This is a genomic window from Mycobacterium kyorinense, assembly GCF_002101735.1.
In the GTDB taxonomy this organism is placed as follows: domain Bacteria; phylum Actinomycetota; class Actinomycetes; order Mycobacteriales; family Mycobacteriaceae; genus Mycobacterium; species Mycobacterium kyorinense.
The window spans coordinates 1-57,671 of record NZ_LQPE01000141.1; the positions used below are offsets into that span (position 1 = coordinate 1).

Sequence of the window (57,671 nt, forward strand, 5' to 3'; positions counted from 1 at the left end):
AGCGGCGCACCGTCTCCCGGGAGGCCCCGCACGGGATCGGCGTGCCGTCGACCAGTCGCAGGTCGTCGGCCCACGAGGGGCACTGGGCGGCCAGATACAGCATGGCTTTGCAGATCAACGGAGCGGCGGCCTTGATCCGTTTGTGGTAGCCCGGCTGCTTGGGCAAATACGGAAACAGATGGCGCAGCCGGCCCAAACACATACGCAGCCAATGGTGTTCGCTGCGAGCACCGAGCAGTACCTGCGCCACGGCCAGGCACACCAGCTCGGCATCGGTGAGTCTCTTCGGTCGACCGACTCGCCGTCGGTCCGGTCCGATGACATGATCATCGATCGTCACATACAGTTCGGTCAGGAGGGCATCGAGGTTCGTCGTCACAAACGTCCATCGATGCCCTCCAACCACATCAGTCACAAGCCGCCACGCCGCACAGACAACCAACAGCGGTACGCATCAACAGCCCGCCGCAACTCACCCGCCGCCGCGGTTAGGAATTACTCATCTAGAGCCGGCGTGTGATTGCGTCGGCGGCGGCCAGCAGGTCGGCGGCCCAGCGCGCGCCCGGCCGTCGTCCCATCCGATCGATTGGTCCGGACACCGAGATGGCCGCGATCACCTCCCCGCGACCGTCGCGCACGGGCGCCGACACGCTGGCGACGCCGGGCTCGCGTTCGGCGGCGCTCTGCGCCCAGCCGCGCCGGCGCACTTCGGCCAGCGCCCGTTCGCTGAATTTCGCCGACGGCAGGATCGCCTGCTGGTTGGCGGCGTCGCTGTAGGCCAACAGCACCTTGGCGCCCGAGCCCGCGGTCATCGGCAGCCGTGCGCCAACGGGAACCGTATCGCGAAGCCCCGCAGGCGGTTCCAGCGCGGCCACGCAGATCCGCCAGCTGCCGTCGCGCCGGTACAGCTGCACACTCTCGCCGGTGGTCTCACGAAGCTGCGGCAGCACCGCCGCGCCGGCCGTCAGCAGTGGGTCTGTCGCCTGCGAGGCCAGCTCGCTGACCGCCGGCCCGAGCCGCCATCGGCCCTCGCCGTCGCGTGCGAGCAAGCGATGAACTTCCAGGCCGACCGCCAACCGGTGCGCAGTGGCCCTGGGCAGGCCGGTGCGATCGCATAATTCGGCCAACCCGCAGGGCGATTCCGCGATTGCGTGCAGCACCCCCACGGCTTTGTCGAGCACGCCGATGCCGCTATCCTGTCTCATATGGAGATACTATCGTCTCAGAATGTGAGAACAAGGCCGCGCACGCTGGCCGAGAAAGTTTGGGACGACCACGTGGTGGTGTCGGGTGGCGGAACCGAACCGGATCTGATCTACATCGACCTGCACCTGGTGCACGAGGTCACCAGCCCGCAGGCGTTCGACGGCCTGCGGTTGGCCGGCCGCCCGGTGCGGCGGCCCGATCTGACGCTTGCCACCGAAGACCACAACGTGCCGACCGTCGACATCGACAAGCCGATCGCCGACCCGGTGTCGCGCAACCAAGTCGAGACGCTGCGGCGCAACTGCGAGGAATTCGGCATCCGGCTTTATCCGATGGGCAACATCGAGCAGGGCATCGTGCACGTCGTCGGGCCGCAACTGGGGCTCACCCAGCCCGGTATGACGGTCGTCTGCGGCGACAGCCACACCTCCACCCACGGCGCATTCGGTGCATTGGCAATGGGAATCGGGACATCTGAGGTCGAACACGTGCTGGCCACCCAGACGCTTCCGTTGCGACCGTTCAAGACGATGGCGGTCAATGTCGACGGAGAGCTGCCGCACGGCGTGACGGCCAAAGACATCATCTTGGCGGTGATCGCCAAGATCGGCACCGGCGGCGGCCAGGGCCACGTCATCGAATACCGCGGCAGCGCCATCGAATCGCTGTCGATGGAGGCCCGGATGACGATTTGCAACATGAGCATCGAAGCCGGCGCCCGTGCCGGAATGGTGGCGCCCGATGCGACGACGTACGAGTTCTTGCGTGGCCGGCCGCATGCTCCGGCCGGTGCCGACTGGGATGCCGCACTGGCGTATTGGAAGCAGCTGCGCACCGACGAGGGTGCCGAATTCGACACCGAGGTCTATCTGGATGCCGCCTCGCTGAGTCCGTTCGTCACGTGGGGAACTAATCCGGGCCAGGGCGTGCCGCTGGCGGCCGCGGTGCCGGACCCCGAGCTGATGACCGACGAGGCCGAGCGCCAGTCGGCGGAGAAGGCGTTGGCGTACATGGACCTTCGACCGGGCACCCCGATGCGGGACATCGCGGTTGACGCCGTGTTCGTCGGATCGTGCACCAACGGTCGCATCGAGGATCTGCGCGCAGTGGCCGAAGTGTTGCGTGGCCGAAAGGTGGCCGACGGCGTGCGAATGCTGGTCGTGCCGGGATCCATGCAGGTGCGTGCGCAAGCCGAAGCCGAAGGGCTGGCAGAGATCTTCACGGCTGCCGGCGCCGAGTGGCGGCAGGCCGGTTGCTCGATGTGTCTTGGGATGAATCCGGATCAGCTGGCGCCCGGAGAACGGTGCGCGGCGACCTCCAACCGCAATTTCGAAGGGCGGCAGGGCAAGGGCGGCCGCACGCATTTGGTGTCGCCGGCGGTGGCCGCGGCGACCGCGGTCCGCGGAAAGCTGTCCGCGCCGGCCGACTTGGACTGAGCAGAACACTCAAGAGGAGATCAGGGCATGGAAGCGTTTCGCACCCACACCGGCATTGGCGTGCCGCTGCGGAGGTCGAATGTCGACACCGATCAGATCATTCCCGCGGTCTATTTGAAGCGCGTAACCCGAACGGGTTTCGAAGACGGATTGTTCGCGGCCTGGCGCACCGACCCGTCTTTCGTGCTGAATCTCAGCCCATTCGACAGGGGTTCAGTACTGGTCGCCGGACCCGATTTCGGCACCGGATCCTCGCGCGAGCACGCGGTATGGGCACTGATGGACTACGGATTCCGGGTAGTCATCTCGTCGCGCTTCGCCGACATTTTCCGGGGCAATGCGGGCAAGGCAGGGTTGCTGGCGGCCGAAGTCGCTCAAGATGACGTGGAACTTCTCTGGAAGCTCATCGAGGGCAGTCCGGGGCTGGAAATCACTGTCAATCTTCAAGATCGGAATGTGACCGCAGGAACGGTGGTGGTGCCGTTCAAGATTGACGACTACACCGCCTGGCGACTGGCCGAAGGACTTGACGATATAGCCCTTACGCTGCGAAAACTCGATCAGATCGAGTCTTTCGAGACGTCGCGCCAAACCTGGAAACCGCGCACTCTGCCGGCTTCCTGAACGCTCGATCCGAGCCGAATTCCGGGCCCGCGCCGCGACCATTTGACGGGCTGGCCACCGGCCAAGGGCGGCAACCGGTTTCCAAAAAAGTTCGCCAGAAGCCATTGAAATTGCGCGTGGCTCTTGGAAATCAGTGGTGTGAGGGTTTACCGTGTCCACTAGTCGGTCCAACAAGGACCACTGGTTTCGGAGGGTTTGCATGAACAAAGCGGAGCTCATCGACGTACTCACAGAGAAATTGGGCTCGGATCGTAGATCGGCCACCGCCGCCGTCGAGAACGTCGTCGACACCATTGTGCGGGCGGTGCACAAGGGGGAGAGCGTCACCATTACCGGCTTCGGCGTATTCGAACAACGCCGCCGCGCAGCGCGCGTGGCCCGCAATCCCCGCACCGGTGAGACGGTGAAGGTGAAGCCGACGTCAGTGCCGGCATTTCGTCCAGGTGCTCAATTCAAAGCGGTTGTCTCTGGCGCACAGCGCCTCCCAGCGGAAGGACCTGCCGTGAAACGTGGTGTGACAGCCAGCGGCGCAAGGAAAGCGGCGAAGAAGTCGCCGGCCAAGAAGGCCGCTAAGAAGGCCGCGAGCAAGGCGCCGGCCCGCAAGGCCGCCGCGAAGAAGGCCCCGGCCAAGAAGGCCGCAACCAAGCGGACGGCCGCCAAGAAAGCCACCACCAAGCGGGCGCCCGCCAAGAAGGCCACCAAGTCGACAGCCAGGAAGGCAACGAAGTCGACGGCCAGGAAGGCAACCAAGGCGCCAGCCCGTAAGACTGCTGCCAAGAAGTCGCCGGCCAAGAAGGCGACTGCGCGGCGCGGCCGTCGGTAACACAACCACATAAGACGCTGATTCGTCGCGGTCCCGCTCCGGCGGTGGCCGCGGCGAATCTGCGTGCTAGGTCACCACGTTGGTGGCCAGTGCACTGCCAATGTGGTCCGCGGCCACCAGGTGCCCGTCGGACAGCGACAGCACCCAGGTACTGCCCTTGCGGTTGCGGGATTTGTCCGGCCGCACGCCGTCGCGATCACACCACCAGTCGATCAGATCCGGAATGACCTTGCCCTGCGTGCAGATCACCGGTGTGCGTTTCAGCGCGGCGATCTGCAGGACTCTGCGCCGGGCGCGCTTCGGATTGTCCGCGTAAGCTTCCTCGGTCAGCGTGGGTTCGTTGCAGATGACCACGCCCAGCTCTTCGGCCAGCGGTTCGACAGTTTGGTGGCAACGCAATCGATCGGCCGCGTACACGTCGGTGGCGCCGAATGCCAACAGCTGACCAACCAGTGCCTCGGCCTGCGCGCGGCCCTTCTTGTCCAACGGCCGCTTGGTGTCGTCGCCTTTGAAGCGGGACTTACTGCCCGCGGTGCCGTGCCGGACCACCAGTACCGTCTGGGTGTCCGCCGGATATTCGGCGAACCGGCGCAAGACCTTTCGATCCTGCGAATAGCTCAGCTTCTTGACCGCGGCCGAAACCGGCAACCAGATCAAGTCGTCGACTTCACCGTTCGGGGTGAAACTGCCGCCGAGGCTGCACGCCGCCCAGTACCGTACCTTTTTGGTGCCTTGCTCGATCGGGTAGCTCACCGTCGTGATGCGCCGACCCAAATGCGTCCGGTGACCGGTCTCCTCGAAGACCTCACGCACCGCGGTCACCGGCTCGGTCTCGCCGGGATCGACTTTGCCCTTGGGTAGCGACCAGTCGTCGTAGCGGGGCCGGTGAATCAGCGCAATCTCAGGCGCGGACTCGCGGTGCCCGGGCCGCCACAGCACGGCACCGGCCGCGCATACGGTCTTGCTCGCCGTGCGGCCCGGCGAGGTTTGTGTCGACACCCTTACTCCTGCAAGTCAATTCGGGCCCACCGGGCGCGGTGGCCGGAAGGTCGGGACGGGAATTTCACCTCACGTGCTGCGGTGTCGCTCCATCAGCGATACCTGATGGTCGCGCACCGTGCGACCCTCCTGCGGCGACGCTGTCCACTGGCCGTCGGGCCCGAGCTCCCAGCATCGGGTCGCGGGATCCATCGCCGAATTGAAGATGTCGTCGAGTTGCGCGGTCAGTCGCGGGTCTTTGACCTGAACCATTACCTCGACCCGCCGGTCGAGGTTGCGGTGCATCATGTCGGCGCTGCCGATCCAGAACTCGTCGATGGCGCGGAAATGCAGGATCCGCGAGTGCTCCAGGAAGCGGCCGAGAATCGAGCGCGCCACAATGTTTTCGGAGAACCCCTCCATGCCAGGGCGCAGTGCGCAGATGCCGCGCACGACCACCTCGACGCGCACACCGGCCTGCGACGCCCGGTAGAGCGCGTCGATCACCTGCTCGTCGACCAGCGCGTTCATTTTGAGCCGGATCCGGCCGTCACCGGTTTCGCGGTGGGCGGCGACTTCGCGTTCGACTCGCTCGATGATGCCGGTGCGAATACCGTGCGGTGCCACCAAAAGATTGCGGTAGGACAGCTTGCGCGAGTAGCCGGTGAGCGAGTTGAACAAGTCGGTCAAGTCGGCACCGATATCGGGGTCCACGGTCAGCAGACCGATGTCCTCGTAGAGCCGCGCGGTCTTGCTGTTGTAATTGCCCGTTCCGACATGGCAGTAGCGCCGGATCGCCGATCCTTCGCGGCGCACCACCAAACATGTCTTGCAGTGTGTTTTCAGGCCCACCAGCCCGTACACCACGTGCACGCCGGCCTGCTCAAGTGCGCGGGCCCACCGGATGTTGGCCTGCTCGTCGAACCGCGCCTTGATCTCGACCAGCGCTACCACCTGCTTGCCGGCTTCGGCGGCGTCGATCAGCGCCCGCACGATCGGCGAATCACCCGACGTGCGATACAGCGTTTGTTTGATCGCCAGCACGTTGGGGTCGGCGGCCGCCTGCTCGATGAACCGTTGCACGCTGGTGGAAAACGAGTCGTAGGGGTGGTGCACCAGCACGTCACCCTCGCGCAGCGTCGCGAAAATGCTCTTGGGCGTTTCCCTGTCGGCGAACGCGGGATGAGTGGCCGGCACGAATGCCCGGTCCTTCAGCGCGGGCCGTTCGAGGTCGTAGATCTGCCACAGCGACGAGAGGTCCAAAAGCCCCGGCACTTCGATGACGTCGCCGGGATGCACGTCGAGTTCACGCAGCAGCAACTCCAACATGTTTTCGGTCATGTCGTCGGCGACCTCGAGCCGCACCGGCGAGCCGAACCGCCGTCGCGCCAGTTCCCGCTCGAGCGCTTGCAACAGGTCCTCGTCGCGGTCCTCTTCGACCTCGAAATCGGCGTTGCGAGTAATGCGGAACACGTGATGTTCGACGATCTCCAGCCCGGGGAAGAGCACCGGCAGGAACGCCGCGATCAGTTCTTCCATTGGCAGGAAACGGACTTCTGGCGTGCCGTCGGCCCGCTCACCGCCGAGTTCGACGAAGCGATCGACGTTGTCGGGCACCTTGACCCGGGCGAAGTGGGTGCCTCCGTCGTCCGGTCGTTTCACAGTGACAGCGAGGTTCAGGCTCAGCCCGCTGACGAACGGGAACGGGTGAGCGGGATCGACGGCCAGCGGTGTGAGGACCGGGAAGACCTGCTCGTGAAAGTAGATCGACAACGTGTTGCGTTCGGCCTCGGTCAGATCGGCCCACGTGACGACGTGGATGCCCTCTTCGGCGAGCGCGGGCCGCACGGAGTCGAGGAAGACGCGCGCGTGCCGGCTGGCGATCTGCTGGGTCTGCTCGCCGATTCGGCGCAGTTGTTCGCGCGGGGTCAGTCCGTCCGCGGAGCGCACCGACAGCCCCATCTCGTCGCGGCGCTTGAGGCCGGCGACCCGAACCATGTAGAACTCGTCGAGGTTGGAAGCGAAGATCGCCAGAAACTTGGCCCGCTCCAGCAACGGCAGCGACGTGTCGGCGGCCAATGCGAGCACCCGCGCGTTGAAATCCAGCCAGCTCAGTTCCCGATTGAGGTAGCGGTGCTCGGGCAGCTGGTCCTCGAGCACGGCCGCGGCCGCGGTTGCGGCAGGCGGCGCCCCCGGCGCAGAGTCACCCGGATGCCACACCGTTTCGTCGGGCCGCGCCTCGGCGGCGGTGGCTTCCCTGGCTTCTGTTTCGGTCACCCTGCGATCATGACTCATCAGCGGGTGGTGCTGCCACCAGCCGGCCCACTTCGATGCGCAGTTGGTGTGCTGTTTACCGCAGCGTTATCGGCCGGCTCCGATCGCGCGGGCCGTCGCCGGCCCGACCCCTAGGCGCCGGGCAACCTTCAGATCGTCGGGCGTGTCAATATCGCAGCGCAGCCCCGGCCATGCCCCGGTCAGTTCGATGGCGCCCGAACGGCGATGGCGTGTCGCGGAATCCGGGCCGAACTGCGGATCGAGGGGGGCGCCGAACGCGCACAGCGCCGCGGTTCCGGTGCCGAGCCGGTCGGCGACGAAACTACGCCGGTAGCCCCGGGCGGCGCCGATGGCCTCCGCGAGCTCCTGCGTTTGCAGCGCCGGTAAATCCCCTTGCAGCACAACGATATTCGGCGTCGACTCGGCCACCGCCCGTTCGGCCGCGGCAATGGCGTTGTTCAGCGGGTCACGATGACCGTCCGGAGTCGGATCGAACAGCACATCGGCGCCCGCCTCGGCAGCCGCGGCCGCCGCCGCGTCGTCGGGAGTGATGATGGTGATCGAGCGCAGCGACGCGACAGCCCTGGCCGCGGTGAGGGTGTCGACCAGCATGGCCAGCACCACACTTTCCCGGGTCTGCGCCGAGAACAGCGGCGCCAGTCGGGTCTTCGCGGCGGCCAGCCGCTTGACGGCAATGATCAAACCGACATCATCACCAACGGTGTCGGCCCGCTTGCCGCTCATTGCTTCATCCTGCCAAAGCCGGGTCCACGCTAATGTTGCCGCATGGTGAGCGCGGTTGCGGTGATGGGCGCCGGCGCGTGGGGCACCGCGTTGGCCAAGGTATTGGCCGAGACCGGCGCCGACGTCACCCTGTGGGCGCGCCGAGCCGACGTCGCCGACGAAATCAACAGCACCCGATGCAACTCCGGTTACCTGCCCGGCGTGCAACTGCCGCCGCGCATCCGCGCCACCGGCGATGCCGCCGAGGCGCTGGGCGGCGCATCCACGGTGCTGCTGGGTGTGCCGGCACAGACGATGCGACCCAACCTCGAGCAGTGGGCCGGGCTGTTCCGCGACGGCGCCACGCTGGTCAGCCTGGCCAAGGGCATCGAGCTGGGCACGCTGATGCGGATGAGCCAGGTGATCGTCGCGGTGACGGGCGTCGACCCCGCGCAGGTCGCGGTGGTTTCCGGGCCCAACCTGGCCAGCGAGATCGCCGAGGGTCAGCCCGCCGCCACCGTCGTCGCATGCACCGACTCCGGCCGCGCCGTCGCGCTGCAGCGAGCGCTGAACGCCGGCTACTTCCGCCCGTACACGAACAGCGACGTGATCGGCACCGAAATCGGCGGCGCCTGCAAGAACGTGATCGCGCTGGCGTGCGGGATGGCGGCCGGAGTGGGCCTGGGCGAGAACACCGCGGCGGCGATCATCACCCGCGGGCTGGCGGAGATCATGCGGCTGGGTATCGCGGTCGGCGCCAAAGGTGCGACGCTGGCCGGCCTCGCCGGGGTAGGCGATCTGGTGGCCACCTGCACCTCGCCGCATTCCCGCAACCGGTCGTTCGGAGAGCGTCTTGGCCGCGGCGGGACGATGGAGTCGGCGCTGCAGGCCACCGACGGTCACGTCGTCGAGGGGGTTACCTCGTGCGAATCGGTGCTGGCGCTGGCCTCGAGCTACGACGTCGAGATGCCGCTCACCGACGCGGTGCACCGGGTCTGTCACAAGGGGCTCTCCGTCGGCGAGGCGGTGTTGTTGCTGCTGGGCCGCAGCACCAAGCCTGAGTGACGATCGCAAGCGCGGCGTAGCCGGGCGCGGCGGGTCGTCACCGATATCCAGCTGCGCCTACCCGGTAGCCTCTTTAGGTTGTGAGTGCCCGTGAGCGCATCCGCGTCGCCGTCGTGTTCGGCGGACGCAGCAACGAGCATGCGATCTCCTGCGTGTCGGCGGGCAGCATCCTGCGCAACCTCGACCCGCAACGATTCGAGGTGACCGCCGTCGGCATAACCCCGGACGGCTCGTGGGTGCTCACCGACGGTGACCCCGACGCGCTGGCGATCACCAACCGGCAACTGCCCGGAATCACGTCGGCGTCGGGCGCGGAATTGGCGTTGCCCGCCGATCCGCAGCGAGCCGGCCAGTTGGTGTCGCTGTCGCCCGGCGACCCCGACGTGCTGGCGTCCGTCGACGTGGTTTTCCCGGTGTTGCACGGGCCCTACGGCGAGGACGGCACCATTCAGGGACTGCTGGAGATGGCCGGCGTCCCTTATGTCGGCGCCGGGGTGTTGGCCAGCGCCGCGGGCATGGACAAGGAGTTCACGAAGAAGCTGCTGATGGCCGAGGGGCTTCCGGTGGGCCCGCACTCGGTGCTGCGGCCGTCGCAGCCCACACTGGATATTGCCGAACGCGAGCGGCTCGGGCTGCCGGTATTCGTCAAACCGGCGCGCGGCGGCTCCTCGATCGGCGTCAGCCGCGTGACCGAGTGGGAGCAGTTGCCCACCGCGGTCGACCAAGCGCGCCGCCACGACCCCAAGGTGATCGTCGAGGCCGCGATTGCCGGGCGTGAGCTGGAATGCGGCGTACTCGAATTCCCTGACGGCACAGTGCAATCCAGCACCGTGGGCGAAATCCGGGTGGCCGGCGTGCGCGGACGCGAAGACCAGTTCTACGACTTTGCGACCAAATATCTCGACGACGCCGCCGAATTGGACGTGCCCGCCAAGATCGACGACGAGGTGGCCGATGCGGTGCGCGAGTTGGCCATTCGGGCGTTCCGCGCGATCGACTGTCAGGGCCTGGCGCGGGTGGACTTCTTCCTCACCGACGACGGGCCGCTGATCAACGAGGTCAACACGATGCCCGGATTCACCACGATCTCGATGTACCCGCGGATGTGGGCGGCCAGCGGAGTCGACTATACGACCCTGCTGGCGACGATGGTCGAAACGGCGTTGGCGCGCGGCACCGGCCTGCGCTAACCCGTTGCCGAATGTGGGCTTGAGGCACGCCGGACGCGAATTCCCGTGACATAACTGCACATTCGCGCTACCCGAGGGGTGCCGGGCTGATCGGCACGGCCGGCATCGTGTGGTCGATGACGTCCGAGAGCGCTTGGATGGGCGTCGGCCCCGAGCCCGGCGGCAGTGTCAGTGCCACATAGACCGGCCGGTCGACGGTGTACCAAGTCGACCGGTCGTCCTGGCGGACCTCGAACCACTGCACCCGGTCGACCACCTGGATCGGCGAGCCCAGCACGAAGTCGACGGGCCGGTCGAGCCCGCACCGCAACACGACAGGCTCGTCGTGTGCTCCCCAGGCGGCGGTGCCCGCGGGCGCCGGCTGCACGACGGCGGCGCGCTGGTAGTCGCCGAGACGCTGCGGCAGCGCCGCCAGCAGGGCCCGGCATGTCGGATTTCCCGCCTGCGGCGCCGGCACGGCGGCGATGGCGACCGGTTGCTGCGCCGGGTGGCGGATCGCCGCGATCGCCAGCACTGCGCCGATCGCGCCGACGGCGATCACCAGCGCGGCGATCAGCATGGCGCGCGGTGGGCCTTCGTCGTTGTCCACGTGCTTACACTCCCGGAGTCGTTGGTGAACGTACCCGCCAGGAGGCCATGTGAGCACGCTGGGTGAACTCGGCGAGTTCGGCATGATCGGCCGGCTGGTGCGTCGCCAGGGCCAGCCGCCCGCCGTGGCGCTGGGCCCCGGTGACGACGCCGCCGTGGTGGTTGCCGACGACGGTCGGGTCGTGGTGTCGACGGACATGCTGGTCGAGGGCCGGCACTTCCGGCTGGATTGGTCGACGCCGCACGACGTCGGCCGCAAGGCGATCGCGCAAAACGCCGCCGACATCGAGGCGATGGGCGCGCGGCCCACCGCGTTCGTCGTCGGATTCGGGGCACCGGCCGAGACGCCTATCGCGGAGGTCGATGCGCTGGCCGACGGCATGTGGGAGGAGGCCGAGCGGGTTGGCGCCGGTATTGCGGGTGGCGACCTGGTCGGCAGCCCGCAGTGGGTGGTGTCGGTGACCGTGCTGGGCGATTTGGCCGGACGCGCTCCTGTGCTGCGCTCGGGGGCACGACCCGGCTCGGCGGTTGCGGTGACCGGCGAACTCGGGCGGTCGGCCGCCGGCTATGCCTTGTGGTGCAATGGGATTAGTGACTTCGACGACGTGCGACGCCGTCACCTGGTGCCGCAGCCGCCCTACGGTCAGGGCCGTGTCGCCGCCGAGGCGGGCGCGCAGGCGATGATCGACGTGTCCGACGGTCTGGTGGGCGACCTTCGGCACCTGGCCGACGCGTCGCGCGTCGGCGTCGACCTGAGCACTGACGCGCTGGCCGCCGATCGACAGGCGCTGGCGGCTGTTGCGCAGGCCGTCGACGCCGACCCGTGGTCGTGGGTGCTCGGCGGGGGCGAAGACCACGCCCTGGTCGCCGTGTTCGCCGGAGCCGTTCCTCCTGGCTGGCGCGTCATCGGGCGGGTGCTCGACGGGCCGGCGCGGGTGCTCGTCGACGGGCAAGAGTGGCAGGGATATGCGGGCTGGGAGTCGTTCGGCTCAGTAAGGTAACCGCCGTGACCGTCTACGCGATTGCCCAGCTGCGGTTCACCGACCGCGCCGCCTACGACCGGTATCAGGCGAAGTTCATGGACGTCTTCAGCCGCCACCCGGGAACGCTGCTGGCCGCCGACGAGTCGCCACAGGTGATCGAGGGCCAGTGGGACCGCGAGAAGGTGGTGCTGATGTCCTTTCCCGACGAGGCGACGTTCCGGGACTGGGCTGAATCGCCTGAATACCAAGAGATTTCGAAGGACCGCCGCGCCGGCGCCGACACCGTCGTGCTGCTGGCGAAGGGGCTGGCGTGACCGCGCGGCCGCTGCGCGAACTGGTCGAGGACGGTTGGGCGCGGGCGCTGGAGCCGGTCGGCGAAAAAGTCGCCGAGATGGGCCAATTCCTACGCACCGAAATCGCTGCCGGCCGCGGCTACCTGCCGGCTGGCCAGAATGTGTTGCGCGCCTTTACTTTTCCCTTCGACGAGGTACGGGTACTCATCGTCGGGCAAGATCCGTATCCGACACCCGGGCATGCCGTGGGGCTGAGCTTCTCGGTGGCCGCGGAGGTGCGGCCGTTGCCGCGCAGCCTGGAGAACATCTTCGCCGAATACACCAGCGACCTGGGGTATCCGGCGCCGTCGTGCGGTGACCTGTCGCCGTGGGCGAAGCGCGGGGTGATGCTGCTCAACAGGGTGCTCACCGTGCAGCCGGGCAACCCGGCGTCGCACCGCGGCAAGGGTTGGGAAGCCGTCACCGAGTGCGCCATTCGCGCGCTCGTGGACCGGCGCAAGCCGCTGGTGGCGATTCTGTGGGGGCGCGACGCGTCGACGCTCAAGCCGATGCTGGCCGGGCAGGAGTGTGTGGCGATCGAATCGCCGCATCCCTCACCGTTGTCGGCGTCACGGGGTTTCTTCGGTTCACGACCCTTCAGCCGCGCCAACGAGTTGCTGGAGAAGATGGGCGCCGAACCAGTCGACTGGCGCCTGCCTTGACCGCGAGAAACTAGCCGCGGACGACCTTGCCGGCCTTGATGCACGACGTGCAGACGTTGAGCCGCTGCTTGTTACCGCCGGGGCGGGTCACGGCGTGCACCGTCTGGATGTTGGGGTCCCAGCGGCGGCTGGTCCGGCGATGCGAGTGCGATACCGACTTGCCGAAGCCGGGGCTCTTCCCGCAAATGTCGCACACGGCGGCCATAGCTGAAACTCCTCAAATCTCTGGGGCCAACAACCGGGCTCGGGTGGCCACGACAACCTGGTCAGGATAGCCGCAGCCGGGCCGAAGTGCCAAAACGGTCAACAACCGCCGGATACCTTGTGACCAGTCCTGTCGCCGTCACTGGTTAGGCTGGCGCCCACCGTAGGAGGCGCGAGGAGGTGGGCCAGGTGTCTGACGTGGACACGCCGGAACGCCTGCTGGACGGGGCTGCGCTGCGTGATTGGGCCCACACTGCCGTCAGTGACCTGATCACTCACATCGACGAGATCAACCGCCTCAACGTGTTCCCGGTCGCCGACTCCGACACCGGCACCAACATGCTGTTCACCATGCGCTCGGCGCTGGCCGAGGCCAACACCCAAGCGCGGTCGGGCGACGTCGCGCGGGTGGCGGCGGCACTGTCGGCCGGCGCGCTCAACGGTGCCCGCGGAAACTCCGGGGTGATCCTGTCGCAGATCCTGCGGGGCATCGCCGATGTGACCGCCGACGCCGCCGCCCGAGCCGGCGGTGAGCTGCGTGACATCGACGCCGCCGTTCTCGGGTCGGCATTGCGCCATGGCGTGGATCTGGTGCTCGCTTCGATGGGCGGTCGAGAGGTTGCCGGGACCATCGTCTCGGTGCTGCAGGCCGCCGCCGCGGCGGCGCAGCAGCATGCCGGCGAAGGGCTGGTGAGGGCGGTCAGCGCCGCCGGCGACGCAGCGGTCGTCGCGCTGGAGAAAACCCCCGAACAGCTCGACGTGCTGGCCGACGCCGGTGTGGTCGACGCCGGGGGACGCGGTTTGCTGGTGCTGCTCGACGCGCTGCGCACCACAATCACCGGTCAGGCGCCTGCCCGCACGGTTTACGAGCCGTCGCCGCGTCCGCAGCCGGCCGACGCCGCGCCGGAGCAGCCCTCTCCCCAGTTCGAGGTGATGTACCTACTCGGTGACTGCGACGCCGACTGCGCCGACGCGCTGCACGACCGCCTCGGCCAGCTCGGCGACTCGGTGGCCATCGCCGCGTCGGCGTCCGCGACATCCGAGGCCGGCTACTCGGTTCACGTCCACACCGACGACGCGGGCGCCGCAGTCGAGGCCGGTTTGGCGTTCGGCCGCCCGCACCGGATCCAGATCTCGGTGCTGGGCGGCGGCCCCGCCGGCCTGCCTCCGGGCAGCTGGACTCGTGAGCGGGCCGTGCTGGCCGTGGTCGACGGCGACGGCGCCGCGGAGTTGTTCGCCGGCGAAGGCGCCTGCGTGCTGCGGCCCGACCCCGAGGCCGCCGACCCGGCCACCGCGGTCAGCGCCCAGCAGTTGTTGCGGGCCGTGGTGGACACCGGCGCCGCGCAGGTGATGGTGTTGCCCAACGGCTACGTCGCGGCCGAGGAACTGGTCGCCGGCTGCACCGCCGCCATCGGCTGGGGCATCGACGTGGTGCCGCTGCCGACCGGGTCCATGGTGCAGGGTTTGGCCGCGCTGGCCGTGCACGAACCGGACCGGCAGGCCGTCGACGACGGGTACACGATGGCCCGCGCCGTCGGCGCCGCGCGGCACGGCTCGGTGCGCGTCGCCACCGAGAGGGCGCTGACCTGGGCCGGCACCTGCGAGCCCGGCGACGGCCTGGGCATCGCCGGCGACGAGGTGCTGATCGTGGCCAGGGACGTCACGTCCGCGGCGATCGGACTGATCGACCTATTGCTGGCGTCCGGCGGCGAGCTGGTGACGGTGCTGGTGGGCGCCGGCGTTGATCCGGGTCTCGGCGGCGCACTGCAGCAGCATGTGCACGACCAGCATCCCGGCACCGAGTTGGTGACCTATCAGACCGGGCACCGCGGCGACGCGTTGTTGATCGGGGTCGAGTAGCGATGGCGACGCTATCGGACCGGCTGGACTACGTCGTCGGCGCGAAATCCGCGAAATCGCTCGACGAGGTGTTCGGTATCCGCACCGTCGCCGACCTGCTGCGCCACTACCCGCGCAGCTATGTCGAGGGCGCGGCGGTGCGCGGTGCCGGCGACGAGCGGCCGCCGGTCGGCGAGCACGTCACGCTCGTCGACACCATCTCCGGGGCGGAGCTGAAGCGAATGAAGAAGCGCCCCAATGAGAAGTATTTGGTCGTCACCATCGGCTCGGGGCGAAGCAGGGTGACCGCCACGTTCTTTCATCCCAAGGAGTGGTTCCGAAAGCAGCTGGCCAAAGGAAGCCGGATCATGCTGTCCGGAGAGGTGGGCTACTACGGGGGCGTCATGCAGCTGACCCACCCCGATTTCTTGATCCTGAACTCGCCGGACGGCAAGGACCACGGCAGCACGTCACTGCGCGAGATCGCCGGCGCGTCGCGGGCGGTCAGCGGCGAAGTGCTGCAGTCGGCCTTCGAACGAGCCTTCTTCCCGATCTACCCGGCCAGCGCGAAAGTCCAAAGCTGGAACATCTACTCGTGCGTGCGTCAGGTGCTTGCGGTGCTCGACCCGGTGGACGACCCGCTGCCCGACGAGGTTGTCGCCGAGCACCGCCTGATCTCCGAGGACCGCGCGCTGCGGGCGATTCACCTCTCCGAAGACGACGCCGAGCGGCGACGTGCCCGCGAGCGGCTGACTTTCGACGAAGCCGTCGGTTTGCAGTGGGCGCTGGTGTCCCGCCGGCACGGCGAACTATCGCAATCCGGCCCGGCGGCGCCGTCGCGGTCCGACGGGCTGAAGCAAGAACTGTTGTCTCGCTTGCCGTTTGAGCTGACCTCCGGTCAGCGCGAGGTGCTCGACGTGTTGTCGGCCGAACTGGGTGCCAGCCGTCCGATGAACCGGCTGTTGCAAGGTGAGGTCGGGTCGGGCAAGACGATCCTCGCGGTGTTGGCGATGCTGCAAATGGTCGACGCCGGCTACCAGTGCGCGCTGTTGGCACCCACCGAAGTGCTTGCCGCACAACATGCCCGGTCGATCCGTGACGTGCTGGGGCCGCTGGCGCTGGGCGGCCAGCTCGGCGGCGCCGACAACGCCACCAGGGTGGCGTTGCTCACCGGCTCGATGTCAGCGGCGCAGAAGAAGCAGGTCCGCGACGAGATCGGCGGCGGCCAGGCCGGCATCGTCGTCGGAACCCACGCACTGCTGCAGGACGCCGTCGAGTTCGACCGACTGGGCATGGTGGTCGTAGACGAGCAGCACCGCTTCGGTGTCGAGCAGCGAGACCAGTTGCGGGCCAAGGCTCCTGCCGGCATCACCCCGCACCTTTTGGTGATGACGGCGACACCGATACCACGGACGGTGGCGCTGACCGTCTACGGCGACTTGGAAACCTCGACGCTGCGCGAGCTTCCGCGCGGCCGCCAGCCGATCACCACCAACACGATCTTCGTCAAGGACAAGCCCAAGTGGCTGGACCGCGCATGGCGGCGCATCATCGAAGAAGTCTCCGCGGGTCGCCAAGCGTATGTGGTGGCACCCCGGATCGACGAGAACGACGACAGCGGGCAAAGCGATGAGGACACAAGGCCGTCGGCCACGGCGGTCGAGTTGTTCGCCTCACTGCGCAGCCGCGAGCTAGCCGGGCTGCGGCTGGGCCTCATGCACGGACGCCTGAGCACCGACGAAAAAGACGCCGTGATGGCGGCTTTTCGCGCCGGCGAGATCGACGTGCTGGTGTGCACCACCGTCATCGAGGTCGGTGTCGACGTCCCGAACGCGACCGTGATGCTGGTGATGGACGCCGACCGGTTCGGTATCAGCCAGCTGCATCAGCTACGCGGCCGCATCGGTCGCGGCTCGCACGCCAGCCTGTGTCTGTTGGCGAGTTGGGTGTCGCCGAATTCCCGTTCCGGCCAGAGACTGCAGGCCGTCGCGGACACCCTCGACGGTTTCGCGCTGGCGGACCTGGACCTCGAGGAACGGCGCGAGGGAGATGTGTTGGGCCGCAACCAAAGTGGCCGCGCGATAACACTGAAGCTGCTGTCACTGGCCAAGCACCGGCAGGTTCTCGAGTCGGCCCGCGATCTCTGCGAGCAGGTGTACGACCAGAATCCGGCACACCCGGGAATGGCGCTGCTGGCCGCGCCCTTCACCGGCAGCGATCGCATCGAGTACCTGGACAAGTCGTGAGCCGCAAGACGTTGCTGTGGTTGTCGGCGATCGCGGTGCTTGCGGTGGTGGTCGCCTATCAGGTGGTGGCCGCGTCGGCGAATGACCGCGCGGAAGGGTTCGCGGCGCGCGCCGATGTGCCCACCGTTGCGCCCGGCGTCGACGTACTGGCCGGAATCGCGGTGGTGCCGGCCAGGATTCACCGCTATGACTATCGCCGCGCCGCATACGGCGATGCCTGGACCGACGACAACGACGCGCCGGGCGGGCACAACGGCTGCGACACCCGAAACGACATCCTCAACCGCGATCTGGTCGACAAGACTTACGTGTCGCTCAAACGCTGTCCCGACGCTGTGGCCACCGGCACGCTGCACGACCCGTACACCAATGCCACCGTGGTGTTTCAGCGCGGCGCCCGGGTGGGGCAGGCGGTGCAGATCGATCACATCGTCCCGCTGGCGCTGGCCTGGGATATGGGCGCCTACAACTGGCCGTTTGCCGAGCGGGTGCGCTTCGCCAACGATCCCGCCAACCTGCTGGCGGTCGCCGGAAAAGCCAACGAGGACAAGGGCGATTCGCAGCCGGCGCTGTGGATGCCGCCCAACACCGCGTTCTGGTGCCAGTACAGCATGCAGTTCATCGCGGTGCTGCGCGGCTACGCGCTACCGGTCGATCAGGCATCGGCCGACGTGCTGCGCCAGGCGGCGGCCACGTGCCCGGCCGGGTAGGGCGAGCAGACGCAGAATCGCACAAATCGCTTGGCGATTGTGCGATTCTGCGTCTGCTCGCGCGGGCTCAGATCCCCGTGTAGGTGAGCGGATCCTCGCGCACCCGGGTGCCGTCGTTCAGGCCGTCGAGCGCATCCATGTGCTCGGCGGCCAGTTCGAAATCGAAGACGTCGAAGTTGCTGGCGATGCGCTCGGGCTTACCCGACCGGAACACCACCGCGTTGCCCAGTTGCAGGTTCCAGCGCAGCAACACCTGCGCGGGTGTGCGGCTGTATTCCGCGGCAATGGATGTCACCGTCGGGTTGTCCAGCAGCCGGCCGACGGCCAGCGGGCTGTAGGCCTGGGTGACGACGTTGTGGCTGGCGTTGGCGCCGCGCAGCTCGGCCTGGTTGAGCAGCGGGTGCAGCTCGACCTGGTTGACGGCGGGCGTGACGAAGGTCAGGTCGATGACCGTCGACAGGTGCTCCTCGGTGAAGTTCGCGACGCCGATCGAACGGGCATAGCCGTTTCCGCGCACCTGGATCAAGCCGCCGAAGCTGTTCACGTACTCGCCCAATTGCGGCGCGGGCCAGTGAATCAAATACAGGTCGACGTAGTCCAGGCCGAGCCGCTCCAGGCTTTCCTGGCAGGCCTCCTGCGAGCGGGCGAATCCCTGGTCGGCGTTGGCGAGCTTGGTGGTGACGAACAACTCGGCCCGTGGGATCCCCGACGCGGCGATCGCGCGGCCGACGGCGGCTTCGTTGCCGTAGACCGCGGCGGTGTCGATCAGCCGGCAGCCGGCCTCCAGCGCCGCCGATACCGCGCGTTCGGTCTCGTCGTCGGACAGCTCCGCGACACCGAGGCCGAGCACCGGCATCGTATTCTCGTCATTGAGCGCAATAGCGGGGACGGTGGCGCCCGACTCGCCAGTCAACGTCATTCACCTGCCTGTGAAATTGAAGGTTCGTGGATCCGGACCAAGCCGTGTTCCGTCGTCGAGCGAGGAGATCGACGCCATCTCGTCGTTGCTCAGTTCGAAATCGAACACTTCGAAGTTGCTCGCAATCCGCGCAGGGTTCACCGACTTGGGGATCACGATATTACCTAGCTGGATATGCCACCTAATCAACACCTGGGCAGGTGTCCGGCCGCGGGCGTCGGCGAGCGCGGTGATCGTCGGATGGTCCAGCAGCGAACCCTGGCCGAGCGGGCCCCACGCCTCGGTGGCGATCCCGAGACGTGAGTGGACCTCGCGCAACGCCGACTGGGGCAGCCGCAGATGCAGCTCCACCTGGTTGACCGCCGGCACTATCCCGGTCGCATCGATGAGCGTCTGCAAGTGCTCGGGCTCGAAATTGCTCACCCCGATCGATCGGATGCGGCCCTGGTCGCGCAGATGGGCGAATGCCTTGAACGTGTCGACGAACTTGCCCTGCGCTGGCACCGGCCAATGGATCAGGTAGAGGTCGAGGTAATCGAGGCCCAGCCGGTCCATGCTGGCGTCGAAGGCGCTCAGCGTGCTGTCGTAGCCCTGATCGGCGTTCCACAGCTTGGTCACCAAGTACAGTTCGTCTCTGGGCACGCCGGAATTGGCTACCGCACGCCCGGTCTCGCGTTAGTTACGGTAGGCCGCCGCGGTGTCGATATGCCGGTAACCGGCTTGCAGCGCGGCGCCGACCGCCTGCTCGGTGTCCGCAGGTGGAATCTGGAAAACGCCGAATCCCACGGCGGGGATGGAATTGCCGTCGTTGAGCGTGACTAGGGGAGCAGTCATGACGAAAAGTCTGCCAGGCGTGCCGGGACTGACCAGCCGGTTGCAGAACACCGCCGCCAACGTCGGCATCAAGGTCATTCCGTTCATCCCGACCGGCGCCAAGCGGCTGCTCTCGGGCGGTCGCTCGGTCACCATCGACGGCAACACCCTGGACCTCACGCTGCAACTGATGCTGTCCGGGCTGCAGGTGATGGGCATCGACGGGTTGGTGACCGACGACGACGCGGTCAGCTCGCGCACCCAGATGCGCGAGCTGACCGCGGCGTTTCCGGGCCCGCAGATCCACGTCGCGGTCGGCGATCTGTCGATACCCGGCCCGGCCGGCGACATCGGCGCCCGGCACTACCGGCCGGCCTGTGCCGAGCCGGCGCCGCTGCTGGTCTTCTACCACGGCGGCGGCTGGTGCCTCGGCGACCTGGACACCCACGACCAGCTGTGCCGGCTGGTCTGCCGCGACGCCGACATCCACGTGCTGTCGATCGACTACCGGCTGGCCCCCGAGCACCCGGCCCCGGCCGCGGTCGACGACGCCTACGCGGCGTTCCGGTGGGCGCACGAGCACGCCGGCGAGCTGGGCGCGATCCCCGGTCGGGTGGCGGTGGGCGGCGACAGCGCCGGCGGCAACCTCGCGGCCGTCGTGTCGCTGTTGGCGCGCGACGACGGCGGACCCGGGCCGGTGCTGCAGTGGCTGCTCTATCCGCGTACCGACTTCACCGCGCAGACCCGCTCGCTGTCGTTGTTCGCCAGCGGTTTCCTGCTCACCAAGCACGACATCGACTGGTTCGAGGCCAACTACCTCGGCGGGTCCGGCGTGGACGCCGCGGATCCGCGGGTGTCGCCGCTGCTGGCCGAGACGCTGTCCGGGCTGGCACCCGCGCTGGTCACGGTCGCCGGTTTCGACCCGCTGCGCGACGAGGGTGAGCGGTACGCCACCGCGCTGCGGGCCGCGGGCAACGCCGTCGACCTGCGCTGCCTGGGTTCGTTGACGCACGGCTTCGCCAACCTGTTCCCGCTGGGCGGCGGCAGCGCGACCGCCACCGCCGAGCTGGTCTCGGCGCTGCGCGCCCACCTCAGCCGAGTTTGAGCACATTACGCTAGAAGCGCCATCGACAACCGGAGGACCAGTGGCCAACAAATCGAAACGCCCCGGCTACGACCCGAAGCTGGCGGGCCGTCGACGCGATCGCGCATTCCAGATCGGAATCACCCTGATCGTGGTGGTCTTCGCCGTCGTCGTGATCGGCTACATCCTGATCTCGCACGACAAGAAGAGCGAACACGCCGGACGGGCGGTGCGGGTGACGTCGAGCAAGCTGGTCACCAAGGAGGGCACCAAAGATCCCAAGGCGGTCGTGTCGTTCTACGAAGACTTCCTGTGCCCGGCGTGCGGGAACTTCGAGCGGACATTCGGCCCGACGGTCTCCAGGCTGATCGATTCGGGCGCGATCGCCGCCGACTATTACATGGTCGGCATCCTGAGCAGCCCCCACAACGACGACTATTCAACTCGCGCCGGGGCCGCCGCCTACTGCGTGGCCGACGAAAACCTTGACGCATTCCGCCGGTTCCACACCGCGTTGTTCACCCAGCAGCTCCAGCCCTCCGAGACCGGTTCGAAGTTTCCGGACAACGCCGAGTTGATCGAACGTGCCCGCGAGGCCGGCGTCGTCGGCAAGGTTCCCGACTGCGTCAAGAGCGGCAAGTACATTCCGCTCGTCGAGGGCATGGCGGCGGCCACCAACATTCACGCCACCCCGACGATCCGGATCAACGGCCAGGACTACACCCCGTCGACACCCGATGCGCTGGTCGCCAAGATCAAAGAAATCGTCGGGAACGTGCCGGGCCTCGACACGGCGGCGACGCCGGCGTCGTGACCACCGCGGTGTCCGCGCAACCGGGTGAGCCACTTACGGATTCGCCTCCGGCGCCGGTCGCTGCGCCCAGCGCGTGGTGGGTGCTGATCGCCGGCGTGGCCGGGCTGGTGGCCTCCGCGACGCTGACGGTAGAGAAGATCAACATCTTGCTCAACCCGTCGTACGTGCCGTCGTGCAACATCAACCCGGTGGTGTCGTGCGGCTCGGTGATGACGACCCCGCAGGCCTCGGTGCTGGGTTTTCCGAACTCGCTGATCGGCATTGCCGCATTCACCGTCGTTGTGGTTACCGGGGTGCTCGCCGTCGCGAAAGTTGCTCTGCCGCAGTGGTATTGGGTCGGGCTGGCGATCGGAACACTGGCCGGGGCGGGGTTCGTCCACTGGCTGATCGTCCAGAGCCTGTATCGCATCGGGGCGCTCTGCCCGTATTGCATGGTGGTGTGGGCGGTGACCATACCGCTGCTGGTGGTGGTCGCCGCGATCGCGCTGCGCCCCGTCATCGACGGAAATTCCGTGCTGCGCGGGCTCTACCATTGGCGGTGGTCGATCACCGCACTGTGGTTCACCGCAATCATCCTGATGATCCTGGCGCGGTTCTGGGACTACTGGTCGACACTTCTGTAAAAGGGGCGCGCGATGATCTCCAAAGTGCTGGTTGCCAATCGCGGTGAAATCGCGATCCGCGCCTTCCGCGCCGCCTACGAACTGGGCATCGGCACGGTCGCGATCTACCCGTACGAAGACCGCAACTCGGTGCACCGGCTCAAGGCCGACGAGTCGTATCAGATCGGCGAAGAAGGCCACCCGGTGCGGGCCTACCTGTCGGTCGACGAGATCGTCGAAACTGCTCGCCGCGCAGGCGCCGACGCGATCTACCCCGGTTACGGATTCCTTTCGGAGAACCCGGAATTGGCCGATGCCTGCGCACGAGCAGGCATCACGTTCGTCGGGCCCAGTGCCGCGGTGCTGGAGCTGACCGGAAACAAGTCCCGCGCAATCGCGACCGCCCGCGAAGCCGGCCTGCCCGTGCTGATGTCCTCGGCGCCGTCCGCGTCGGTCGACGAGCTGCTGGCTGCCGCGCAGAACATGCATTTCCCGTTGTTCGTCAAGGCCGTCGCCGGCGGCGGCGGTCGCGGCATGCGCCGCGTCAACGACGCGGCCTTGCTGCCCGAGGCCATCGAGTCCGCCAGCCGCGAAGCAGAATCGGCGTTCGGCGACCCGACGGTCTATCTCGAACAGGCGGTGATCAACCCGCGCCACATCGAGGTGCAGATTCTGGCCGACACGCACGGCAACGTGATCCACCTCTACGAGCGGGACTGCAGTGTGCAGCGCCGCCACCAGAAAGTCATCGAGCTTGCGCCTGCACCGAACCTGGATCCGGTGCTGCGCGAACGGATTTGCGCCGACGCGGTGGCATTCGCCCGCCACATCGGGTACAGCTGCGCCGGCACGGTGGAATTCCTGCTCGACGAGCGCGGACACCACGTGTTCATCGAGATGAATCCGCGCATCCAGGTCGAACACACCGTCACCGAGGAAATCACCGACGTCGACCTGGTGTCCAGCCAGCTGCGCATCGCCGCCGGCGAGACCCTCGACGACCTCGGCTTGCGGCAGGAGACGATCCGCCCGCACGGCGCGGCGTTGCAGTGCCGGATCACCACCGAAGACCCGGCGAACGGCTTCCGGCCCGACACCGGGCGGATCAGCGCCTACCGCAGCCCCGGCGGCGCGGGCATCCGGCTGGACGGCGGCACCAACCTCGGTGCGGAGATCAGCGCGCACTTCGACTCGATGCTGGTGAAGCTGACCTGCCGGGGCCGTGATTTTCCTGCGGCAGTGGCCCGGGCGCGTCGCGCCATCGCGGAGTTCCGGATCCGCGGCGTCTCGACGAATATCCCGTTCCTGCAAGCGGTTCTGGACGACCCGGATTTCCGGGCCGGCCGCATCACCACGTCGTTCATCGACGAGCGTCCGCAACTATTGACCGCACGCTCCTCGGCCGACCGCGGCACCAAGATCCTGAACTACCTGGCCGACGTCACCGTGAACAAGCCGCACGGCTCGCGGCCGTCGGCGGTGTATCCGCACGACAAGCTGCCCGACATCGACCTGGAGGCCGCGCCGCCGCCCGGGTCCAAGCAGCGGTTGGTCGAGTTGGGTCCGGAGGGATTCGCCCGCTGGATGCGGGAATCCGCGGCGGTTCTGGTCACCGAGACTACGTTCCGCGATGCGCACCAGTCGCTGCTGGCCACCCGGATTCGGACCGCCGGACTGCTCAGGGTGGCGCCGTACATCGCGCGGCTCACTCCGCAGCTGCTGTCGATGGAATGCTGGGGCGGGGCGACTTACGATGTGGCACTGCGCTTTCTGAAGGAAGACCCGTGGGAGCGGCTGGCCGCGCTGCGCGAAGCGATGCCCAATATCTGCCTGCAGATGCTGCTGCGGGGCCGCAACACGGTCGGCTACACGCCGTATCCGGAGATCGTGACATCGGCGTTCGTCGAGGAGGCCACGGCCACCGGGATCGATATCTTCCGGATCTTCGATGCGCTCAACAATGTCGAGTCGATGCGCCCGGCGATCGACGCGGTGCGTGAAACAGGTTCTGCCATCGCCGAAGTCGCGATGTGCTACACCGGCGACCTGGCCGATCCGGACGAGAACATCTACACCCTGGATTATTACCTCAAACTCGCCGAGCAGATCGTCGACGCCGGCGCGCACGTGTTGGGCATCAAGGACATGGCCGGGCTGCTGCGGGCCGGCGCCGCGCAGCGCTTGATCAGTGCGCTGCGCAGCCGTTTCGACCTGCCGATCCATGTGCACACCCACGACACCCCGGGCGGGCAGCTGGGCACCTATGTGACGGCCTGGCACGCCGGGGCCGACGCCGTCGACGGGGCCGCGGCACCCTTGGCGGGCACCACCAGCCAGCCCGCGCTGAGTTCGATCGTGGCGGCGGCTGCGCACACCGACTACGACACCGGCCTGTCGCTGTCGGCGGTGTGCGATCTGGAGCCGTACTGGGAGGCGCTGCGAAAGGTGTACGCACCCTTCGAATCTGGATTGCCGGCGCCGACGGGCCGGGTGTACGACCACGAGATCCCCGGCGGCCAGCTGTCGAATCTGCGGCAGCAGGCGATCGCGCTGGGCCTGGGTGACCGCTTCGAGGAGATCGAGGAGAACTACGCGGCCGCCGACCGGCTGCTGGGCCGGCTGGTCAAGGTGACTCCGACGTCGAAGGTGGTGGGCGATCTGGCGCTGGCGTTGGTGGGCGCCGGGATCACCGCTGACGAATTCGCTTCGGATCCATCGCGTTTCGACATTCCCGAATCGGTGCTGGGCTTTTTGCGCGGCGAGCTGGGCGATCCGCCCGGCGGCTGGCCCGAGCCGCTGCGCACCAACGCGCTGGCCGGTCGTGCGCCGGCCAAACCGGCGCCGGAGCTGAGCCCGGAGGACGAGGCGGCGCTGGCGCTGGCCGGGCCCAAGCGGCAAGCCACCTTGAACCGGCTGCTGTTCCCCGGGCCGACAAAGGAATTCGAGGCGCACCGGGAAGCGTACGGCGACACATCGCAGCTGTCGGCCAACCAGTTCTTCTACGGGCTGCGCCAGGGCGAAGAGCACCGGGTGCAGCTGGAGCCCGGCGTGGAGTTGCTGATCGGGCTGGAGGCCATCTCCGAGCCTGACGAGCGCGGCATGCGCACGGTGATGTGCATCATCAACGGTCAGCTGCGACCGGTGGAGGTGCGAGACCGCAGCATTGCCAGCAGCATTCCCGCCGCAGAAAAGGCCGACCGCGCCAACCCCGGCCATATCGCCGCGCCGTTCGCGGGTGTCGTGACCATCGGTGTGGCCGAAGCTGATCGGGTCAGTGCCGGGCAGACCATCGCCACCATCGAGGCCATGAAGATGGAGGCCCCGATCACCGCGCCGGTCGATGCCACCGTCGAGCGGGTGGCGGTGTCGACCACCGCCCAGGTCGAGGGCGGAGATCTGCTGGTGGTGTTGCGCTGACCCGCATCATCGCCGGTGTCGCCGGGGGGCGACGGATCGCGGTGCCACCGCGCGGGACCCGGCCGACCACCGATCGGGTGCGCGAAGCGTTGTTCAACGTGTTGAGTGCCCGGCTGGACCTCAGCGGGATCTCGGTGCTGGATCTCTATGCGGGGTCGGGGGCGCTCGGGTTGGAGGCGTTGTCGCGGGGGGCGGCGTCGGTGTTGTTCGTCGAGTCCGATCGGCAGGCGGCGGCCGTGATCGAGCGCAACATCTCGACGCTGGGTCTGGCCGGGGCGACGCTTCGTCGCGGCGGCGTTTCGGCGGTCCTGGCCGGCGGCACTGCCGCCCCGGTCGACCTGGTGCTGGCCGATCCGCCCTACGACGTCGACGCGGCGGAGATAGCGGCGGTGCTGGGCGCATTGACTGCGCGCGGCTGGACAACACGCGGCACTGTTGCGGTTTTCGAGCGCGCCCTTGCCAGTGCGCCGCTGGCCTGGCCCGACGGCTGGGTCGCGCTACCGTCGCGCCGCTACGGCGACACCCGACTCGAGCTGGCCGAACGGTCCGAAGCGGGCTGCTACCGTCGTGAGCCATGAGCGGCGCGGTATGCCCGGGATCATTCGACCCGGTGACGCTGGGACACGTCGACATCCTCGAGCGGGCGGCCGCGCAGTTCGACGAAGTGGTGGCCGCCGTGCTGGTCAACCCGAACAAGCAGGGCATGTTCAGCGTCGAGGAGCGCATCGCGATGATCGAGGAGTCAACCACCCACCTGCCCAATCTGCGGGTCGAGTCCGGCTCCGGTTTGGTGGTGGACTTCGTCCGGTCCCGCGGCCTGACCGCGATCGTCAAGGGCCTGCGCACCGGCACCGACTTCGAATACGAGTTGCAGATGGCGCAGATGAACAAGCACATCGCCGGTGTGGACACGTTTTTCGTGGCGACCACGCCGCGGTATTCGTTCGTGTCGTCGTCACTGGCCAAGGAGGTCGCCTCGATGGGCGGCGACGTCTCCGAGCTGCTACCCGAACCGGTGAACCGCCGCCTGGCCGAAAAGCTTTCGCGCGGAGCGTAATTCGCTACGGCCCGTCGTCGTCTCCGTCGCGGAGGATCTTCTCCGGGTGGAAGTAGGTGTTCGTTCTGGGTTGACCGTGGTCGAGGTGTGGCGGTGGTATCCATTCGGTGTCGCCGTTTTTGAGCTTGCGGGTGGTCCAGCCTCGGTCGGCGAGTTTGTGGTGCGGACCGCAGGCCAGAGTGAGGTCGACGATGTCTGTCTTGTGACATTGGGCCCAGGCGGTGACGTGGTGGACTTCGGTGAGATAGCCGGGCATATCGCAATTGGGAAACGAGCACCCGCGGTCCTTGGCGTGTAGCACAATTCGTTGACCGGGTGAGGCAATGCGTTTGGTGTGATAGAGCCCGATTGCGTGGCCTTTGTCGAAGATGGCCAGGTAGTGGTGGGCGTGGCTTGCCATGCGGATGACGTCGCTCATCGGTAGCAGGGTGCCGCCGGCGGTGAGCGCTGTGCCGCATTTGGCTTCCAGGTCGGCGAGGTTGGCGCTGACGATGATCGACGCCGGTAACCCGTTGTGCTGGCCCAGGTCGCCGGAGGCCAACAGGGCGCGCCCGGCGGCGACCAGGGCGTCGTGGTTGCGCTGGCCGGCCGAGCGGGTGTCGTTGTCGATGGCCTGCTGCGACGGGGTACCGGCCAGGCAGGGGGTGAGGTCGTCGGGGTTGCACATGCCGGGGGCGGCCAGTTTGGCCAGCACCGCGTCGAGGGTGGCGCGGGCTTGGGGGGTCAGATAGCCGCTGATGGCGCTCATGCCGTCGGGGCCTTGCTTGCTAAGGATGAGGGTGCGCCGGTGGGCCCGCTCGTCGTCGGTGTAATCGCCGTCGGGGTTTAGGCAGTCGGTGAGCCGGGCGGCCAGCTTGGCCAGGTCGTCGGGGCGGTGCTCGCCGGCCAGCCCGGCCAGATGCGCCTCGGCGTGCTCGCGGGTCTCGGCGTCAACAAAGCCCGGCAGGTGCGCAAAGAAGCTGCGGATCACCGCCACGTGACCCGCGCCGATCTGGCCGGCGCGTTGGGCGGCGGCGGTGGCGGGCAATACCGGCTCCAATGGTTCGCCGGTGATGGCGCGGCGCTCCCCGAGGTTTTCGGCGTCGTGGATGCGCCGGGAGGCTTCGGCGGGGGTGATGCGCAGCCGGTCGGCCAGCGCGAAGCGCAGCGTGCCGCCCAGCTCGGTGTCGTTGGCCTGCGCACCGAGTTGGTTGATCAGTGGGTGTTCGACGGCGGGCAGCTGGCGGCGCAGGGTTTCGCAGCACTCGAGCATGGTCAGGCATTCCGGGGTGGTCAGCGCGTCGAAGGACAGGTCCAGCGCGCGTTTCATGGCAGCCTTGAGGGCGTCGAAGACCTCGACGGTGTCCTCCCGGCTACTCGAATGCATGTTCGAATGGTATCAGAGCGGCCGGACAAGCGCCACTGGAATGCCGAAGTAAAACCAAAGTGACACAAGTGATTACAGTGATTTCGGGCGATGGTCCTCCGGCGCGTGCCCCGACACGGCCAATATCCGTTTTGTGGTACCCAGCAACTACTAGTGGTGTCCGTGCTCAGCGTCAGGCGACCCGCCCATCATCCGCAGCATCGGCACGCCGCCGGTGAGGACAAATCGTGCCACCAGAACCGCCGCCAGAGCCAAGAACACGATGTTCAGCCACGTGGTGTAGTTCCACGAGATTCCGGCATGCATCACCGTCGCGACACGCTGAGTCGGAATGAGATGCGTTGTGCCGAAAAGTAATTCGACGAAGTATCCGGCCACCACCATCGCGGCGTAGAAGGTGGCCAGCAGCGTCAGCATCATCCGGAAGCCGTAATACTTTCGGTAGATATTCAGAATCGGCAGGATCAGCAGGTCGGCGAAGATGAACGCGATGACGCCGCCGAAGCTGATGCCCCCGTTCCACAGCACCGCCGCCAACGGCACATTGCCGATCGAGCAGACGAACGACGCGATCGCCACCAGCGGTCCGACGATCGGCCCCCACAGCGCAGACAGCATCGGATTCTGTGCGAAAAAGAAGTGCTGCCAGAATGTTTCGGGTACCCAGGCGGCGATGGCGCCGGCGATCAACAAGCCGAGGACCAGGTCGCGAAGGATCGCCGCCCATTCCATGACAAAGACGTGCGAGACAGCGGTAAACCCTTGCGGGGACAGCAGCCGTCGCCAAAACGAGCCTTCGCCCTGCACCGACATGTCCATGGCTGCATGGCCTTCCATCGAACCGGCGATACCGCGTTCGGCCTGCCGGCGGGCGGCGTCGATCACTCGCGACCGGACGAACAGCCGGAACAACAGGGCCAGCGTCACGATCATCACGGGCCCGCCGATGAACTCTGCCACCATGAACCGCCAACCCATCAGCAGCGCCAGGATGATGCCGAGCTCCACCACCAGATTGGTCGAGGCGATTTCGAAGGCCATGGCGGCGGTGAAGTTGGCGCCCTTGCGGAATAGGGAACGGGCCAACGCCACCGCGGCGTAGGAGCACGACGACGACGCGGCGCCCAACCCCGCCGCCACGGCCAGCGTGCGCGGCCGGTCGTCACCGAGCAGCGCAGCGATCGTCGAGCGTCGCACCAGGGACTGGACCACCGCCGACAGCGCGAAACCCAGGATCAGTGCCCACAGAATTTCCCACGCCATCGAGCCGGCCATGCCGAGGGCGCGAAGTACGGCATCCACCCGTCTCATTGTGGGGCCGCGCTTGGCGCGGGTTGTGCCGGCCGACATAATGACGCCCAAGTGTGCAGGTGAGCGGCGCTGCTCAGGCCCGCCAATATTCGACACACCGGGCCCGGCAACGCAGTCACAGACGCAACACCAGGCACACTGGTAACAACAACGATGCCGGGAGGGTGTTGCGGTGTACCGAGTTTTCGAAGCGCTCGACGAGCTGGGCGCGATTGTCGAAGAAGCCCGTGGCGTGCCGATGACGGCGGGCTGTGTGGTGCCGCGCGGCGACGTGCTGGAGCTGATCGACGACATCAAGGACGCGATCCCCGGCGAACTCGACGACGCGCAGGACGTGCTCGACGCGCGCGACTCGCTGCTGCACGACGCCAAGACACACGCCGACTCCATGGTGTCCTCGGCCACCACCGAGTCGGAGTCGATGATCAACCACGCCCGCTCGGAGGCGGACCGGATCCTGGCCGACGCCAAGGCGCAGGCCGACCGGATGGTCGCCGAGGCGCGCCAACACAGCGAGCGGATGGTTTCCGAGGCGCGCGACGAAGCGGTTCGCATCGCGGCCGCGGCAAAGCGCGAGTACGAGGCCACCACCGGACGCGCCAAGGCGGAATGCGACCGGCTGGTCGAAGAGGGCAACATCTCGTATGAGAAAGCCGTGCAAGAGGGCATCAAGGAGCAGCAGCGCCTGGTGTCGCAGACCGAGGTGGTGGCTTCCGCCAACGCCGAGGCCACCCGGCTCATCGACGCGGCGCACGCCGAAGCGGACCGGCTGCGCGGCGAATGCGACATCTACGTCGACAGCAAACTGGCCGAATTCGAAGAATTCCTCAACGGCACGCTGCGGTCGGTCAACCGCGGCCGCCACCAGCTGCGGACCGCGGCCGGCATCCACGACTACGCACAGCGTTAGCGTGAGCCGCCCGTAGGATTGCGGGCATGCCCAGGCAGCACAGTTCGACGGCCCAGCGGCATCCGACTTCGCCGCTGGCGATCAACATCTCGCGACTGGGACGCCGCCCCGGAGCCATGTTTTCGGTCCACGACACCGTGGCAAGCCCGTCCCGCATCGGGCTGGACCTGATCGCGATCGAGCGCGGCGCCCCCTTGGAGATGGACCTGCGCGTCGAGTCGGTGTCCGAAGGCGTGCTGGTGAGCGGAACGCTGGACGCGCCGACCACCGGTGAATGCGTCCGCTGCCTGACCGCGGTCGCCGGGCATGTGCAGGTCGTGCTGACCGAACTGTTCGCCTACCCCGACAGCGCCACCGACGTGACCACCAAGGAAGACGAGGTTGGCCGCGTCGTCGACGACATCGTCGACCTCGAGCAGCCGGTCATCGACGCCGTCGGGCTGGAACTGCCGCTGTCCCCGGTGTGCCGGGCCGACTGCCCTGGGCTGTGCCCCACTTGCGGGGTGCCGCTGGCCACCGCCGAACCCGGCCATCACCACGACCAGATCGACCCGCGCTGGGCCAAGCTGGCCGCGATGCTGCCGCCGGACGACGAGGCGCAGCCGTGAACGAGCTGCTCGAGGCGCTCGGGGTAGACCTGCCCGAAGACCTGCTCACCCTGGCGCTGACCCACCGCAGCTATGCCTACGAGCACGGCGGGCTGCCCACCAACGAGCGCCTGGAGTTCCTCGGCGACGCCGTGCTCGGCCTGACGGTCACCGACGAGCTGTTCCGCCGCCACCCCGACCGCTCAGAGGGGGATCTGGCCAAGTTGCGCGCCAGCGTGGTCAACACCCAGGCCCTAGCCGACGTCGCGCGGGGGCTGACCGACCACGGGCTCGGTGCCCACCTGCTGCTGGGCCGCGGGGAGGCCAACACCGGCGGCGCCGACAAGTCGAGCATTCTGGCCGACGGGATGGAATCCCTGCTGGGCGCGATCTACCTCCACCACGGCATCGAGACCGCCCGCCAGGTGATCCTGCGGCTGTTCGGTGGGCTGCTGGACGCGGCGCCGAACCTGGGCGCCGGCCTGGACTGGAAGACCAGCCTGCAGGAGCTGACCGCCTCGCGCGGCCTGGGCGCACCGTCCTACCAGGTCACCTCGACCGGCCCGGACCACGACAAGGAATTCACCGCCGTCGTCATCGTGATGAACACCGAATACGGCTCCGGTGTGGGCCGAACCAAGAAGGAAGCCGAACAAAAGGCGGCGGCCGCGGCGTGGACCGCGCTGGACAGCGCCTAGATGCCTGAACTGCCCGAAGTCGAGGTAGTGCGGCGCGGGTTGGCCGACCATGTGGTCGACAAGACCATCGCCGCGGTCCGGGTGCACCATCCGCGGGCGGTGCGCCGCCACGAGGCCGGCCCGGCCGACTTGACGGCGCGGCTGCTCGGCGCGCGAATCACCGGCACCGACCGGCGCGGCAAGTATCTCTGGCTCACGCTCGACGACGGCGACACCGCGCTCGTCGTGCACCTGGGCATGAGCGGGCAGATGCTGATCGGCGCCGTCCCCAACACAGGTCACCTGCGGATTGCCGCGGTGCTCGACGACGGGACCGCGCTGAGCTTTGTCGACCAGCGGACGTTCGGCGGCTGGCTGCTCGCCGACTTGGTGACCGTCGACGGCAGTGTGGTGCCTGCGCCGGTGGCGCATCTGGCGCGCGACCCGCTCGACCCGCGCTTCGACGTCGATGCTGTGGTTAAGGTGTTGCGGCGCAAGCATTCTGAGATCAAACGTCAACTGCTGGACCAGACGGTCGTGTCGGGGATCGGCAACATCTACGCCGACGAGGCGCTGTGGCGGGCCAAGGTGAACGGCGCGCGCCTCGCCGACACATTGACCCGCCCGAAACTGACCGCGGTGCTGGCGGCGGCCGCCGACGTGATGCGCGACGCGCTGGAGCAGGGCGGTACGTCGTTCGATTCGCTGTACGTCAATATCAACGGGCAGTCCGGCTACTTCGACCGGTCGCTGGACGCCTACGGCCGCGACGGCCAACCCTGCCGGCGGTGTGGCGCGGTGATCCGCCGCGAGAAGTTCATGAACCGCTCGTCGTACTACTGCCCGAGATGCCAACCGCGACCGCGCCGCTGAGGCACGAGGGTGCGCAAACCCGGGAATCCGGCCGGCGTGTAGGCCGGGGACGCGCACGCTCGCGCCGGAAGGGGTGACCGGTAGAAAAGAGGCCATGACGCAACTGTGGGTGGAACGTACCGGTCCGAGGCGCTACACCGGGCACAGCTCGCGCGGCGCGCAGGTCCTCGTCGGCTCGGAGGACGTCGACGGTGTGTTCACCCCCGGCGAGCTGCTCAAGATCGCGCTGGCGGCCTGCAGCGGGATGGCCAGCGACGAGCCGCTGGCCCGCCGGCTCGGTGACGACTACAAGGCGGTGGTCCGGGTCTCCGGCGCGGCCGACCGCGAGCAGGAGCGCTATCCCCTGCTGGAGGAGACCCTCGAGCTGGACCTGTCCGGGCTGGGCGACGCCGAGAAGGCGCGCGTGCTGACCGTCGTGCAGCGCGCCGTCGACCAGGTCTGCACCGTCGGGCGCACCCTCAAGTCCGGCACCACGGTCAACTTCGAGATCGCCGATGCCTGACGTCCGGCTCACCGCCTGGGTGCACGGCCGGGTGCAGGGCGTCGGCTTCCGCTGGTGGACGCGCAGCCGGGCGCTGGAACTGGGGTTGACCGGCTACGCCGCCAACCGGCCCGACGGGCGGGTGCAGGTTGTCGCGCAGGGCTCACGTGACGCCTGTGAACAGCTGTTGCAGTTGTTGCAGAGCGGCAAAACACCAGGCCAGGTCGACAAAGTCGTCGCCGACTGGTCGCCGCGCGGCGAACCCATCAACGGGTTCACTGAAAGGTAGTCTGCACGCCGTGTACCTGAAGAGTCTGACGCTCAAGGGCTTCAAGTCCTTCGCTTCGCCGACGACTCTGCGCTTCGAGCCGGGCATCACCTGCGTCGTCGGGCCCAACGGTTCGGGCAAATCCAACGTCGTCGACGCGCTGGCCTGGGTGATGGGCGAGCAGGGCGCCAAGACGCTGCGCGGCGGGAAGATGGAAGACGTCATCTTCGCCGGTACCAGCTCGCGGGCACCGTTGGGCCGTGCCGAGGTCACCGTCACCATCGACAACTCCGACAACGCGCTGCCGATCGAATACTCCGAGGTGTCGATCACCCGTCGCATGTTCCGCGACGGCGCCAGCGAATACGAAATCAACGGCAGCAGTTGCCGTTTGATGGATGTGCAGGAGCTCCTCTCCGACTCCGGCATCGGCCGCGAGATGCACGTCATCGTCGGGCAGGGCAAGCTGAACGAGATCCTGGAGTCGCGGCCCGAGGACCGTCGGGCGTTCATCGAGGAAGCCGCCGGGGTGCTCAAGCACCGCAAGCGCAAGGAAAAGGCGGTCCGCAAACTCGAGGCGATGTCGGCGAATCTGGCCCGGCTCACCGACCTGACCACCGAACTGCGCCGCCAGCTCAAACCGCTGGGCCGCCAGGCCGAGGTGGCCCGTCGCGCGGCGACCATTCAGGCCGACCTGCGCGACGCCCGGCTGCGGTTGGCCGCCGACGACGTCGTCACCCGGCAAGCCGAGCTCGAGGACACCAACCAAGCCGAGGCGGCGTTGCGCCGCGAGCACGACGAAGCAGCCGCCCGGATGGCGGTGGCGTCGGAGGAGCTGGCGGCCCACGAGCAGGCGCTGGCCGCCTTGTCGCACAAGGCCGAATCGGCACAGCAGACCTGGTTTCGGTTGTCCGCGTTGGCCGAACGCGTCAGCGCCACCGTGCGTATCGCCCGGGAGCGCGCCCAGCATCTCGACGTCGAGCCGGCGGCCACCGGCGGCCCCGACCCCGACGCGCTGGAGGCCGAAGCCGACCAGGTCGCCGCGCAAGAGCAGCAGCTGCTGGCCGAGCTGGCCGGTACCCGCAGCCGGCTGGAGGCAGCCCGCGCGGAGCTGGCCCACCGCGAACGCCACGCCGCCGAAGCCGAAGCGGCGCACCTGGCGGCCGTGCGCGCCGAAGCCGACCGGCGCGAGGGCCTGGCCCGGTTGGCCGGCCAGGTGGAGACCATGCGGGCGCGGGTGGAATCGACGGACTCTCAAGTGGCCAAGCTCTCCGAGCGCATCGAGGAAGCCGCCGCCCGCGCCCAGCAGGCCCAGGTCGAGTTCGAAACCGTGCAGGGCCGGGTCGGCGAGCTCGACCAGGGCGAGGTCGGTCTCGACGAGCACCACGACCGCACGGTTGCCGCGCTGCGCCTGGCCGACGAGCGGGTCGCCGAACTGCAGGCCGCCGAACGCGGCGCCGAACGCCAGGTCGCGTCGCTGCGCGCGCGGATCGACGCGCTGGCGGTGGGGCTCGAACGCAAGGACGGCGCCGCTTGGCTGACCGAGAACCGCAGTGGCTCAGGCATTTTCGGCACGCTTGCGAAACTGGTCAAGGTGGCCTCCGGCTACGAGACGGCGCTGGCGGCGGTCCTCGGCGCCGCCGCCGACGCCGTAGCCGCAGACAGTTTCGGTGCGGCCCGCTCGGCGGTGAGCGCACTCAAGCAGGCCGACGGCGGTCGCGCGGCGATCGTGCTGGGGGACTGGCCGGAAGACGCTGCGCCACAAGGCATGTTGCCCGACGGCGCCCGCTGGGCGCTGGACCTGATCGAGGCGCCACCGCGGCTGCGTGGGGCGATGACGGCGATGCTGTCGGGGGTGGCGGTGGTCGCCGACCTGGCCGCGGCGCTGGATCTTGTTGCGGGACAACCAAAGCTGCGTGCGGTCACGCTCGACGGCGACTCGGTCGGCGCCGGCTGGGTCAGCGGCGGTTCGGACCGCAAACCGTCGACGCTGGAGATCACCAGCGAGATCGAGAAGGCGCGCGCCGAGTTGGCCGCCGCCGAGGCGCAGGCCAGCCAACTGTCCGCGGCGCTGTCCGGGGCGTTGAGCGAACAGGCCGCCCGCCAGGACGCCGCCGAGCAGGCGCTGGCCGCCCTCAACGAATCCGACGCCGCGATCTCGGCGATCTACGAGCAGCTGGGCCGGCTGGGCCAGGACGCCCGCACCGCCGAACAGGAGTGGCGCCGGCTGCTGCACCAGCGCGAGGAGCTGGAGGCCGGACGCGCCCAGACCCTCGAGGAGCTCGGCGAGCTCGAGACCCGGCTGCGCAACGCCGAGCAGACCCAGCCGGAGAGCGCCACCGAGCCCGTCGAGCGCCAGCAGATCGCGGCGGCCGCCGAGGCCGCCCGGGCCGCCGAGGTGGAAGCCCGGTTGGCGGTGCGCACCGCCGAAGAACGCGCGAATGCCGTTCGCGGACGGGCGGATTCGCTGCGCCGCGCCGCCGCCGCCGAACGGGAGGCACGGCTGCGCGCCCAGCAGGCCCGCGCCGCGCGTGAGCATGCCGCCGCGGTGGCCGCCGCGGTGGCCGATGCCGGGCGGCTGCTGGCCGAAAGGCTCGACCGGGTGGTGCGCGCCGCGTCGCGCAACCGCGACGCGCTGGCCGCCGAACGCCAGCAACGCTCGACGGCGATGGCGGCGGTGCGCGACGAGGTCAACGCGCTGGGCAACCGGGTCGCCGCGCTGACCGAGTCGTTGCACCGCGACGAGGTGGCCAAGGCGCAGGCCGCGCTGCGCATCGAGCAGCTCGAGCAGATGGTGCTCGAGCAGTTCGGGATGGCGCCCGACGACCTGGTCGCCGAATACGGCCCGGACGTCCCGCTGCCGCCCACAGAGCTGGAGATGGCCGAGTACGAGCAGGCCCGCGAGCGCGGCGAGCAGGTCACCGCGCCGGCGCCGATGCCCTACGACCGGGCAACCCAGGAACGCCGCGCCAAGCGCGCCGAACGCGAGCTGGCCGAGCTGGGCCGGGTCAACCCCCTGGCGCTGGAGGAGTTCGCCGCGCTGGAGGAGCGCTACAACTTCCTGTCCACCCAGCTCGAGGACGTCAAGGCGGCCCGCAAGGATCTGCTCGACGTCGTCGCCGACGTCGACGCCCGCATCCTGCAGGTGTTCACCGACGCCTACGCCGACGTGGCGCGCGAGTTCGAGCAGGTGTTCGCCGCGCTGTTCCCCGGCGGCGAGGGCCGGCTGCGACTGACCGACCCCGACGACATGCTGCACACCGGCATCGAGGTGGAGGCCCGCCCACCCGGCAAGAAGATCAAGCGACTGTCGCTGCTCTCCGGCGGCGAGAAGTCGCTGACAGCGGTGGCGATGCTGGTCGCGATCTTTCGGGCCCGCCCGTCGCCGTTCTACATCATGGACGAGGTCGAAGCCGCCCTCGACGACACCAACCTGCACCGGCTGCTGCAGCTGTTCGAGCAGTTGCGGGCCCAGTCGCAGCTGATCGTGATCACCCACCAGAAACCGACGATGGAAGTGGCCGATTCGCTGTACGGCGTGACCATGCGCGACGACGGCATCACCGCGGTCATCTCGCAGCGGCTGCGGGGTCAGGAGCTGGTAGGCAGCCCCGCATAGCCGCTGTCACGCCCCTGGAACAATGGCGGGGTGTCTGAAGGTCTGTGGATCGCACTGGCGGTCGCCGTTGCACTGGTCGTCATCGCCGCGCTGGTCTTCGGCCTGGTCCGCTACCGCCGGCGGCAGATCAGCCTGTCGGCCCGCGGAGAGACCCTCGACCGCTCCGGCGGCTACACCGCATCGTCGGGAATCACGTTCAGCCAGACAGAACGACTCGACACCACCGGCCTGCCCGGCGTCGGCGACGACGCGGCCATTCCGCGCGACGCGCCCAAACGCACCATCACCGACGTCGCACTGCCCGAACCGGACGTGGCCCCGCAGGCGCCCGAGATCGAGGCCATCGCCCCTCCCGAAGGCCGGCTGGAGCGCCTGCGCGGACGGTTGGCCAAATCCCAGAACGCGTTGGGCCGCAGCATGCTTGGCCTGCTCGGCGGCGGCGACCTCGACGAAGACTCCTGGCAGGACGTCGAGGACACCCTGCTGATCTCCGACCTCGGCCCGGTCGTCGCCACCTCGGTGGTGACGCAGCTGCGCAGCCAACTCGCCAGCAAAAACGTGCGCACCGAGGCCGAGGCCCGCGCCGTGCTGCGCGACGTCCTGATCAGCGAGCTGCGGCCCGACCTGGACCGCTCGATCCGCGCGCTGCCGCATGCCGACCATCCGTCGGTGCTGCTGGTCGTCGGCGTCAACGGCACCGGCAAGACCACGACGGTCGGCAAGCTGGCACGAGTGCTGGTCGCCGACGGTCGCCGCGTCGTCCTGGGCGCGGCCGACACGTTTCGGGCCGCCGCGGCCGACCAGCTGCAGACCTGGGCCGCCCGGGTGGGCGCCGAGGTGGTGCGCGGCGCCGAGGGGGCCGACCCCGCGTCAGTGGCGTTCGACGCCGTGGACAAGGGCATCGCGACCGGCGCCGACGTCGTCGTCATCGACACCGCCGGACGACTGCACACCAAGACCGGGCTGATGGACGAACTCGGCAAGGTCAAACGGGTGGTGAGCCGGCGAGCGGCCGTCGACGAGGTCCTGTTGGTGCTCGACGCCACGATCGGGCAGAACGGGCTCGCGCAGGCGAAGGTGTTCGCCGACGTCGTCGACATCACCGGCGCCGTGCTGACCAAGCTGGACGGGACCGCCAAGGGCGGCATCGTGTTTCGCGTCCAGCAGGAGCTGGGCGTGCCGGTCAAGCTGGTCGGGCTCGGGGAGGGGCCCGACGACCTGGCGCCGTTCGAGCCCGCCGCGTTCGTCGACGCGTTGCTCGGCTGAGCGGTGGCGATCGCAAGCGCGGCGTAGCCGGGCGCGGCGGGTCGCCACAATTGCCCGTGAGCATCCTGTAACTCCGGCGAAACCGTGCTGCGTCGGACCCGAAACAACCACTGCTCATTGTTTGACCAGGTCATACGGCGACAGGAGGTTGGGCGTGGACCATTTCCCGACGATGGGGGTACCGGACACCGGGGACACCGCCTGGATGCTGGCCAGCTCGGCGCTGGTGCTGTTGATGACGCCGGGGCTGGCGTTTTTCTACGGCGGCATGGTCCGCGCCAAGAGCGTCCTCAACATGATCATGATGAGCATCAGCGCGATGGGCGTCGTGACGGTGCTGTGGGTGCTCTACGGCTATTCGCTCGCTTTCGGCGACGACGTCGGCAACATCGCGGGCAGCCCCACCCAGTACTGGGGTCTGAAGGGCCTCATCGGTGTCAACGCCGTCGCCGCCGACCCGGCCAACTCGACGCCCGGCGTTGAGATTCCGCTGGTGGGTACCTTGCCCGCGACGGTTTTCGTGGCGTTCCAACTGATGTTCGCGATCATCACCGTCGCGTTGATCTCCGGTGCGGTGGCCGACCGGTTGAAGTTCGGTAGCTGGATGCTGTTTGCCGCACTGTGGGCGACGGTCGTGTACTTCCCGATCGCCCACTGGGTGTTCGCCGCCGACAAGGCCGCATCCGCCCACGGCGGCTGGATCCTCAACGAGCTGCACGCGATCGACTTCGCCGGCGGCACCGCCGTGCACATCAATGCCGGTGCGGCGGGCCTGGTGCTGGCCATCATCCTCGGCAAGCGCCGAGGCTGGCCCGCAACGCCGATGCGGCCACACAACCTGCCCTTCGTCATGCTGGGGGCGGGCCTGCTGTGGTTCGGCTGGTACGGGTTCAACGCCGGTTCGGCCACCAGCGCCAACGGTGGGGCCGGTTCGACGTTCATCACCACCACGATCGCGACGGCCGCCGCCATGCTCGCCTGGTTGCTCACCGAGCGCATCCGCGACGGCCGTGCGACGTCACTGGGCGCCGCGTCGGGCATCGTGGCAGGCCTGGTCGCCATCACCCCGTCGTGCTCGTCGGTGAATGTTGTGGGAGCGTTGGCAATCGGCTTTGTGGCCGGGGTCGCGTGCGCGTTGGCCGTCGGGCTGAAGTACCGATTCGGCTTTGACGACTCCCTCGACGTCGTGGGGGTGCATCTGGTCGGAGGCTTGGTCGGCACCCTGCTGGTTGGCCTGCTGGCGGCGCCGGAGTCCCTTGCCATCGCCGGAGTCTCGGGGGTGTCGCCGGGCTTGCTCTACGGCGGCGGTTTCGCTCAGCTGTCGCGGCAGGCCATCGGCGCGGGCAGTGTCTTTGCGTATTCGGTTGTCGGCACGGCTATCTTGGCTCTGGTCGTGAAATTCACCATCGGGCTGCGCCTCAACGCGGAGGATGAAGCCTCGGGCATCGACGAAGCTCAGCACGCCGAGAGCGGTTACGACTTCGCGGTTGTCGCCAGTTCGGTTCCTGCACATCACGGCATCGAGGGAGCAGAGGGACAAGGATATGAAGCTGATTACCGCGATCGTCAAGCCGTTCACGCTGGAAGACATCAAGCACAGCCTGGAGGAGCTGGGGCTCCTGGGGATGACGGTCAGCGAAGTCAAGGGGTACGGGCGACAGAAGGGTCACACTGAAGTTTACCGGGGTGCCGAGTACTCGGTGGATTTCGTGCCGAAGGTGCGGATCGAGGTCTTGGTCGACGACTTCGCCGCGGACAAAGTGGTCGATGCCATTGTGCGGGCGGCTCGCACCGGCAAGATCGGCGACGGCAAAGTGTGGGTCAGCCCCGTCGAAACCGTTGTGCGGGTTCGCACCGGTGAGCGTGGAGTCGACGCGATTTGAGCACCTGATCCGACCTGGGCAGCAATGACACCACCTGGCCCAGATTCACCCGAGGCATTCCGGTCGGACATCGCCTCAGGTGAAAATTGCTGCGCCGCAACTGATCTAGCCGCTGCCCGGGCTCAGCTGCTGGCCAGCTCGCCAGGCCAAGTGGATGCGGCGGCGCTGCGCCGAGCGTGGGGCGAGCTGCACGAATTCTGGCTGTCCGCCAAGGCTGCCGAAATCGGTATCACGGCCCACAGTGGCTTTGCGGTTATCGCGACCGGTTCACTGGGCCGTCGCGAGCTGCTGCCGCATTCTGACCTGGACCTGCTGCTTGTGCACGACGAGATGCCCGCAGAAACCGTCGGTCAGGTCGCGGAGAAGCTGTGGTATCCCTTGTGGGACAGCAACATTCGCCTGGACCATAGTGTGCGCACCGTTGCCGAGGCATTGCAGGTTGCGGGCGAGGACATTTCCGCCGGACTGGCCATGCTGGACGCGCGCCACATCGCCGGCGACGAGCGGCTCTCGGCGCGACTCGTCGACGGCGTACGCCAGCAGTGGCGAGCTGAAATCCGTTCGCGCTTCGACGAACTCGTCGACGTCACGCAATCGCGGTGGCGCCGCAGCGGCGAGATCGCGCACCGCGCCGAGCCCGACCTGAAATGCGGTCGCGGCGGGCTGCGCGACGTCCAACTGCTCGAGGCGCTGGCCGTGGCCCAGCTCGCCGACCGCGACGGCGGTTCGCTGGCCGGCGCGTACCTCACGCTGCTCGACGTGCGCACCGAACTGCACCGCGTCTCGGGCCGCGGCCATGACCTGCTGTTGGCCCAGTACGCGGACGAGATCAGCGCGGCGCTGCGGATCGGCGACCGATACGACCTGGCCCGCAGCCTTTCCGACGTGGCCCGGACCGTCAGCTATCGGGTCGATGCCGGCCTGCGCACCGCCGCCAACGCGCTGCCGCGGCGCGGGATGTCGGCGATGCGGCCGCGGCTGCGCCGGCCGCTGGACGCGGGCGTGGTCGAGTACGCGGGGGAGGTGGTGCTGGCCCGCGACGCGCGACCGGAACGCGATCCCGCCCTGGTGTTGCGGGTGGCCGCTGCGTCGGCCGTCACCGGCTTGCCGATCGCGGCGTCCACGCTGAGCTGGCTGGCCGACACCGCGCCCGAGCTGCGCACACCGTGGCCGCGCGAAGCGCTGGACAATCTGCTGGTCCTGCTGGCCGCCGGGCCCGCGATGGTGGCAACCATCGAGGCGCTGGACCGCACGGGGCTGTGGGGCCGGCTGTTCCCGGAATGGGAGGCCGTCCGCGACCTGCCGCCCCACGACATCGTCCACATCTGGACCGTGGACCGGCACTTGGTCGAAACAGCTGTGCGCGCAAGGGTTTTCACCACCCGGGTAGCGCGTCCGGATTTGCTGGTACTGGCCGCGCTGCTGCACGACATCGGTAAGGGCCGCGGCACGGACCACAGCGTCATCGGCGCCAAGCTGGCCACGCAGATCGGCACCAGGCTAGGTATGTGGCCCTCCGACGTCGAGATGCTCTCGAAGCTGGTGTTGCACCACTTGTTGCTGGCGAAGACCGCCACCCGGCACGACCTCAACGACCCGGACACCATCGCCACCGTCACCGAGGCGCTTGGCGGGGATCCGGTGCTGCTGGAGGTATTGCACGCGCTGACCGAAGCCGACGCGCTGGCCACCGGGCCGGCGGTGTGGAGCGACTGGAAGGCGTCGCTGGTCGCTGACCTGGTGCGGCGCTGTCGGCTGGTGATGGCCGGCGAGTCGCTGCCGCACGCCGATCCGATCGATCCCGAATACCTTTCGCGGGCCGCGGACCACGGTGTGCATGTGGAGTTGCGGGCCGGCAGCAGCCGGCGCAGCTACCACGTGGCCATGATCGCCCCGGACCAGCGCGGGTTGTTGTCCAAAGCCGCGGGCGTGTTGGCGCTCAACTCGCTGCGGGTGCATTCGGCATCGGTGAACATCCACGAGGGCGCCGCGATCAACGAATTCGTGGTATCGCCCTACTTCGGTTCTCCGGCCGCCGCCGACCTGCTGCGTCAGCAGTTCGCCGGAGCGCTCGGCGGCGACCTCGACGTGCTGGGCATGCTCGCGGAGCGCGACAGCGATGCGCACCGCAGCCCTGTCCGCGACGTGCCGACCGGCGTCCCCGTCCACGATTCGACCGCCCGGCCACGCATCGTCTGGTTCGACGGCACGGCCGGCAGGCAGGTCATCGAGGTTCGCGCCACCGACAGCGCCGGCTTGCTCGCCCGGCTCACCGGCACGCTGGAGCGGGCCGGGGCGGACATCGTCTGGGCGAAAGTGACCACGCGAGGCTCGATGGTCGACGACGTGTTCTGCGTCGTGCTGCCTAACGGGAAAGCCGAGAACGCTTCGGAGCTGCAAGGTGCGATCGAGCGCGAGCTGCTCGCCGAATTGGGCGGCGGCGCCGAAAGATCGGTCGACCGCGCCAGCTAGGAATTGCGGCGCCGATTACAACCAGCGTCGCGCAGCTGAATTTCCCACTTTCGAAAGCCTGCGGAGGCTACGTCAAAAGTTTCAGCATTGTTAAGTTCTTCATGTTTCCGTCATGTTCGAGCGAAATTTGTTAAAGGTTCGGGCGCGGCCGTTAAAAAGCCGTTGTCAACCTGTTCTTCGGCCGGTCGGTCGGCAAAACTATGAACGACGAATGGGCAGTCGCTGCACTGGCCGGCCCATTTTTCCGGTGGATTCGAGAAAGGTTCGTTCGTTATGGCCACACAGCCGGAAGGGTTGGCGGCGGCGCTGACAAAACTGCAAGGCCGGGGCGCGGCCCTGGCGGCTCTGGAGGCGGCCATCGCCGCCCCGCCGGCCGGGCTGGCCCCGGCAGCCAGCGACGAGGTGTCGGCATTGATGGCGACACAGTTCGCCCTGCACGGGGAGGCCTATCAGGCGGTCAGCGCCCAAGCCCGGGCGATGCACGAGATGTTCGTCGGCATCCTGGCTGCCGGCGCTGCTGCGCAGGCAGCGACTGACGCCGCCGACAGCTAAAGGTCAACGAAAAGGCTGCGGTTGCCGCTTGATGCGCGGCGACCGCAGCCTTTGTCTTGTAGGCGTGCTCGTCAGACGAGCACCTGCTTGGGCATCACCGTGGGCTTGACCCCGTAACGCGGCGCCCCGAAACCGTAGCCGGCGCGGCCGGCCGAGGCGACCGACGGCATACCGGCCGGCAGGGCCGTCACCTCGCCAGCCTCTTCGGCGGCCGCCGTCCACCCGCTGCCCGCCAACGTGGCGCCGGTACCGGCCGGCGTAGCCGAGGACCAACTGGCCGGCACCGACAATCCGCTGCCGATCGAGGACGCCGACCCCATCCCCGCCAGCACCGTCGGCGCACCGAAACCGCCGGTGGCAGGGGCCGCCGAACCCGCCAGCGTCATGCCCATGCCCACGCCGGCGCCGACCGGCGTGACTTCGCCGACCGTGACGCCCGCCGGGGCATTGGCCACGAAGTGGCCCAGGGTCGCCGCGGCCGAGATGGTCATCATCGCGCACCACGACGCGGTGACATCTGCGGAGTTGATGGTGTTCGACACCATCGGGACGCCGAGCAGGTCGTTGAGACCTTGCCAGATCGAGGTTCCGGAACTCGCGTTCGACGTGACCGCGCTCAGCGGGTTGGCGAGCGCCCCCTGCGCGTTGGTCAGGTTGCCGAGCAGCCCGCTCAGGCCCGTCGACGTCGCATTGCTGTTGGCGGCGTTGGCGACCGCGGCAGCTTGCAGACCGCCTCCGGCCGGGTTGGTGTTCTGGGCCGGTGGGGTCAGCGGTGACACCTGCGCGTTCACCGCCGATGTGGCCGCGTAGCCGTACAGGGCGGCGGCGTCTTGCGCCCAGAATTCCGCGTACATGGCTTCGTTCGCCATGATCGCCGGGGTGTTCTGCCCCAGAATGTTCGTCGCGACGAGGGCCGCCAGCTGCGCCCTGTTGGCCGCGATCACCGGCGGTGGCACGGTGGCCATGAAGGCCGTCTCGTAGGCCGCCGCCGACGCCATGGACTTGGATGCCGCTTCCTGCAGCTGCCCGGAGGTGGTGTTCAGCCAGGCGATGTAGGGCTGGGCCGCGGCGGCCATCGATGCCGACGACGGTCCAAGCCACTCGGAGCCGACGAGTTGGGAGATCACCGCCTCGTAGGAAGCCGCGTTCGAGCTCAATTCCGAGCTCAGGCTGCTGAACGCCGACGCGGCGGCCATCATCGGGCCGGCTCCTGCCCCGGCGTACATGAGCGCAGAGTTGACCTCCGGCGGTCGCGCTGCGAAATCAAAGAACATTGCGTTGCATCCCGTCCCTCAGTTGAGCCAATCGATAAACCCGGCCGCCATTGGCCATCGCAAATCCCTTACGTAACCGTCGGTTTGGGCATTGCCGGCATGACCTTGGGTTTGACGCCGTAGCGCGGCGCTCCGAAGCCGTAGCCGCCGCGACCGGCCGAGGCGACCGACGGCATGCCGGCCGGCATGGTGGTCACCGTCCCGGCGTGGGGCGCAGCCGTGGTCCAGTTCTGAGCCGCAAACGTCACGGGCGTACTCGCTCCCGGGACTCCGGCTGCCCAGCTCGGCGGCACCGACAGCCCACCGACAGCTGAGGCCTGGCCGACCCCGGCCAGCACCGCCGGCGCGCCGCCAAGTCCGCCGACCCCGCCGGCAGCTGCCGGAGCGACGGCTCCGTCCAAGCCGGCCGCCAGGCCGCCCACGTCGGCGGCGGCTTCCTCGGGTAGGGCGGAGAGAAGTCCGCCGCCGCCCATACCGATCAGGTCCGACGCCGCCGACGCCCAGTTCCCGACCTGGATGTTGCCAAGGTTGGCGAGGTTGCTGTTGAGCGGGTTCGACGACGAACCGAGCATGTTGGCGAGGTTTTCGAGAATGTCGCCGAGCCCCGTCGACTGTGTCGGGGCCGCCGACGCGGCCGACGACGCTCCGAACAGCGATCCCATTCCCTGCAGCGGCGTCGAGGCGGCCGCGACCTGGTTGGCCGCCTCGGTCTCTCCGTACGAGCCCGCGCTGGTTCCCAGCAGGTTCACGAACTGCTGGTGGACGGCCTGCGCCTGGGCGCTGACCGACTGGTACAGCTGCCCGTACGTGGAGAACACGCCCGCCTGCAGCAACGACACCTCGTCGGAGGCCGCGGGCAGGATGGCTGTGGTGGGAGGTGCGGCGGCCGCGCTCTCGGCGGAAAACGAATTGCCGATGCCCTCGAGCTGGGCTGCGGCTGCGGCGATCGCTTCAGGCATCGTCTTGACGAACACCATGTATTTCTCCCGAGCAAAATAAATCGACTCTTTCAGGAGCCGACTATGAGTTGAGTGTGTGGCGGTCTGGCAATGGATCCACCGCTATTTTGCTTAACCGTCGGGCCCGGACAAAGCGGGTTAATGACTTTTTAACGTCGGCGGGTAAACTTTTAACAGTTCGTATCCGGGCCGCCTAGGGGAGATGTAACTGGGCTGTTAAAAAATCCTCACCATTTATGAGTTGGGCAAGTTTCCAAATGCTCACCGCCCATAAAAATCGACTTGCACCGGCGGCGGTGCGTTAAAGGCGCGTTACCGAGTTCTCGCGGCCCCGGCCGGGCATCCGCGGAGCAGGCGCTCGCAGGCCTCGGCCGGGTACCGTCGTCGCAACCAGCCCAGCCATCGCGCAGGCCGGGCGCCGTTCACTGACAGGGGGTTGCCGCTGACGTGAACGACGACCCGCGCACCGATGCGGTCGGCCGCCAGTACCAGCGGTGGACGTACCCGCCTCCGATCCGGGACCTCGACGAGTGGACGGCGAGCCACTGGGAGTGGTTCGACCCTGTGCATGCTCACCGTGTTTTATGGCCGGACCGTGAATACCAGCCCGACCTCGACATCTTGATTGCGGGCTGCGGCACCAATCAGGCGGCGGTGTTTGCATACACCAATCCCAATGCGAAAGTGCTGGCGGTCGACATCAGCCAGTCCTCACTTGAGCACCAGCAGTATTTGAAAGACAAGCACAGGCTGTCGAACTTAGATTTGTGTCTGATGCCGATCGAAGAACTGCCGACATTGGGCCGCGATTTCGATCTGCTGGTATCGACCGGCGTATTGCATCACATGGCGGATCCGCTTACCGGCATGAAGGCGCTCGCCGCCTGCTTGCGCCGAGATGGCGCTATGGCTGTCATGCTCTATGCAAAGTACGGCCGGCTCGGGATTGATTTGCTGGAATCGGTCTTTCGTGACTTGGGGCTGGTTCAGGACGATGCATCGGTCCAAATAGTCAAAGACACGCTTTCCCTGCTGCCGGCCGATCATCCCGCCCAAAGCTATCTCAAACTAGCCCGAGATCTGCAGACCGACGCCGCCTTCGTCGACACGTTCCTGCACGGTAGAGCACGTAGTTATACCGTCGAAGAATGTGTCGCCCTGGCGGCAGCAGCGGGCCTGCAGTTTCAGGGTTGGTTCCACAAGACACCGTATTATCCGCACGACTTGCTGGTTCAGGAAAGCAAGTTTCACGCGATCGTCGAGGCGTTGCCCGAGCATCGAACGTGGTCGGTCATGGAGCGCCTTCAGACGTCAAATGGCTGCCACTTTTTCATGGCCTGCAGGCCCGACCGCCCGAAAAAAAGTTACACCATCGACTTTCGGACGGCCGAGGCGCTGGATTACATTCCGATGCTGCGCACACGTTGCGGCTTCTCCGGCAGCGAAATTTACTGGCCCGGCGCGCGCATGCGTCTGACTCCAATTCAAACGGCATTTGTAGGGTACGTCGACGGGCATCGCACCATTCGAGAGATCGCCGAATGCGTGGCGAAGCAGAGCCAAGTCGGTGAGATTCACCATGAGAACTTCGGCCGGAAGTTATTCCAGTCGCTGTGGCGTCTCGATTTTGTCGCGATGGCCCTCAACACGAGCTCACCTGGCCAGACGCAGGTCTGACTGCGATTGCCGCGCCCCGCTAGCCCCATGATGGCGACCCGCCGCGCCCGGCTCGGCCGCGCTTGCGATCGCCACTGTGTTGGATGGCCAGCCTCCATCCTCGCGCCGTGCCGGCGCTCGTCGTCGCCCGGCTAGGCTGGGCGGCGTGTTTGAATCCCTGTCCGACCGGCTGACCGGCGCCCTGCAGGGGCTGCGCGGCAAGGGCCGGCTGACCGACGCCGACATCGACGCCACCACCCGCGAAATCCGGCTGGCGCTGCTGGAAGCCGACGTCTCGCTGGCGGTGGTGCGGGCCTTCGTCAGCCGAATCAAGGAACGCGCCAAGGGCGCCGAGGTGTCGGGTGCCCTCAACCCGGCGCAGCAGGTCGTCAAGATCGTCAACGAAGAACTCATCGGCATCCTGGGCGGCGAGACCCGCCAGCTGAGGTTCGCCAAGACCCCGCCGACCGTGGTGATGCTCGCCGGTCTGCAGGGCTCCGGTAAGACGACGCTGGCCGGTAAGCTGGCCGCCTGGCTGCGCGGTCAAGGCCACACGCCGCTGTTGGTGGCTTGCGACCTGCAGCGCCCCGCCGCGGTGAACCAGCTGCAGGTCGTCGGCGAGCGCGCCGGCGTTCCGGTGTTCGCGCCGCATCCCGGCTCGTCTCCTGAATCCGGCCCCGGTGATCCGGTCGCCGTCGCCTCCGCGGGGCTCGAGGAGGCGAGGGCCAAGCATTTCGACGTCGTCATCGTCGACACCGCCGGCCGGCTGGGCATCGACGAGGAGATGATGGCGCAGGCCGCCGCCATCCGTTCGGCGATCGATCCCGACGAGGTGATCTTCGTCCTCGACGCGATGATCGGTCAGGACGCCGTCACCACTGCCGAGGCATTCCGCGAGGGCGTCGGCTTCACCGGCGTGGTGCTGACCAAGCTGGACGGTGACGCCCGCGGCGGCGCCGCCCTTTCGGTCCGCGAATTGACCGGTGTCCCAATACTTTTCGCCTCCACCGGGGAGAAGCTGGAAGACTTCGACGTCTTCCACCCCGACCGGATGTCCAGCCGCATCCTCGGCATGGGCGACCTGCTCAGCCTGATCGAACAGGCCGAGCAGGTCTTCGACGCGCAACAGGCCGAGGCCGCTGCCGTCAAGATCGGAACCGGCGAGCTGACGCTCGAGGATTTCCTCGAGCAGATGCTGGCCATCCGCAAGATGGGACCGATCGGCAACCTGCTCGGCATGCTGCCGGGCGCCGGCCAGATGAAGGAGGCCCTGGCCGCCGTCGACGACAAACAACTCGACCGGCTGCAGGCCATCATCCGCGGAATGACACCGCAGGAGCGCGCCGACCCGAAGATCATCAACGCCTCGCGCCGGCTGCGGATCGCCAACGGTTCCGGGGTGACCGTCTCGGAGGTCAACCAGCTGGTCGACCGCTTTTTCGAGGCCCGCAAGATGATGTCGTCGATGGTCGGCGGCATGGGCATACCCGGGCTCGGCCGCAAGTCGGCGACCCGAAAGGCCGCAAAAGCCAAGGGCGGAAAGGGCAAAAAGGGCAAGAAGCGCGGCCCGACACCGCCGAGGCGCAGCCCGGTCGGGCTGCCCGCCGGCTTCCCCGACCTGTCACAGATGCCGGCCGGCCTTGACGAGTTGCCGCCCGGCCTCGCCGATATCGACTTGTCCAAGCTGAATTTCCCCGGCAAGAAATAGCCGCATGCGGCTCCACGTCCGCGGACACCGACTGCCCGACGACCAACCGGTGCAGTGGTGGATCGTTGACGGCACGCTCAGCGCCGAACCCGTCGCGGGCGCCGAAACCGTTTTCGACCAAGGCTGGATCCTGCCCGGGCTCGTCGACGCGCACTGTCACGTCGGCGTCGGCCCGGGCGGCGCCGTCGAGCTCGACGAGGCGATCCGGCAGGCCGAAACCGAACGCGACGCCGGCGCTCTGCTGCTGCGCGACTGCGGCTCGCCGATCGACACCCGCAGCCTCGACGATCGTGACAATCTGCCCCGGATCATTCGTGCCGGACGGCATTTGGCCAAACCGAAACGCTACATCCCCGGGTTGCCGATCGACATCGACGACGAATCGCAGCTACCCGCCGCGGTGGCCGAGCAAGCTCGTCGCGGCGACGGCTGGGTCAAGCTGGTCGGCGACTGGATTGACCGTGAGGTCGGCGATCTGGCGCCGCTGTGGTCCGACGAGGTGCTCAAAGCCGCGATCGACACCGCGCACGCCCACGGCGCCCGCGTCACGGCGCACGTCTTCGGTGAGGACGCGCTGCCCGGGCTGATCAAAGCCGGCATCGACTGCATCGAGCACGGCACCGGGCTCACCGACGACACCATCGAGCTGATGGTCGAGCACGGCACCACCCTGGTGCCCACGCTGATCAATATCGAGAACTTCCCGGGCATCGCCGAGCGGGCCTCGCGCTACCCGGTTTACGCCGACCACATGCGCAACCTGTATGCGCGTGGCCGCCAGCGGGTCGCCGCCGCGCGCGATGCCGGTGTGCCGATCTATGCCGGCACCGACGCCGGCGGCGGCATCACCCACGGGCGCATCGCCGACGAGGTCGACGCGCTCAAGGGCATCGGGATGAGCCCGACGGAGGCGCTCGGAGCGGCGTGCTGGGACGCCCGGCGCTGGCTGGGCCGGCCGGCTCTGGAGCACGGTGCCTCGGCAGATCTGTTGTGCTACACCGACGATCCTCGTTACGGCGCCGCCGTGCTCAACCGGCCGGACCTGGTGATCCTGCGCGGCCGGGTGTTCTGACCGGCGCGATCGAGGTCTGGCCGTTAGCATCGAAGGATGTCGTTGGCCGCCGGCACGACGTTTGCTGGATACATCATCGTTCGGATGCTGGGCTTCGGTGGGCTGGGCGAGGTGTATCTGGCGCAGCACTCCACACTGACCCGCTACGACGCCCTCAAAGTCCTTCCCGCATCGCTTTCCGCCGACACCGAATTCCGGGAGAGGTTCACCCGGGAGACCGAGGCGGCGACGACGCTGTATCACCCGCACATCGTCGACGTGCACGCTCGCGGCGAGTTCGACGGCCGGCTGTGGATCGCGATGGACTACGTCGACGCGATCAACGCGGCCCAGCTCGTCGCCGAGCAGTATCCGGCCGGCATGCCCGCCGGTGACGCGTTGGCTATCGTCGCAGCCGTCGCCAGCGCGCTCGACTACGCACACCGGCGCGGACTTCTGCACCGCGCCGTCAAACCCAGCAACATCCTGCTCACCAACCCGCAGGCAGGGGAGCAGCGAATCTTGTTGACCGACTTCGGGATAACGCGATATTCCGGTCAGCCGGGCTACTCAGCGCCGGAACAACTGATGAGCGCCGACATCGACGGCCGCGCCGATCAATACGGATTGGCCGCCACCGCCTACCACCTGTTCACCGGCGCGCCGCCGGACCGGGGCAGCGCGTCGCCAGGGCTCGGCGCGCGGCGCCCTGAGCTGGCACGGCTCGACGACGTCTTGGCCAGGGCCCTGGCCAAGAACCCCCGGGACCGATTCGGGCGGTGCGGCGACTTCGCTGCGGCGCTCATCGAAGCGGCCGGCGGCTGGACCGGTGAGCGCAGCCCCGAGGCCGCCCTCGCCGTCGTCGACTACCCCGACGACGCCGAGCCCGAAACAGACGTCGCGCCAACCAGACCCAGACGGCCGTGGCTTTTGCTGGGGGCAGCAGCCGTCGCGGCGCTGTTGCTGCTGACGGGTGTGCTCGCCGGCTTCCTGCTAGGTCGCAAGAACCACCCGACCGTCACGCAGGCCGGCCCGTCGACCACGGTCCGGGCGCCGGCCGCTGTCCCCACGACCACCGCCGCCCCCGTGATGCCCGCTCGAGACCAGCTGCTCGACGGCACCTACCAGGTAGACATCAACCGCTCACAGCAGACGTTCAACGACAACCCGGACCCGCAACCGCCCGACGTCACCACGTGGTGGGCATTCCGTTCCTGGTGCACGTCCGCCGGATGTGTCGCCGCCGGAACGCAACTCGACGACAACGACCACCGGACGGCGAGCCATCCGGGCGGCACGCTCATGCTGGACTTCCGCCAGGGCGCCTGGCAATCGCGGCCCGAAACGCTGCGGTTCCCCTGCATCGGGCCGAAGGGAGCCGCGGACAACGAGACCACCACGCAGGTGTTGTCATTGCAGCCGCAGATTCACGGGCCGTTTCGGGGCGTGATGACGGTGACCGTCGAATCCGACGAGTGCGGCCAGCAGGGCGGCCGGATCACGATTCCGGCGGTGGCCGGGCGGGTCGGCGCTGCACCGCCCGACGTCACCATCCCCGGCCCCGGGCCGGCCACGGACACGGCGGCGCCGCCGACGACCAGCCCCAGCGTGCCGTCCGCCGAAAGCCCCGCCGCGCCGCCGCCGAGGCCGGGCCGCTGACCAGCCTGGACAAAAAGATTGTAAGTGCTCACTATCTCTGCTAGCGTCTGCTGCCATGGCCTACGACGTGATCGTTCGCGACGGTTTGTGGTTCGACGGCACCGGCGCCCCGCCGCAAGTCCGCCACCTTGGGATTCGCGACGGCGTGGTGTCCGCGGTGTCGGCCAAGCCGCTCGACGAGACCGGCTGCGGCGAGGTGATCGACGCGGCCGGCAAATGGGTGGTGCCCGGCTTCATCGACGTGCACACCCACTACGACGCGGAGGTGCTGCTGGATCCCGGGCTGCGGGAATCGGTGCGGCACGGGGTCACCACCGTGCTGTTGGGCAACTGCTCGCTGTCGACTGTCTACGCCAGCTCCGAGGACGCCGCCGATTTGTTCAGCCGGGTCGAGGCGGTGCCGCGGAAATTCGTCCTCGGCGCGCTGCAAGCCAAGAAAACCTGGTCGGGACCGGCCGACTACGTGCGGACGCTCGACGAAATGCCGCTGGGCCCCAATGTCGGCTCGCTGCTAGGGCATTCGGATCTGCGCACCGCGGTGCTCGGGCTCGACCGCGCCACCGACGACCACGTCAGGCCGAGCGACGCCGAGCTGAACCGGATGGCGGCCATGCTCGACGAGGCGCTCGACGCCGGTCTTTTGGGCATGTCCGGGATGGATGCGGCGATCGACAAACTCGACGGCGACCGCTACCGCTCCCGCGCGCTGCCGTCGACGTTCGCGACGTGGCGCGAACGCCGCAAGCTGATCGGCGTGCTGCGCCGGCGCGGCCGGATTCTGCAGAGCGCACCCGACGTCGACAACCCGCTGACCGGACTGCTGTTCTTCTTGTCCAGCAGCCGAATTTTCGGGCGGCGCAAGGGCGTTCGGATGAGCCTGCTGGTCTCGGCGGACTCCAAGGCGATGCCGGGCTCGGCAACCATCTTCGGTCCGCTCACCCGGCTGCTCAACGCCGTCCTGGGCTCCAGCGTGCGGTTCCAGCACCTTCCGGTGCCGTTCGAGGTGTACTCCGACGGAATCGACCTGCCGGTGTTCGAAGAGTTCGGCGCGGGCACCGCCGCGCTGCATCTGCGCGACCAGCTGGAGCGCAACCAGCTGCTCGCCGATACCGAGTACCGCCGCAGGTTCCGCCGCGAGTTCGACCGCCGCAAACTCGGGGCGTCGTTGTGGCACCGCGATTTTCACGACGCCGTGATCGTGGAATGCCCCGATGAGACGCTGATCGGCAAGAGTTTCGGCACGATCGCCGAAGAGCGCGGCCTGCATCCGCTAGACGCTTTTCTCGACGTGCTGATCGACAACGGTGAGCGCAACGTGCGCTGGACCACCGTGCTGGCCAACCACCGCCCCAAGCAGCTCGACAAACTGGCCGCCGAACCCAGTGTGCACATGGGTTTTTCGGACGCCGGAGCTCATCTGCGCAACATGGCCTTCTACAACTATCCGGTTCGGTTGCTCAAGCGCACACTGGACGCGAGCCGCACCGGCGCGCCCTTCCTCAGCGTGGAACGCGCCGTGTACCGGCTGACCGCCGAGGTGGCCGACTGGTTCGGACTCGACGCGGGCACCTTGCGCGAGGGCGACCGGGCGGATTTCGCGGTGATCGACCCGGCCGGTCTCGACGAGTCCGTGGACGGCTACCACGAGGAAGTGGTGCCGTTCTACGGCGGGCTGCGCCGCATGGTGAACCGCAACGACGCCGCCGTCGTCGCCACCGGGGTCGGTGGCGTTGTGGTGTTCCGCGACGGGCGATTTCGCGACGGGTACGGCAGCACGGTCAAGTCGGGGCGTTTCCTGCGCGCAGGCGTTCGCCAACCGCAGCGGGTCTGACGATGGCCAGAACCCAGCAGCAGCGCCGCGAGGAGACGGTCGCGCGGCTGCTGGATGCCAGCATCGCGACCATCGCCGAAGTCGGTTACGCCCGCGCATCGGCCGCGGTAATCACCAAGCGCGCAGGAGTCTCTGTGGGCGCACTGTTTCGGCACTTCGACACCATGGGCGACTTCATGGCCGCTACCGCCTACGAGGTGATGCGCCGCCAGCTTGGCGAATTCAGCAAGAAGGTCGCCGAAATACCCGCCGACAGGCCAGTTTTGGACGCGGCTCTGACCATCCTGCGTGACCTCACTGCTAATTCCACCAACACCGTGATGTATGAGCTGATGGTCGCTGCCCGCACCGACGAAAAACTCAGAGCCACGTTGCAGAATGTTCTCGAGGAATACGGCGCCAAGATCCACGACGCCGCCCGTGCGCTGGCCGGTGCCGACAGCATCCCCGAGGATGCCTTCCCGGCTCTGGTCGCGGTGATGACCAACACGTTCGACGGCGCCGCGCTGGTTCGGGCCGTGCTGCCGCAACCCGAGATCGAGGCGCAACGGATCGGGCTGCTGGCGTCGCTGTTGAACGGAATGTATGCCCTTGACGTCGATCCGGTTACCGGTCGGAAAGGTCGCTGAGCGCGTCGTCCAGCGTGCGATACAGCGACATGATCTCGCCCAGGCCCAAAAGGGTGAGCGGCCGGTGGGTGGCCGGCCCGTCGGCGACCACCGCGAACTTGCCGGAGCCGCCGGTGTTTTCATGAGCGGCGATCAGCACGCTGATTCCCGCCGATCCCAAGAAATCGACACGGGACAGGTCGACGACCATAGCGGCCGGGCTTTTGGCGCGCGCGGATTCAATGGCGTCGGTCAGCCATGGTGCACTGAGCATGTCTACGCTGCCGCTCACCGACAACACGACAACCTGATCGACCAACTTCTCGCTGACGTTGAAGTCGTCGGGTTGAGGAGGAGAACCCCCTGGAGCGTGGTGGTGTTCGACCATCATCGATCCTCGTTCCTTGCACGCATCTATGCGGCCTGTTCGCGACGTCGGCATGCTGGCAAGGGCTGTGAGCTCAACCCACGACTGAACAAGCGTCGACGGGTGTCGGCGCGGTGCCGTGGAACCATATTCGACATCCGCCGAACAGAATGCCACGGCATTGGCAGATTAGCGCACTGAGCCTAAAGGGTCCCGATGTCTGACTGCGGATCGAGGGCGAAGCCCCAGTCCAGCAGGGTGGCGGCCTGATCCCAGTAGGTCGGTCCGCCCTCGTGCACCAGCCCGTACATCATGGCGACCACCAGCCGGCGGCCGTCGCGGGCGGCGGCGCCGACGAACGTCTTGCGCGCGGCGTTGGTGAAGCCGGTCTTGCCGCCGATGGCGCCGGGATACCGGTACAGCAGTTCGTCCTGGTTGACGATCTGATGCTCGCCGCCGTCGCCGGGGAACATGGCCGACGGCTCGGCGGTGATCTGGGCGAACACCGGGTTGGCCAGGGCGGCCCGGAAGATGACGGCCAGGTCGTGGGCCGTCGACGAGCCCGAGCCGCCGGGCCCGTCCAGACCCGACGGGGTCGCCGCGTGGGTGTTCACCGCGCCCAGCGACGCCGCCTTGGCATTCATCTTGGCCACCGCCGCCTGCTGGCCGCCGAGCATCTGCGCCAGCGCGTTGGCGGCGTCGTTGCCCGACACCAGCAGCAGACCGTCGAGCAGCTGGCGCGCCGTGTAGGTGCGGCCGGGCTTGACGCCCACGCAATTGCACTCGACGTGGGTGGTGGTCTCGTCGGCAACCACGGTGGAGTCCAGGCTCAGCTCGTCGAGGGCGACCAACGCCAGCAGCACCTTGATGGTGCTGGCCGGTGGGTGGCCGACGTTTTCGTCGCGCGCGGCCAGCACCCGTCCGCTGTCCAGATCGGCGATGATCCACGTCTGTGCGGGCCCGTCGGGGATGGGCACCGAGCCGACCGGCTGCACGCTGGTGTCTGCTGCCGCCGTTGCAGTGCATCCGAGCACCGCGAGAAAAGCCGCGACTGCGGCGAGAAGCCTCCGCATGGGCGATTAGCCTAACCGGCATGTTGAGCCAAGCCGAGATCTCCGACAGGTTGGAGATCCAGCAGCTACTGGTGGATTACTCCACCGCGATCGACACCCGCCGCTTCGACGACCTGGATGCGGTGTTCACCCCGGACGCGCACATCGACTACAGCGCCTTCGACGGCATCGTCGGGCGCTATCCCGAGGTCAAGGCCTGGCTGGCGGAGGTGCTACCGAACTTCGCCAACTACGCCCACATGCTGGGCCTGCCGTCGATCCGGCTGAACGGCGACACCGCCACCGCCCGGACCTTCTGCTTCAACCCGATGGTGTTCGGCGGCGAGACGCCCAGCACGATGCTGTTGGGTCTGTGGTACGACGACGAGTTCGTCCGCACCGCCGACGGCTGGCGGATGAGCCGCCGCGTCGAGACCAAGTGCTTCGACCGGCGCCCCTGACGCTCGCGGCTGGATTTCCGCCCGACCAGCGGCCTCTGGCACAATGGGCGGCTGCACACGCGAGGCAAAACCGGATCCCGGCATCCCGCCCGGATCGCTGAATTGCAGCGTGACACCACAGGAGCAATTCATGGCTGTCAAGATCAAGCTCACCCGGCTTGGCAAAATCCGCAATCCCCAGTACCGCATTGCCGTCGCCGACGCCCGCACGCGGCGCGACGGCCGCGCCATCGAGATCATCGGCCGCTACCACCCCAAGGAAGAGCCGAGCCTGATCGAGATCGACTCCGAGCGCGCGCAGTACTGGCTGTCGGTGGGTGCCCAGCCCACCGAGCCCGTGCTCAAGCTGCTGAAGATCACCGGTGACTGGCAGAAGTTCAAAGGGCTGCCCGGTGCCGAGGGCAGGCTGAAGGTGGCCGAGCCCAAGCCGAGCAAGCTGGAGCTGTTCAACGCCGCGCTGGCCGCCGCCGAGGGTGGGCCCACCACCGAGGCGGCGACACCGAAGAAGAAGAAAGCCCCGGCCAAGAAGGCCGCCAAGGCCGAGAAGGCCGAGAAGGCGGACGAGCCGGCCGAGCCGGCCGCCGAAGGCGGCGAACAGGCCGAATCGGCGACCGAAAGCTGACGAGAGCCATGAGTACCGTCGTCGTCGACGCCGTCGAGCACCTGGTCCGCGGGATCGTCGACAACCCTGACGATGTCCGGGTCGACATGGTCACCAGCCGGCGCGGCCGCACTGTCGAGGTGCACGTCCATCCCGACGACCTGGGCAAGGTGATCGGCCGCGGTGGCCGCACCGCGACCGCGCTGCGCACCCTGGTCGCCGGAATCGGTGGCCGCGGAATCCGCGTCGACGTGGTGGACACCGACCAGTAGGCCCTGCGTCATGGACCTGGTGGTCGGGCGCGTGGCCAAGGCGCACGGCATCACCGGCGAGGTTGTGGTCGAGGTTCGCACCGACGAACCCGACACCCGGTTCGCGCCGGGAACGGTGTTGCGGGCCAAGGGATCTGACGGGCGCGAGCGCAGCTACACCGTCGACGCCGCCCGCGATCACGGCGCGCGGCTGCTGGTCCGGTTCGCCGGGGTGGCCGATCGCGATGCCGCCGACGCGCTGCGGGGCACCCTGTTGGTCATCGACTCCGCGGACCTGCCACCCATCGACGAGCCGGACACCTACTACGACCACCAGCTGGAGGGCCTTCGGGTGCGCACGACAACCGGCCGCGACATCGGCGCCGTCGCCGAGGTGCTGCACACCGCCGCCGGTGAGTTGCTGGCAGTCCGCCGCGACGACGGCGGTGAGCTGCTGGTGCCGTTCGTCGGCGCGATCGTCACGACGGTGTCGCTGGACGCCGGCACCGTCGAGATCGATCCGCCCGACGGCCTGCTGGAACTGGGGCAGTAGTGCGCGTCGACGTCATCACGATCTTTCCGGACTATTTGGAGCCGCTGCGACAGTCGTTGCCGGGCAAGGCAATCGAATCGGGCATCGTCGAGCTGGGGGTGCACGACCTGCGCAGGTGGACCCACGACGTGCACCGCTCGGTGGACGACACTCCCTACGGCGGCGGCCCCGGGATGGTGATGCGGGCGCCGGTTTGGGGCGAGGCGCTCGACGAAATCTGTTCGCCGGCTTCGCTTCTCGTTGTCCCTACGCCTGCCGGGGCGTTGTTCACCCAAGCGACCGCCCGACGGTGGAGCATCGAGGAGCATCTGGTGTTCGCGTGCGGCCGCTACGAGGGCATCGACCAGCGGGTCGTTGAGGACGCCGCCCGGCGGAGGCGCGTCGAGGAGGTCTCGATCGGCGACTACGTGTTGCCCGGTGGAGAGTCCGCGGCGCTGGTGATGATCGAGGCGGTGGTCCGGCTGCTCCCCGAGGTCATCGGCAATCCGCTGTCGCACCAAGACGATTCGCATTCCAACGGCCTGCTGGAAGGCCCGTCGTACACCAGGCCGCCGACGTGGCGGGGGCTCGACGTGCCCGAGGTACTGCTGTCCGGTGATCACGCCCGCGTCGCCGAGTGGCGGCGGCAGGCCGCCGAGCAACGCACCCGCGAGCGCCGCCCGGACCTGTTGCAGTAGCGCCAGTGGCGCGAGCAGACGCAGAATCGCACGAATCCGCTTCGCGGAGTGCGATTCTGCGTCTGCTCGCGCGTTAAATCCGGCCCTGCGGAAACATCGTCTTGACCGC

Annotated in this window: 54 protein-coding genes and 2 pseudogenes (1 of these 56 running past the window's edge); 40 read left to right on the top strand and 16 right to left on the bottom strand. The window is 68.0% G+C overall.

All coding sequences use genetic code 11. The annotated features are described in order from the left end of the window. Together AWC14_RS17755 and AWC14_RS17760 are read right to left on the bottom strand one after the other, a co-directional pair. Positions 1-379: pseudogene (locus AWC14_RS17755) on the bottom strand (IS982 family transposase); the annotation flags it as partial. Positions 380-503: 124 nt separating this feature from the next. Beyond that, positions 504-1,205, bottom strand: coding sequence for an IclR family transcriptional regulator (locus tag AWC14_RS17760; protein ID WP_057003460.1), 702 nt, complete (start codon positions 1,203-1,205; stop codon positions 504-506). A gap of 24 nt (positions 1,206-1,229) precedes the next feature. Here AWC14_RS17760 and leuC point away from each other — a divergent pair, with 24 nt between their 5' ends. The 3 genes from leuC to AWC14_RS17775 all read left to right on the top strand — a co-directional run bounded on the left by leuC (position 1,230) and on the right by AWC14_RS17775 (position 4,089). Then, entirely contained in the window at positions 1,230-2,642 is a 1,413-nt protein-coding gene (gene leuC / locus AWC14_RS17765; protein ID WP_428838978.1) for a 3-isopropylmalate dehydratase large subunit, read from the top strand. Positions 2,643-2,669: 27 nt separating this feature from the next. Then, positions 2,670-3,266, top strand: coding sequence for a 3-isopropylmalate dehydratase small subunit (gene leuD / locus AWC14_RS17770; protein WP_045380923.1), 597 nt, complete (start codon positions 2,670-2,672; stop codon positions 3,264-3,266). A gap of 199 nt (positions 3,267-3,465) precedes the next feature. Then, complete coding sequence (locus AWC14_RS17775; RefSeq protein ID WP_081968202.1) at positions 3,466-4,089, top strand: HU family DNA-binding protein; 624 nt, start codon at positions 3,466-3,468, stop codon at positions 4,087-4,089. Between the two features lie 66 nt (positions 4,090-4,155). Here the strand turns inward: AWC14_RS17775 and mutT1 are convergent, their stop codons facing one another. From mutT1 to cofC, 3 genes are all read right to left on the bottom strand, one after another. Next, a complete protein-coding gene (mutT1, locus tag AWC14_RS17780) occupies positions 4,156-5,088 on the bottom strand; it encodes an 8-oxo-(d)GTP phosphatase MutT1 (RefSeq protein ID WP_045380926.1) in 933 nt (310 codons plus the stop codon). A 69-nt stretch (positions 5,089-5,157) separates the two neighbouring features. Next, complete coding sequence (locus AWC14_RS17785) at positions 5,158-7,365, bottom strand: RNA degradosome polyphosphate kinase (RefSeq protein WP_045380929.1); 2,208 nt, start codon at positions 7,363-7,365, stop codon at positions 5,158-5,160. Positions 7,366-7,428: 63 nt separating this feature from the next. Continuing rightward, complete coding sequence (gene cofC, locus AWC14_RS17790; RefSeq protein WP_045380932.1) at positions 7,429-8,085, bottom strand: 2-phospho-L-lactate guanylyltransferase; 657 nt, start codon at positions 8,083-8,085, stop codon at positions 7,429-7,431. Positions 8,086-8,127: 42 nt separating this feature from the next. On the opposite strand from cofC, the gene AWC14_RS17795 reads away from it, so the two are divergent. Next, complete coding sequence (locus AWC14_RS17795; protein ID WP_045380935.1) at positions 8,128-9,129, top strand: NAD(P)H-dependent glycerol-3-phosphate dehydrogenase; 1,002 nt, start codon at positions 8,128-8,130, stop codon at positions 9,127-9,129. Between the two features lie 80 nt (positions 9,130-9,209). Further along, positions 9,210-10,319 carry a D-alanine--D-alanine ligase family protein gene (locus AWC14_RS17800; RefSeq protein WP_045380939.1) on the top strand — a complete coding sequence of 370 codons (1,110 nt, stop codon included), beginning with the start codon at positions 9,210-9,212 and terminating at the stop codon, positions 10,317-10,319. A 67-nt stretch (positions 10,320-10,386) separates the two neighbouring features. Here the strand turns inward: AWC14_RS17800 and AWC14_RS17805 are convergent, their stop codons facing one another. Further along, positions 10,387-10,878 (bottom strand): DUF3515 domain-containing protein, encoded by a 492-nt coding sequence (locus AWC14_RS17805; protein ID WP_045381070.1) that lies wholly within the window; start codon positions 10,876-10,878, stop codon positions 10,387-10,389. A 79-nt stretch (positions 10,879-10,957) separates the two neighbouring features. On the opposite strand from AWC14_RS17805, the gene AWC14_RS17810 reads away from it, so the two are divergent. The 3 genes from AWC14_RS17810 to AWC14_RS17820 are packed head-to-tail and all read left to right on the top strand — an operon-like array spanning position 10,958 to position 12,884. Then, positions 10,958-11,908 carry a thiamine-phosphate kinase gene (locus AWC14_RS17810; protein WP_268811720.1) on the top strand — a complete coding sequence of 317 codons (951 nt, stop codon included), beginning with the start codon at positions 10,958-10,960 and terminating at the stop codon, positions 11,906-11,908. Between the two features lie 5 nt (positions 11,909-11,913). After that, complete coding sequence (locus AWC14_RS17815; protein ID WP_045380942.1) at positions 11,914-12,204, top strand: DUF1330 domain-containing protein; 291 nt, start codon at positions 11,914-11,916, stop codon at positions 12,202-12,204. Next, on the top strand, positions 12,201-12,884 hold the full coding sequence (locus AWC14_RS17820; RefSeq protein WP_045380945.1) for a uracil-DNA glycosylase: 684 nt from the start codon (positions 12,201-12,203) through the stop codon (positions 12,882-12,884). Before AWC14_RS17815 ends, AWC14_RS17820 begins: the two co-directional genes overlap by 4 nt. Before the next feature lie 10 nt (positions 12,885-12,894). Here AWC14_RS17820 and rpmB read toward each other — a convergent pair whose 3' ends face one another. After that, the gene (rpmB, locus tag AWC14_RS17825; RefSeq protein ID WP_045380948.1) at positions 12,895-13,089 is read right to left on the bottom strand and encodes a 50S ribosomal protein L28; all 195 of its coding nucleotides are present in this window, start codon (positions 13,087-13,089) and stop codon (positions 12,895-12,897) included. A gap of 218 nt (positions 13,090-13,307) precedes the next feature. On the opposite strand from rpmB, the gene AWC14_RS17830 reads away from it, so the two are divergent. Genes AWC14_RS17830 through AWC14_RS17840 form a run of 3 tightly spaced genes read left to right on the top strand, consistent with a single transcriptional unit; the run spans position 13,308 to position 17,883 of the window. After that, on the top strand, positions 13,308-14,948 hold the full coding sequence (locus AWC14_RS17830; protein WP_428838979.1) for a DAK2 domain-containing protein: 1,641 nt from the start codon (positions 13,308-13,310) through the stop codon (positions 14,946-14,948). Positions 14,949-14,950: 2 nt separating this feature from the next. Then, positions 14,951-17,173 carry an ATP-dependent DNA helicase RecG gene (gene recG / locus AWC14_RS17835; protein ID WP_045380954.1) on the top strand — a complete coding sequence of 741 codons (2,223 nt, stop codon included), beginning with the start codon at positions 14,951-14,953 and terminating at the stop codon, positions 17,171-17,173. Further along, a complete protein-coding gene (locus AWC14_RS17840) occupies positions 17,170-17,883 on the top strand; it encodes an HNH endonuclease family protein (RefSeq protein ID WP_045380957.1) in 714 nt (237 codons plus the stop codon). The genes recG and AWC14_RS17840 overlap by 4 nt, the downstream gene beginning before the upstream one ends. Before the next feature lie 67 nt (positions 17,884-17,950). Here AWC14_RS17840 and AWC14_RS17845 read toward each other — a convergent pair whose 3' ends face one another. Next, complete coding sequence (locus AWC14_RS17845; protein ID WP_142281748.1) at positions 17,951-18,796, bottom strand: aldo/keto reductase; 846 nt, start codon at positions 18,794-18,796, stop codon at positions 17,951-17,953. A 6-nt stretch (positions 18,797-18,802) separates the two neighbouring features. Further along, positions 18,803-19,636: pseudogene (locus AWC14_RS17850) on the bottom strand (aldo/keto reductase). Here AWC14_RS17850 and AWC14_RS17855 point away from each other — a divergent pair. From AWC14_RS17855 to coaD, 6 genes are read left to right on the top strand one after another with little or no spacing between them, the layout of a single operon-like run. Continuing rightward, the gene (locus tag AWC14_RS17855; protein WP_045380962.1) at positions 19,635-20,720 is read left to right on the top strand and encodes an alpha/beta hydrolase; all 1,086 of its coding nucleotides are present in this window, start codon (positions 19,635-19,637) and stop codon (positions 20,718-20,720) included. The pseudogene AWC14_RS17850 and the gene AWC14_RS17855 overlap by 2 nt on opposite strands. 40 nt (positions 20,721-20,760) lie before the next feature. After that, a complete protein-coding gene (locus AWC14_RS17860) occupies positions 20,761-21,513 on the top strand; it encodes a DsbA family protein (RefSeq protein ID WP_045380964.1) in 753 nt (250 codons plus the stop codon). Next, on the top strand, positions 21,510-22,136 hold the full coding sequence (locus AWC14_RS17865; RefSeq protein ID WP_081968204.1) for a vitamin K epoxide reductase family protein: 627 nt from the start codon (positions 21,510-21,512) through the stop codon (positions 22,134-22,136). Before AWC14_RS17860 ends, AWC14_RS17865 begins: the two co-directional genes overlap by 4 nt. A 12-nt stretch (positions 22,137-22,148) precedes the next feature. Further along, positions 22,149-25,532, top strand: a complete 3,384-nt coding sequence (locus tag AWC14_RS17870) for a pyruvate carboxylase (RefSeq protein WP_057003461.1) — start codon at positions 22,149-22,151, stop codon at positions 25,530-25,532. Continuing rightward, on the top strand, positions 25,529-26,110 hold the full coding sequence (gene rsmD / locus AWC14_RS17875) for a 16S rRNA (guanine(966)-N(2))-methyltransferase RsmD (protein WP_045380966.1): 582 nt from the start codon (positions 25,529-25,531) through the stop codon (positions 26,108-26,110). The genes AWC14_RS17870 and rsmD overlap by 4 nt, the downstream gene beginning before the upstream one ends. Further along, positions 26,107-26,589, top strand: a complete 483-nt coding sequence (gene coaD / locus AWC14_RS17880; protein ID WP_045380969.1) for a pantetheine-phosphate adenylyltransferase — start codon at positions 26,107-26,109, stop codon at positions 26,587-26,589. The genes rsmD and coaD overlap by 4 nt, the downstream gene beginning before the upstream one ends. A 4-nt stretch (positions 26,590-26,593) precedes the next feature. Here coaD and AWC14_RS17885 read toward each other — a convergent pair whose 3' ends face one another. Continuing rightward, the gene (locus AWC14_RS17885) at positions 26,594-27,955 is read right to left on the bottom strand and encodes an HNH endonuclease signature motif containing protein (RefSeq protein ID WP_045380972.1); all 1,362 of its coding nucleotides are present in this window, start codon (positions 27,953-27,955) and stop codon (positions 26,594-26,596) included. Between the two features lie 150 nt (positions 27,956-28,105). After that, positions 28,106-29,266: a permease gene (locus tag AWC14_RS17890; protein WP_045381079.1), complete on the bottom strand. Its 1,161-nt coding sequence runs from the start codon at positions 29,264-29,266 to the stop codon at positions 28,106-28,108. Positions 29,267-29,438: 172 nt separating this feature from the next. Here AWC14_RS17890 and sepIVA point away from each other — a divergent pair, with 172 nt between their 5' ends. The 12 genes from sepIVA to AWC14_RS17950 all read left to right on the top strand — a co-directional run bounded on the left by sepIVA (position 29,439) and on the right by AWC14_RS17950 (position 42,854). After that, positions 29,439-30,176 carry a cell division protein SepIVA gene (gene sepIVA / locus AWC14_RS17895; RefSeq protein ID WP_045380975.1) on the top strand — a complete coding sequence of 246 codons (738 nt, stop codon included), beginning with the start codon at positions 29,439-29,441 and terminating at the stop codon, positions 30,174-30,176. A 26-nt stretch (positions 30,177-30,202) separates the two neighbouring features. Next, positions 30,203-30,784: a YceD family protein gene (locus AWC14_RS17900; protein WP_045380978.1), complete on the top strand. Its 582-nt coding sequence runs from the start codon at positions 30,203-30,205 to the stop codon at positions 30,782-30,784. Beyond that, entirely contained in the window at positions 30,781-31,461 is a 681-nt protein-coding gene (rnc, locus tag AWC14_RS17905; RefSeq protein WP_045380981.1) for a ribonuclease III, read from the top strand. Before AWC14_RS17900 ends, rnc begins: the two co-directional genes overlap by 4 nt. Continuing rightward, positions 31,462-32,313, top strand: coding sequence for a DNA-formamidopyrimidine glycosylase (mutM, locus tag AWC14_RS17910; RefSeq protein ID WP_045380984.1), 852 nt, complete (start codon positions 31,462-31,464; stop codon positions 32,311-32,313). 94 nt (positions 32,314-32,407) lie between these two features. Then, complete coding sequence (locus tag AWC14_RS17915) at positions 32,408-32,815, top strand: OsmC family protein (protein WP_045380987.1); 408 nt, start codon at positions 32,408-32,410, stop codon at positions 32,813-32,815. Then, positions 32,808-33,083: an acylphosphatase gene (locus tag AWC14_RS17920; RefSeq protein WP_045380990.1), complete on the top strand. Its 276-nt coding sequence runs from the start codon at positions 32,808-32,810 to the stop codon at positions 33,081-33,083. Before AWC14_RS17915 ends, AWC14_RS17920 begins: the two co-directional genes overlap by 8 nt. Positions 33,084-33,093: 10 nt before the next feature. Beyond that, positions 33,094-36,681, top strand: a complete 3,588-nt coding sequence (gene smc, locus AWC14_RS17925; RefSeq protein ID WP_045380993.1) for a chromosome segregation protein SMC — start codon at positions 33,094-33,096, stop codon at positions 36,679-36,681. Between the two features lie 30 nt (positions 36,682-36,711). Continuing rightward, complete coding sequence (ftsY, locus tag AWC14_RS17930; RefSeq protein ID WP_045380996.1) at positions 36,712-37,947, top strand: signal recognition particle-docking protein FtsY; 1,236 nt, start codon at positions 36,712-36,714, stop codon at positions 37,945-37,947. Between the two features lie 154 nt (positions 37,948-38,101). After that, a complete protein-coding gene (locus AWC14_RS17935; protein WP_193393861.1) occupies positions 38,102-39,622 on the top strand; it encodes an ammonium transporter in 1,521 nt (506 codons plus the stop codon). Beyond that, the gene (locus tag AWC14_RS17940; RefSeq protein WP_235215965.1) at positions 39,549-39,830 is read left to right on the top strand and encodes a P-II family nitrogen regulator; all 282 of its coding nucleotides are present in this window, start codon (positions 39,549-39,551) and stop codon (positions 39,828-39,830) included. The genes AWC14_RS17935 and AWC14_RS17940 overlap by 74 nt, the downstream gene beginning before the upstream one ends. Before the next feature lie 24 nt (positions 39,831-39,854). Next, positions 39,855-42,302, top strand: a complete 2,448-nt coding sequence (locus AWC14_RS17945; RefSeq protein WP_085241385.1) for a [protein-PII] uridylyltransferase — start codon at positions 39,855-39,857, stop codon at positions 42,300-42,302. A gap of 273 nt (positions 42,303-42,575) precedes the next feature. After that, positions 42,576-42,854, top strand: coding sequence for a PE family protein (locus tag AWC14_RS17950; RefSeq protein WP_045381002.1), 279 nt, complete (start codon positions 42,576-42,578; stop codon positions 42,852-42,854). Positions 42,855-42,925: 71 nt separating this feature from the next. Here the strand turns inward: AWC14_RS17950 and AWC14_RS17955 are convergent, their stop codons facing one another. Next, entirely contained in the window at positions 42,926-44,128 is a 1,203-nt protein-coding gene (locus AWC14_RS17955) for a PPE family protein (protein WP_045381005.1), read from the bottom strand. A 68-nt stretch (positions 44,129-44,196) separates the two neighbouring features. Further along, a complete protein-coding gene (locus AWC14_RS17960) occupies positions 44,197-45,105 on the bottom strand; it encodes a PPE family protein, SVP subgroup (RefSeq protein ID WP_045381009.1) in 909 nt (302 codons plus the stop codon). A 429-nt stretch (positions 45,106-45,534) separates the two neighbouring features. Between AWC14_RS17960 and AWC14_RS17965 the strand changes: the two genes are divergently transcribed. From AWC14_RS17965 to AWC14_RS17990, 6 genes are all read left to right on the top strand, one after another. After that, positions 45,535-46,764 carry a class I SAM-dependent methyltransferase gene (locus tag AWC14_RS17965; RefSeq protein ID WP_045381012.1) on the top strand — a complete coding sequence of 410 codons (1,230 nt, stop codon included), beginning with the start codon at positions 45,535-45,537 and terminating at the stop codon, positions 46,762-46,764. 145 nt (positions 46,765-46,909) lie between these two features. Further along, a complete protein-coding gene (ffh, locus tag AWC14_RS17970; RefSeq protein ID WP_045381015.1) occupies positions 46,910-48,451 on the top strand; it encodes a signal recognition particle protein in 1,542 nt (513 codons plus the stop codon). 4 nt (positions 48,452-48,455) lie between these two features. Continuing rightward, positions 48,456-49,523 carry a metal-dependent hydrolase family protein gene (locus AWC14_RS17975; RefSeq protein WP_045381018.1) on the top strand — a complete coding sequence of 356 codons (1,068 nt, stop codon included), beginning with the start codon at positions 48,456-48,458 and terminating at the stop codon, positions 49,521-49,523. A gap of 36 nt (positions 49,524-49,559) precedes the next feature. Then, positions 49,560-51,161, top strand: coding sequence for a serine/threonine-protein kinase (locus AWC14_RS17980; RefSeq protein ID WP_045381020.1), 1,602 nt, complete (start codon positions 49,560-49,562; stop codon positions 51,159-51,161). Positions 51,162-51,216: 55 nt separating this feature from the next. Beyond that, entirely contained in the window at positions 51,217-52,992 is a 1,776-nt protein-coding gene (locus AWC14_RS17985) for an N-acyl-D-amino-acid deacylase family protein (RefSeq protein ID WP_045381023.1), read from the top strand. A gap of 2 nt (positions 52,993-52,994) precedes the next feature. Further along, entirely contained in the window at positions 52,995-53,621 is a 627-nt protein-coding gene (locus AWC14_RS17990; RefSeq protein WP_045381026.1) for a TetR/AcrR family transcriptional regulator, read from the top strand. Here AWC14_RS17990 and AWC14_RS17995 read toward each other — a convergent pair. Together AWC14_RS17995 and AWC14_RS18000 are read right to left on the bottom strand one after the other, a co-directional pair. Continuing rightward, complete coding sequence (locus tag AWC14_RS17995; RefSeq protein ID WP_235215962.1) at positions 53,599-53,991, bottom strand: STAS domain-containing protein; 393 nt, start codon at positions 53,989-53,991, stop codon at positions 53,599-53,601. The two genes, AWC14_RS17990 and AWC14_RS17995, sit on opposite strands and share 23 nt — an antisense overlap. 179 nt (positions 53,992-54,170) lie before the next feature. After that, on the bottom strand, positions 54,171-55,040 hold the full coding sequence (locus tag AWC14_RS18000) for a D-alanyl-D-alanine carboxypeptidase family protein (RefSeq protein ID WP_045381032.1): 870 nt from the start codon (positions 55,038-55,040) through the stop codon (positions 54,171-54,173). Between the two features lie 20 nt (positions 55,041-55,060). On the opposite strand from AWC14_RS18000, the gene AWC14_RS18005 reads away from it, so the two are divergent. The 5 genes from AWC14_RS18005 to trmD all read left to right on the top strand — a co-directional run bounded on the left by AWC14_RS18005 (position 55,061) and on the right by trmD (position 57,562). Further along, positions 55,061-55,480, top strand: coding sequence for a nuclear transport factor 2 family protein (locus tag AWC14_RS18005; RefSeq protein WP_045381036.1), 420 nt, complete (start codon positions 55,061-55,063; stop codon positions 55,478-55,480). A gap of 130 nt (positions 55,481-55,610) precedes the next feature. Beyond that, a complete protein-coding gene (gene rpsP / locus AWC14_RS18010) occupies positions 55,611-56,102 on the top strand; it encodes a 30S ribosomal protein S16 (protein ID WP_045381085.1) in 492 nt (163 codons plus the stop codon). An 8-nt stretch (positions 56,103-56,110) separates the two neighbouring features. Then, positions 56,111-56,353 carry an RNA-binding protein gene (locus AWC14_RS18015; protein ID WP_003878715.1) on the top strand — a complete coding sequence of 81 codons (243 nt, stop codon included), beginning with the start codon at positions 56,111-56,113 and terminating at the stop codon, positions 56,351-56,353. Positions 56,354-56,363: 10 nt separating this feature from the next. Continuing rightward, complete coding sequence (rimM, locus tag AWC14_RS18020; RefSeq protein ID WP_045381041.1) at positions 56,364-56,885, top strand: ribosome maturation factor RimM; 522 nt, start codon at positions 56,364-56,366, stop codon at positions 56,883-56,885. Further along, positions 56,885-57,562, top strand: a complete 678-nt coding sequence (gene trmD, locus AWC14_RS18025; RefSeq protein ID WP_045381044.1) for a tRNA (guanosine(37)-N1)-methyltransferase TrmD — start codon at positions 56,885-56,887, stop codon at positions 57,560-57,562. The genes rimM and trmD overlap by 1 nt, the downstream gene beginning before the upstream one ends. Positions 57,563-57,635: 73 nt before the next feature. Here the strand turns inward: trmD and AWC14_RS18030 are convergent, their stop codons facing one another. Next, on the bottom strand, positions 57,636-57,671 hold the end of the coding sequence (locus AWC14_RS18030) for a serine hydrolase (protein ID WP_045381047.1). Its footprint extends 882 nt past the window's final position; the window shows 36 of its 918 coding nt (coding positions 883-918); its start codon lies off the right edge, out of view; it ends in the stop codon at positions 57,636-57,638.

Coding starts and splice junctions, on each gene's coding strand:
- AWC14_RS17760 (WP_057003460.1), bottom strand. CDS start 1,205: ATGAGACAGGATAGCGGCATCGGCGTGCTCGACAAAGCCGTGGGGGTG.
- leuD (WP_045380923.1), top strand. CDS start 2,670: ATGGAAGCGTTTCGCACCCACACCGGCATTGGCGTGCCGCTGCGGAGG.
- AWC14_RS17775 (WP_081968202.1), top strand. CDS start 3,466: ATGAACAAAGCGGAGCTCATCGACGTACTCACAGAGAAATTGGGCTCG.
- cofC (WP_045380932.1), bottom strand. CDS start 8,085: ATGAGCGGCAAGCGGGCCGACACCGTTGGTGATGATGTCGGTTTGATC.
- AWC14_RS17795 (WP_045380935.1), top strand. CDS start 8,128: ATGGTGAGCGCGGTTGCGGTGATGGGCGCCGGCGCGTGGGGCACCGCG.
- AWC14_RS17805 (WP_045381070.1), bottom strand. CDS start 10,878: ATGCTGATCGCCGCGCTGGTGATCGCCGTCGGCGCGATCGGCGCAGTG.
- rpmB (WP_045380948.1), bottom strand. CDS start 13,089: ATGGCCGCCGTGTGCGACATTTGCGGGAAGAGCCCCGGCTTCGGCAAG.
- recG (WP_045380954.1), top strand. CDS start 14,951: ATGGCGACGCTATCGGACCGGCTGGACTACGTCGTCGGCGCGAAATCC.
- AWC14_RS17855 (WP_045380962.1), top strand. CDS start 19,635: ATGACGAAAAGTCTGCCAGGCGTGCCGGGACTGACCAGCCGGTTGCAG.
- AWC14_RS17870 (WP_057003461.1), top strand. CDS start 22,149: ATGATCTCCAAAGTGCTGGTTGCCAATCGCGGTGAAATCGCGATCCGC.
- coaD (WP_045380969.1), top strand. CDS start 26,107: ATGAGCGGCGCGGTATGCCCGGGATCATTCGACCCGGTGACGCTGGGA.
- AWC14_RS17885 (WP_045380972.1), bottom strand. CDS start 27,955: ATGCATTCGAGTAGCCGGGAGGACACCGTCGAGGTCTTCGACGCCCTC.
- AWC14_RS17890 (WP_045381079.1), bottom strand. CDS start 29,266: ATGAGACGGGTGGATGCCGTACTTCGCGCCCTCGGCATGGCCGGCTCG.
- AWC14_RS17900 (WP_045380978.1), top strand. CDS start 30,203: ATGCCCAGGCAGCACAGTTCGACGGCCCAGCGGCATCCGACTTCGCCG.
- mutM (WP_045380984.1), top strand. CDS start 31,462: ATGCCTGAACTGCCCGAAGTCGAGGTAGTGCGGCGCGGGTTGGCCGAC.
- AWC14_RS17915 (WP_045380987.1), top strand. CDS start 32,408: ATGACGCAACTGTGGGTGGAACGTACCGGTCCGAGGCGCTACACCGGG.
- AWC14_RS17920 (WP_045380990.1), top strand. CDS start 32,808: ATGCCTGACGTCCGGCTCACCGCCTGGGTGCACGGCCGGGTGCAGGGC.
- AWC14_RS17945 (WP_085241385.1), top strand. CDS start 39,855: ATGACACCACCTGGCCCAGATTCACCCGAGGCATTCCGGTCGGACATC.
- AWC14_RS17950 (WP_045381002.1), top strand. CDS start 42,576: ATGGCCACACAGCCGGAAGGGTTGGCGGCGGCGCTGACAAAACTGCAA.
- AWC14_RS17955 (WP_045381005.1), bottom strand. CDS start 44,128: ATGTTCTTTGATTTCGCAGCGCGACCGCCGGAGGTCAACTCTGCGCTC.
- AWC14_RS17960 (WP_045381009.1), bottom strand. CDS start 45,105: ATGGTGTTCGTCAAGACGATGCCTGAAGCGATCGCCGCAGCCGCAGCC.
- AWC14_RS17975 (WP_045381018.1), top strand. CDS start 48,456: ATGCGGCTCCACGTCCGCGGACACCGACTGCCCGACGACCAACCGGTG.
- AWC14_RS17980 (WP_045381020.1), top strand. CDS start 49,560: ATGTCGTTGGCCGCCGGCACGACGTTTGCTGGATACATCATCGTTCGG.
- AWC14_RS17985 (WP_045381023.1), top strand. CDS start 51,217: ATGGCCTACGACGTGATCGTTCGCGACGGTTTGTGGTTCGACGGCACC.
- AWC14_RS17990 (WP_045381026.1), top strand. CDS start 52,995: ATGGCCAGAACCCAGCAGCAGCGCCGCGAGGAGACGGTCGCGCGGCTG.
- AWC14_RS17995 (WP_235215962.1), bottom strand. CDS start 53,991: ATGATGGTCGAACACCACCACGCTCCAGGGGGTTCTCCTCCTCAACCC.
- AWC14_RS18000 (WP_045381032.1), bottom strand. CDS start 55,040: ATGCGGAGGCTTCTCGCCGCAGTCGCGGCTTTTCTCGCGGTGCTCGGA.
- AWC14_RS18005 (WP_045381036.1), top strand. CDS start 55,061: ATGTTGAGCCAAGCCGAGATCTCCGACAGGTTGGAGATCCAGCAGCTA.
- rpsP (WP_045381085.1), top strand. CDS start 55,611: ATGGCTGTCAAGATCAAGCTCACCCGGCTTGGCAAAATCCGCAATCCC.
- AWC14_RS18015 (WP_003878715.1), top strand. CDS start 56,111: ATGAGTACCGTCGTCGTCGACGCCGTCGAGCACCTGGTCCGCGGGATC.
- rimM (WP_045381041.1), top strand. CDS start 56,364: ATGGACCTGGTGGTCGGGCGCGTGGCCAAGGCGCACGGCATCACCGGC.